At 64.6% G+C, this 57,671-nt stretch carries 47 protein-coding genes and 2 pseudogenes (2 of these 49 cut by a window edge); 38 read left to right on the forward strand and 11 right to left on the reverse strand.

Annotated features, from left to right (window positions below; translation table 11 throughout):
- The 13 genes from frr to AWB83_RS07440 form a co-directional block, all read left to right on the forward strand.
- A protein-coding gene (gene frr, locus AWB83_RS07380; protein WP_087043772.1) for a ribosome recycling factor crosses the window boundary here: on the forward strand, positions 1-146 show its 3' end. It extends 415 nt beyond the left edge of the window; the window shows 146 of its 561 coding nt (coding positions 416-561); its start codon lies off the left edge, out of view; the stop codon is at positions 144-146.
- 82 nt (positions 147-228) lie between these two features.
- Positions 229-1,011 (forward strand): polyprenyl diphosphate synthase, encoded by a 783-nt coding sequence (uppS, locus tag AWB83_RS07385; RefSeq protein WP_087043774.1) that lies wholly within the window; start codon positions 229-231, stop codon positions 1,009-1,011.
- The gene (locus tag AWB83_RS07390) at positions 1,005-1,817 is read left to right on the forward strand and encodes a phosphatidate cytidylyltransferase (RefSeq protein WP_087043776.1); all 813 of its coding nucleotides are present in this window, start codon (positions 1,005-1,007) and stop codon (positions 1,815-1,817) included. Before uppS ends, AWB83_RS07390 begins: the two co-directional genes overlap by 7 nt.
- Positions 1,818-1,827: 10 nt before the next feature.
- Positions 1,828-3,045 carry a 1-deoxy-D-xylulose-5-phosphate reductoisomerase gene (locus AWB83_RS07395; RefSeq protein ID WP_087043778.1) on the forward strand — a complete coding sequence of 406 codons (1,218 nt, stop codon included), beginning with the start codon at positions 1,828-1,830 and terminating at the stop codon, positions 3,043-3,045.
- A 7-nt stretch (positions 3,046-3,052) separates the two neighbouring features.
- On the forward strand, positions 3,053-4,447 hold the full coding sequence (gene rseP, locus AWB83_RS07400) for an RIP metalloprotease RseP (RefSeq protein ID WP_087043780.1): 1,395 nt from the start codon (positions 3,053-3,055) through the stop codon (positions 4,445-4,447).
- A 79-nt stretch (positions 4,448-4,526) separates the two neighbouring features.
- Entirely contained in the window at positions 4,527-6,839 is a 2,313-nt protein-coding gene (gene bamA, locus AWB83_RS07405; protein WP_087043782.1) for an outer membrane protein assembly factor BamA, read from the forward strand.
- Positions 6,840-6,921: 82 nt separating this feature from the next.
- Positions 6,922-7,449: an OmpH/Skp family outer membrane protein gene (locus AWB83_RS07410; RefSeq protein WP_087043784.1), complete on the forward strand. Its 528-nt coding sequence runs from the start codon at positions 6,922-6,924 to the stop codon at positions 7,447-7,449.
- 28 nt (positions 7,450-7,477) lie between these two features.
- Positions 7,478-8,557 carry a UDP-3-O-(3-hydroxymyristoyl)glucosamine N-acyltransferase gene (gene lpxD / locus AWB83_RS07415; RefSeq protein ID WP_087043785.1) on the forward strand — a complete coding sequence of 360 codons (1,080 nt, stop codon included), beginning with the start codon at positions 7,478-7,480 and terminating at the stop codon, positions 8,555-8,557.
- 147 nt (positions 8,558-8,704) lie between these two features.
- The gene (fabZ, locus tag AWB83_RS07420) at positions 8,705-9,163 is read left to right on the forward strand and encodes a 3-hydroxyacyl-ACP dehydratase FabZ (protein ID WP_087043787.1); all 459 of its coding nucleotides are present in this window, start codon (positions 8,705-8,707) and stop codon (positions 9,161-9,163) included.
- A gap of 64 nt (positions 9,164-9,227) precedes the next feature.
- On the forward strand, positions 9,228-10,016 hold the full coding sequence (gene lpxA, locus AWB83_RS07425; RefSeq protein ID WP_087043789.1) for an acyl-ACP--UDP-N-acetylglucosamine O-acyltransferase: 789 nt from the start codon (positions 9,228-9,230) through the stop codon (positions 10,014-10,016).
- A 12-nt stretch (positions 10,017-10,028) separates the two neighbouring features.
- Positions 10,029-11,195, forward strand: coding sequence for a lipid-A-disaccharide synthase (gene lpxB, locus AWB83_RS07430; protein WP_087043791.1), 1,167 nt, complete (start codon positions 10,029-10,031; stop codon positions 11,193-11,195).
- On the forward strand, positions 11,195-11,905 hold the full coding sequence (gene rnhB, locus AWB83_RS07435; RefSeq protein ID WP_087043794.1) for a ribonuclease HII: 711 nt from the start codon (positions 11,195-11,197) through the stop codon (positions 11,903-11,905). The genes lpxB and rnhB overlap by 1 nt, the downstream gene beginning before the upstream one ends.
- A 17-nt stretch (positions 11,906-11,922) precedes the next feature.
- A complete protein-coding gene (locus AWB83_RS07440; RefSeq protein ID WP_087043796.1) occupies positions 11,923-12,702 on the forward strand; it encodes a TrmH family RNA methyltransferase in 780 nt (259 codons plus the stop codon).
- 8 nt (positions 12,703-12,710) lie between these two features.
- On the opposite strand, the gene ppsR is transcribed toward AWB83_RS07440, so the two are convergent.
- On the reverse strand, positions 12,711-13,529 hold the full coding sequence (ppsR, locus tag AWB83_RS07445) for a posphoenolpyruvate synthetase regulatory kinase/phosphorylase PpsR (protein ID WP_087043798.1): 819 nt from the start codon (positions 13,527-13,529) through the stop codon (positions 12,711-12,713).
- A gap of 492 nt (positions 13,530-14,021) precedes the next feature.
- On the opposite strand from ppsR, the gene ppsA reads away from it, so the two are divergent.
- From ppsA to AWB83_RS07460, 3 genes are all read left to right on the forward strand, one after another.
- Complete coding sequence (gene ppsA / locus AWB83_RS07450) at positions 14,022-16,439, forward strand: phosphoenolpyruvate synthase (protein ID WP_087043800.1); 2,418 nt, start codon at positions 14,022-14,024, stop codon at positions 16,437-16,439.
- Positions 16,440-16,533: 94 nt separating this feature from the next.
- On the forward strand, positions 16,534-16,962 hold the full coding sequence (locus AWB83_RS07455) for an NfeD family protein (protein WP_087043802.1): 429 nt from the start codon (positions 16,534-16,536) through the stop codon (positions 16,960-16,962).
- A 36-nt stretch (positions 16,963-16,998) separates the two neighbouring features.
- Positions 16,999-17,931: an SPFH domain-containing protein gene (locus AWB83_RS07460; RefSeq protein WP_087043804.1), complete on the forward strand. Its 933-nt coding sequence runs from the start codon at positions 16,999-17,001 to the stop codon at positions 17,929-17,931.
- A 34-nt stretch (positions 17,932-17,965) separates the two neighbouring features.
- On the opposite strand, the gene smpB is transcribed toward AWB83_RS07460, so the two are convergent.
- On the reverse strand, positions 17,966-18,415 hold the full coding sequence (gene smpB, locus AWB83_RS07465) for an SsrA-binding protein SmpB (RefSeq protein WP_087043806.1): 450 nt from the start codon (positions 18,413-18,415) through the stop codon (positions 17,966-17,968).
- Positions 18,416-18,534: 119 nt separating this feature from the next.
- On the opposite strand from smpB, the gene AWB83_RS07470 reads away from it, so the two are divergent.
- Together AWB83_RS07470 and AWB83_RS07475 are read left to right on the forward strand one after the other, a co-directional pair.
- A complete protein-coding gene (locus AWB83_RS07470; protein ID WP_061168572.1) occupies positions 18,535-18,972 on the forward strand; it encodes a type II toxin-antitoxin system RatA family toxin in 438 nt (145 codons plus the stop codon).
- Positions 18,969-19,295: an RnfH family protein gene (locus AWB83_RS07475; RefSeq protein WP_087043808.1), complete on the forward strand. Its 327-nt coding sequence runs from the start codon at positions 18,969-18,971 to the stop codon at positions 19,293-19,295. The genes AWB83_RS07470 and AWB83_RS07475 overlap by 4 nt, the downstream gene beginning before the upstream one ends.
- Positions 19,296-19,301: 6 nt before the next feature.
- Here AWB83_RS07475 and AWB83_RS07480 read toward each other — a convergent pair whose 3' ends face one another.
- Entirely contained in the window at positions 19,302-20,279 is a 978-nt protein-coding gene (locus tag AWB83_RS07480; RefSeq protein WP_087043810.1) for a DMT family transporter, read from the reverse strand.
- Positions 20,280-20,507: 228 nt separating this feature from the next.
- Here AWB83_RS07480 and guaB point away from each other — a divergent pair, with 228 nt between their 5' ends.
- From guaB to AWB83_RS37115, 4 genes and pseudogenes are all read left to right on the forward strand, one after another.
- Positions 20,508-21,968: an IMP dehydrogenase gene (gene guaB, locus AWB83_RS07485; RefSeq protein ID WP_087043812.1), complete on the forward strand. Its 1,461-nt coding sequence runs from the start codon at positions 20,508-20,510 to the stop codon at positions 21,966-21,968.
- Between the two features lie 15 nt (positions 21,969-21,983).
- Positions 21,984-22,814, forward strand: coding sequence for a hypothetical protein (locus tag AWB83_RS07490; protein ID WP_087043814.1), 831 nt, complete (start codon positions 21,984-21,986; stop codon positions 22,812-22,814).
- 193 nt (positions 22,815-23,007) lie between these two features.
- Complete coding sequence (gene guaA / locus AWB83_RS07495) at positions 23,008-24,591, forward strand: glutamine-hydrolyzing GMP synthase (RefSeq protein ID WP_087043816.1); 1,584 nt, start codon at positions 23,008-23,010, stop codon at positions 24,589-24,591.
- Between the two features lie 216 nt (positions 24,592-24,807).
- Positions 24,808-25,431, forward strand: a pseudogene (locus AWB83_RS37115) (2'-5' RNA ligase family protein).
- A 118-nt stretch (positions 25,432-25,549) separates the two neighbouring features.
- Here the strand turns inward: AWB83_RS37115 and tssM are convergent.
- From tssM to tssH, 8 genes and pseudogenes are all read right to left on the reverse strand, one after another.
- A pseudogene (tssM, locus tag AWB83_RS07505) lies at positions 25,550-29,500 on the reverse strand (type VI secretion system membrane subunit TssM).
- A gap of 34 nt (positions 29,501-29,534) precedes the next feature.
- Complete coding sequence (gene tssL / locus AWB83_RS07510) at positions 29,535-30,776, reverse strand: type VI secretion system protein TssL, long form (protein WP_374729093.1); 1,242 nt, start codon at positions 30,774-30,776, stop codon at positions 29,535-29,537.
- Positions 30,777-30,843: 67 nt separating this feature from the next.
- On the reverse strand, positions 30,844-32,190 hold the full coding sequence (gene tssK / locus AWB83_RS07515; RefSeq protein WP_087043820.1) for a type VI secretion system baseplate subunit TssK: 1,347 nt from the start codon (positions 32,188-32,190) through the stop codon (positions 30,844-30,846).
- Positions 32,191-32,216: 26 nt separating this feature from the next.
- Positions 32,217-32,741 (reverse strand): type VI secretion system lipoprotein TssJ, encoded by a 525-nt coding sequence (tssJ, locus tag AWB83_RS07520; RefSeq protein ID WP_087043822.1) that lies wholly within the window; start codon positions 32,739-32,741, stop codon positions 32,217-32,219.
- 79 nt (positions 32,742-32,820) lie between these two features.
- Entirely contained in the window at positions 32,821-33,303 is a 483-nt protein-coding gene (locus AWB83_RS07525; protein WP_087043824.1) for an Hcp family type VI secretion system effector, read from the reverse strand.
- A 108-nt stretch (positions 33,304-33,411) separates the two neighbouring features.
- Positions 33,412-34,908 (reverse strand): type VI secretion system contractile sheath large subunit, encoded by a 1,497-nt coding sequence (gene tssC, locus AWB83_RS07530; RefSeq protein WP_087043826.1) that lies wholly within the window; start codon positions 34,906-34,908, stop codon positions 33,412-33,414.
- Between the two features lie 49 nt (positions 34,909-34,957).
- Positions 34,958-35,518: a type VI secretion system contractile sheath small subunit gene (gene tssB / locus AWB83_RS07535; protein WP_087043828.1), complete on the reverse strand. Its 561-nt coding sequence runs from the start codon at positions 35,516-35,518 to the stop codon at positions 34,958-34,960.
- 36 nt (positions 35,519-35,554) lie between these two features.
- Complete coding sequence (gene tssH / locus AWB83_RS07540; protein WP_087043830.1) at positions 35,555-38,266, reverse strand: type VI secretion system ATPase TssH; 2,712 nt, start codon at positions 38,264-38,266, stop codon at positions 35,555-35,557.
- A gap of 480 nt (positions 38,267-38,746) precedes the next feature.
- On the opposite strand from tssH, the gene AWB83_RS07545 reads away from it, so the two are divergent.
- The 16 genes from AWB83_RS07545 to nikC form a co-directional block, all read left to right on the forward strand.
- A complete protein-coding gene (locus AWB83_RS07545) occupies positions 38,747-39,358 on the forward strand; it encodes a TagK domain-containing protein (RefSeq protein WP_087043832.1) in 612 nt (203 codons plus the stop codon).
- Positions 39,355-40,230, forward strand: coding sequence for a type VI secretion system accessory protein TagJ (locus AWB83_RS07550; RefSeq protein WP_087043834.1), 876 nt, complete (start codon positions 39,355-39,357; stop codon positions 40,228-40,230). The genes AWB83_RS07545 and AWB83_RS07550 overlap by 4 nt, the downstream gene beginning before the upstream one ends.
- A gap of 76 nt (positions 40,231-40,306) precedes the next feature.
- Entirely contained in the window at positions 40,307-42,196 is a 1,890-nt protein-coding gene (tssF, locus tag AWB83_RS07555) for a type VI secretion system baseplate subunit TssF (protein WP_087043836.1), read from the forward strand.
- Positions 42,196-43,335: a type VI secretion system baseplate subunit TssG gene (gene tssG, locus AWB83_RS07560; RefSeq protein ID WP_087043838.1), complete on the forward strand. Its 1,140-nt coding sequence runs from the start codon at positions 42,196-42,198 to the stop codon at positions 43,333-43,335. The genes tssF (AWB83_RS07555) and tssG overlap by 1 nt, the downstream gene beginning before the upstream one ends.
- Positions 43,336-43,339: 4 nt before the next feature.
- Positions 43,340-44,374, forward strand: a complete 1,035-nt coding sequence (tssA, locus tag AWB83_RS07565) for a type VI secretion system protein TssA (RefSeq protein WP_087043925.1) — start codon at positions 43,340-43,342, stop codon at positions 44,372-44,374.
- 95 nt (positions 44,375-44,469) lie between these two features.
- Positions 44,470-46,362: a type VI secretion system baseplate subunit TssF gene (tssF, locus tag AWB83_RS07570; protein WP_087043927.1), complete on the forward strand. Its 1,893-nt coding sequence runs from the start codon at positions 44,470-44,472 to the stop codon at positions 46,360-46,362.
- Between the two features lie 116 nt (positions 46,363-46,478).
- Entirely contained in the window at positions 46,479-48,389 is a 1,911-nt protein-coding gene (locus AWB83_RS07575) for a type VI secretion system Vgr family protein (RefSeq protein ID WP_087043840.1), read from the forward strand.
- Between the two features lie 28 nt (positions 48,390-48,417).
- Positions 48,418-50,925 carry a DUF2169 family type VI secretion system accessory protein gene (locus AWB83_RS07580; protein ID WP_087043841.1) on the forward strand — a complete coding sequence of 836 codons (2,508 nt, stop codon included), beginning with the start codon at positions 48,418-48,420 and terminating at the stop codon, positions 50,923-50,925.
- 29 nt (positions 50,926-50,954) lie between these two features.
- Positions 50,955-51,989, forward strand: a complete 1,035-nt coding sequence (locus AWB83_RS07585; protein WP_159463022.1) for a pentapeptide repeat-containing protein — start codon at positions 50,955-50,957, stop codon at positions 51,987-51,989.
- Positions 51,990-52,005: 16 nt separating this feature from the next.
- Positions 52,006-52,644, forward strand: a complete 639-nt coding sequence (locus AWB83_RS07590; RefSeq protein ID WP_159463023.1) for a DUF3540 domain-containing protein — start codon at positions 52,006-52,008, stop codon at positions 52,642-52,644.
- A gap of 9 nt (positions 52,645-52,653) precedes the next feature.
- On the forward strand, positions 52,654-53,043 hold the full coding sequence (locus AWB83_RS07595; protein WP_087043847.1) for a PAAR-like domain-containing protein: 390 nt from the start codon (positions 52,654-52,656) through the stop codon (positions 53,041-53,043).
- Positions 53,044-53,185: 142 nt separating this feature from the next.
- Entirely contained in the window at positions 53,186-53,758 is a 573-nt protein-coding gene (gene thpR, locus AWB83_RS07600) for an RNA 2',3'-cyclic phosphodiesterase (protein WP_087043849.1), read from the forward strand.
- A gap of 112 nt (positions 53,759-53,870) precedes the next feature.
- Positions 53,871-54,434 carry a D-alanyl-D-alanine dipeptidase gene (ddpX, locus tag AWB83_RS07605; RefSeq protein ID WP_087043850.1) on the forward strand — a complete coding sequence of 188 codons (564 nt, stop codon included), beginning with the start codon at positions 53,871-53,873 and terminating at the stop codon, positions 54,432-54,434.
- 51 nt (positions 54,435-54,485) lie between these two features.
- Positions 54,486-56,054 (forward strand): ABC transporter substrate-binding protein, encoded by a 1,569-nt coding sequence (locus tag AWB83_RS07610; protein WP_374729095.1) that lies wholly within the window; start codon positions 54,486-54,488, stop codon positions 56,052-56,054.
- A 23-nt stretch (positions 56,055-56,077) separates the two neighbouring features.
- Positions 56,078-57,118: an ABC transporter permease gene (locus AWB83_RS07615; RefSeq protein WP_087043929.1), complete on the forward strand. Its 1,041-nt coding sequence runs from the start codon at positions 56,078-56,080 to the stop codon at positions 57,116-57,118.
- Between the two features lie 18 nt (positions 57,119-57,136).
- A protein-coding gene (nikC, locus tag AWB83_RS07620) for a nickel transporter permease (protein ID WP_244197614.1) crosses the window boundary here: on the forward strand, positions 57,137-57,671 show its 5' portion. It continues 404 nt past the right edge of the window; the window shows 535 of its 939 coding nt (coding positions 1-535); its start codon is at positions 57,137-57,139; its stop codon lies off the right edge, out of view.

Raw genomic sequence — 57,671 nt, forward strand, 5'->3', positions numbered from 1 at the left:
AACTGAAGAAGCTTGTCAAGGACAAGGAGATCTCGGAAGACGACGAGCGCCGCGCGAGCGACGAAGTCCAGAAGCTCACCGACAAGTTCGTCGCCGAAATCGACAAGCTCGTTCAAACCAAAGAATCCGAAATCATGACGGTGTGAGGCCGTAGAAACGGTTTCGCCAGCCTCGAGCGCTTACATTGAGGCTGGCTCTCACTTCTTCAGATTTAAAGATTCAGCGGCCATGACCTATACCAGCTCTACCGTTACCGTGCCCGATGTCGCGGCTGTCCCGCGCCACGTCGCGATCATCATGGACGGCAATGGCCGTTGGGCGACCGAGCGGCGCCTGCCGCGCGTCGCCGGTCACACGCGTGGCGTCGATGCGGTCCGCGCGACCGTCGAAAGCTGCGCGCTGCGCGGCGTCGAATTCGTCACGCTCTTCGCGTTCAGTTCGGAGAACTGGCGCCGTCCGACCGAGGAAGTCTCGTTCCTGATGCGTCTTTTCGTGACCGCGCTCGAGCGCGAGATCGGCAAGCTGCACGCGAACGGCATCCGTCTGCGCGTCGTCGGCGACATCTCCATGTTCAACGACCGCATTCGCGCGCTGATCCAGCGCGCCGAGACCAAGACGGCCCGCAATACGCGCCTGACGCTCACCATCGCCGCCAACTACGGCGGGCGCTGGGACATCATGCAGGCGACCAGGAAGCTCATCACGCAGTCCCTGGAAACGGGCGTGCCTGCGCGCGTGGATGACGAGTCCTTCGCCCAGCATCTCGCGATGGCCTACGCGCCGGAGCCGGACCTGTTCATCCGCACGGGCGGCGAGCAGCGCATCAGCAACTTCCTGCTGTGGCAGCTCGCGTACACCGAGTTCTATTTCACCGACACCTACTGGCCGGACTTCGACGCCGCCGCCCTGGATCGCGCGATCGAGTCGTACGGCGGCCGCGAGCGCCGCTTCGGGCGCACGAGCGCGCAAGTCGAATCCCAATCGCAGAAAGCCGACACCCTTTCATGCTAAAGACCCGTGTCATCACGGCAATCGTTCTGCTGGCTGTTCTCCTGCCGATCACGCTGTTCGCGCCGGTCGGCGCTTTCGGAGCGCTGATCGGATTCGTCGTCGTGTTCGCGGCCTGGGAGTGGGGGCGGCTCCTGAAGCTGAATGGGGCGGGGCCCGTCGCCTACGCGCTCGTCGCGGGCATCGCGCTCGTTTTCAGCACCTGGCTCGGGGTCGCGTCGAAGCCGCTGTACCAGATGGCCGGCATCTTCTGGGTGCTCGCCGGCCCCTACGTGCTGCTGCGCAAGCCGACGCTGGCCGCCGGCGCGTGGCGCGCTTTCCTGCTGTTCGCGGGCATCGTCGTGTTCGTCGCCTGCTGGCATGCGGTCGTCGACGCCCGCACGCGGGGCGTGGCGTTCGTGCTATCGCTTCTGCTAGTAGTCTGGCTGGCTGATATAGGCGCATACTTCGCCGGAAAAGCACTCGGCCGCCACAAGCTCGCCCCGTCGATCAGCCCGGGCAAGACCTGGGAGGGCGCCATCGGCGGGTGGCTCGCCGTCATCGTGATCGGCGCGCTCGCCGCCGCCACCGGCTTCTATGCGCCGACCGTATTCACGGCCTTCGCGGAGCGTCTCGGCTGGGACCGCTCGTTCGTCGCGTTCACCGTGCTCGTCGCGTTCAGCGTCATCGGCGACTTGTTCGAGTCGCTCCTGAAGCGCCAGGCCGGCGTCAAGGATTCGAGCGGTCTGCTGCCGGGCCACGGCGGCGTGCTCGACCGCATCGACGCATTGTTGCCTGTATTGCCGATCGCATTGCTGATGCTCGGCTAGAGAAGAATTTATGCAAAAACGTCTCACATTGCTCGGCTCCACGGGCTCGATCGGCGATAGCACGCTCGACGTCGTGGCGCGGCACCCGGACCGGTTCTCGGTCTACGCGCTCACCGCTCACCGCAACGGCGACAAGCTCGTCGCCCAGTGCCTGAAATTCCAGCCCGAAGTGGCGGTCGTCGGCGACGCCGAAACCGCGGCGCGCGTCGCGGCCGTCTTGCGCGCTCAAGGCTGCAGGACCGAGGTGACGCACGGCCCCGAAGCACTCGTCGAAGCCGCCCGCGCGGCGCAGTGCGATACGGTCGTCGCGGCCATCGTCGGCGCGGCGGGCCTCGCGCCCACGCTCGCCGCCGCGCGCGCCGGTAAACGTATCCTGCTTGCCAACAAGGAAGCGCTCGTGATGTCCGGCCAGATCTTCATGGACGCGGTGCGCGACAACGGCGCGATCCTGCTGCCGGTCGACAGCGAGCACAACGCCGTGTTCCAGTGCCTGCCGCCTTGCGCGGACAAGGAAGCGAAGCTGCACGGCGGCGTGTCGAAAATCATCCTGACGGCGTCCGGCGGCCCGTTCCGCACGCGCGAGCCGGCGACGCTGGTGAATGTCACGCCCGAGGAGGCCGTCAAGCACCCGAACTGGGCGATGGGCCGCAAGATCTCCGTCGATTCCGCGACGATGATGAACAAGGGCCTCGAAGTGATCGAGGCGCACTGGCTCTTCGATCTTCCGGGCTCGCGCATCGAGGTGCTGATCCATCCGCAGAGCGTGATCCATTCGATGGTGTCCTACGCCGACGGCTCGGTGCTCGCACAGCTCGGCAATCCGGACATGCGCACGCCGATTGCCCACGCGCTGGCGTATCCTGATCGTGTGGACTCGGGCGTGGCGCCGCTCGATCTCGCGCTCGTCGCCTCGCTCACGTTCGAAAAGCCCGACTTTGCGCGTTTCCCGTGCCTCGCGCTCGCCATCCAGGCGCTGGAAGCGGGCGGCATCGCGAGCGCGGCGCTGAACGCGGCGAACGAAATCGCCGTGGAAGCGTTCCTCGAGCGCCGGATCGGCTTCATGGCGATCGGCGGCGTGGTGGAGCGCGTGCTGAACGCGTTGCCGAACACGAGCGCCGCCTCGCTCGACGACGTCCTCGCCGCCGATGCGAACGCGCGCCGTCTCGCATCCCGTTTCGTCGCAGAGCTCACCGCGAGCGCGCCAGGCGCCGAACCCATCGCCCATTGAGGCCGTCATGAACTTTCTGACCGAAATCGTCGCCTTCGTCGTCGCGATAGGCGTGCTTGTCGTCGTCCACGAATTCGGTCATTACAGCGTCGCACGAATGTGCGGCGTGAAGGTGCTGCGTTTTTCCGTCGGTTTCGGCAAGCCGCTCGCGCGTTGGGTCAGCAAGAAGACGGGCGTCGAATGGATCATCGCCGCGCTGCCGCTCGGCGGCTACGTGAAGATGCTCGACGAGCGCGAGATCGATCCCGGGAGCGGCACGACGATTCCCGCCGAGGATCTGCCGCGCGCCTTCAACCGCCAGAACGTCGGCAAGCGCATCGCGATCGTCGCGGCGGGACCCGTCGCCAACTTCCTGCTCGCGATCGCGCTGTTTTCGGCCGTGTTCGCGGGCGGCGTCACCGAGCCCGCGGCGATCGTCTCGCAGCCCGCGACGGACACCGCGGCCGCGCGCGCGGGCTTCGAGGGCGGCGAGAGGATTCTCTCGATGCGCGACGCCCAGGGCGGCGAGACGCACGCGATCCGTTCCTGGTCCGACCTGCGCTGGAAGCTGCTCGACGCCGCGTTCGACCATCGCCGCGTCGTGCTGACGGCGAAGACGCACGACGGCACCTTCGACTTTCCGGTGAGCGTCGCGGGCGTCACCGACGCGGACGCCGACCAGGACTTCATGGACAAGCTCGGCTTCGCGCCGGGCGGCGGCACGCTCACGGTGGCGGGCGTCGAGGCGGGCAGCGCCGCGCAGAAGAGCGGCCTGAAGCCGGGCGACACGCTGCGCGCGATCGACGGCCGCGTGGTCGACAACGCGACGAGCTTCATCGACTACGTGAAGGCGCATGGCGCGAAGCCCGTGACGCTCGTGATCGAGCGCGGCGTTGGCAACCAAAGCAAGCGGGAATCCGTGCAGATCGTGCCGGACATCAAGCGCGATGCGTCGACTGGCAAGGAAATCGGCCGCATCGGCGCGGCGCTCTCGAATCAGCTGCCGACGGTCGACGTGCGCTACGGGCCGCTCGAAAGCCTGCGTCTCGGCGTGAACCGCACCTGGGACATCAGCGTGTATTCCCTGCGCATGTTCGGGCGGATGATCGTCGGCGAGGCGTCGCTCAAGAATCTCTCGGGGCCGGTCACGATCGCGGACTACGCGGGCAAGAGCGCAAGGCTCGGTCTGGCGGCCTTCGTGTCGTTTCTCGCGCTCGTCAGCATCAGCCTCGGAGTGTTGAACTTGTTACCGATTCCGGTATTGGACGGTGGCCATCTGTTATATTATTTGGTTGAGGCCGTTACCGGCAAAGCGGTATCCGATCGCTGGCAGCTGGTTCTGCAAAGGGCGGGCCTGGTCTGCATCGTCGCGCTGTCGATGATCGCACTGTTCAACGACCTCGCTCGCCTGATTCGTTTCTGATCCACTTTGACAATTTCTGGCGGCGCCTTTCAAGCGTCCGCCGGAACGAATGCAGCTTTAAAAATACTGGGGAAGCACGTTGTTCAAACCTCATCGCTTTGTTCCTAAGACGGCTGTGGCTGCGGCATTGGCCGCGACGGGTATGGCGGCACACGCCACCACGCCGTTCGTCGTGCAGGATATTCGGATCGACGGTCTTCAGCGCATCGAACCGGGCTCCGTGTTCGCTTATCTGCCGATCAAGCAAGGCGACACCTTCACCGACGACAAGGCCTCCGAAGCGATTCGCGCGCTCTATGCGACGGGCTTCTTCAACGACGTTCAGATCGCCACCGAGGGCAACGTGGTGATCGTGCAGGTGCAGGAACGCCCGGCGATCTCGAGCATCGATTTCGCGGGTCTGCACGAGTTCGACAAGGACAACCTGACCAAGGCGCTGCGCTCCGTCGGTCTGTCTCAGGGCCGCTCGTACGACAAGGCGCTCGTCGACAAGGCGGAGCAGGAGCTCAAGCGCCAGTACCTGACGCGCGGCTACTACGCGGCGGAAGTCACGACCACCGTGACGCCGGTCGACCGCAACCGCGTCGCCATTCTGTTCTCGGTCGCCGAAGGCCCGAGCGCCAAGATTCGCCAGATCAACTTCGTCGGCAACAAGGCGGTCAGCTCGAGCACGCTGCTCGGCGAAATGCAGCTCTCCACGCCGAACTGGTTCTCGTGGTACACGAAGAGCGATCTCTACGCGAAGGAAAAACTGACGGGCGACCTCGAGAACGTGCGCTCGTACTACCTGAACCGCGGCTACCTCGAGTTCAGCATCGACTCCACGCAGGTGTCGATCTCACCGGACAAGAAGGACATGTATCTGACGATCGCCGTGCACGAAGGCGAGCCGTACAAGATCAGCAGCATCAAGCTCTCGGGCAACCTGCTCGACCGCGAGGCCGAGCTCAACAAGCTCGTGAAGATCAAGCCGGGCGAGCGGTTCTCGGCCGAGAAGCTGCAGGCGACGACCAAGGCGATCGTCGACAAGCTCGGCGAATACGGCTATGCGTTCGCACAGGTGAATGCGCAGCCGGATATCGACCAGGCGAACCACACCGTGGCGCTGACGCTGCAAGTCGACCCGAGCCGCCGCGTGTACGTGCGGCGCGTGAACATCGTCGGCAATACGCGCACGCGCGACGAAGTGGTCCGCCGCGAGATGCGCCAGCTGGAGAGCTCGTGGTTCGATTCGAGCCGCCTCGCGCTGTCGAAGGACCGCATCAACCGCCTCGGCTACTTCACCGATGTGGACGTCACCACGACCCCCGTGGAAGGCACGAACGACCAGGTCGACGTGGACGTGAAGGTCGCGGAAAAGCCGACCGGCGCGATCACGCTGGGTGCCGGCTTCTCGTCGACGGACAAGGTGGTGCTCTCGGCGGGCGTCTCGCAGGACAACGTGTTCGGCTCGGGCACGAGCCTTTCGGTCAACGTGAACACCGCGAAGACCTACCGCACGCTGACGGTCACGCAGGTCGATCCGTACTTCACGATCGACGGCATCAAGCGCATCACCGATGCCTACTACCGCACGTACCAGCCGCTGTACTACTCGACGGATTCGAGCTTCAAGATCATCACGATGGGTGCCGACACCAAGTTCGGCATCCCGTTCTCCGAGCAGGACACGGTGTTCTTCGGCGTCGGCGCCGAGCAGAACACGATGGACGTCGACTCGGCCACGCCGAAGTCGTACATCAACTACGTGAACGAGTTCGGGCGCGTGGTGAACAACTACCCGCTGACGGTCGGCTGGTCGCGCGACAATCGCGACAGCGCGCTGGTTCCGAGCCGCGGCTACTACCTGCAGTCGAACGCGGAATACGGCACGCCGCTCGGCAACACCACCTACGCGAAGTTCGACGCGCAGTTCCAGTACTACTACTCGTTCGCGCGGGGCTTCGTGCTCGGCTTCAACCTGCAGGGCGGCTACGGCAAGGGCCTGCAAGGGCAGACCTACCCGATCTTCAAGAACTACTACGCGGGCGGTATCGGTTCGGTGCGCGGCTACTCGCCGAGCTCGCTGGGTCCGCGTGACGCGACGACGGGCGACCCGATCGGCGGCTCGCGCATGGCGGTCGGCAATATCGAGCTGACGTTCCCGCTGCCGGGCACGGGTTATGACCGCACGCTGCGTGTGTTCACCTTCCTCGATGCCGGTAACGTCTGGGGCGATCCGGGCCAGGGCGGCACCAGCACCGGCGCGAACGGCCTGCGCTACGGCTACGGTGTGGGTCTCGCGTGGATCTCGCCGATCGGCCCGCTCAAGCTGAGCCTCGGCTTCCCGCTGCAGAAGCACGAAGGCGACCAGTATCAGAAGTTCCAGTTCCAGATCGGTACGGCTTTCTAAGCGGCGCTCCGATGAACCCGAACTTCACTCAATTCGACGTAACGTGAGGAACACTTTGCGAACCGGTAAGCTTTCGAAACATATGGCGCTGGCGCTTGCGTTGTCGATGGTTCTCGGCTTGGGCGCGACTGCCAGCGCGAGCGCACAGGAAGCACGCATCGCGGCGGTCAATTCCGACCGCATCCTGCGCGAATCTGCCGCGGCGAAGGCGGCGCAGTCGAAGCTCGAACAGGAATTCTCGAAGCGCGACAAGGGGCTGCAGGACATGGCGCAGCGCCTCAAGGCCATGTCGGACAACATCGACAAGAACGGTTCCTCGATGTCGCCGACGGACCGCGCGGCGCGCCAGCGCGACCTCGCGCAACTCGACGCGGACTTCCAGCGCAAGCAGCGCGAATTCCGCGAAGACCTGAACCAGCGCCGCAACGAGGAACTGGCGGCCGTGCTGGACCGGGCGAACAAGGTGATCAAGCAGATCGCGGAACAGCAGCACTATGACCTGATCGTGCAGGAGGCGGTGTATGTGAGCCCGCGCATCGACATCACGGATCAGGTGCTGAAGGCGCTCGCCGCCACGACGCCGAACGGCGCGGGCTCGAGCCCGAACTGACGAGGACTGAGACGAGATGGCATCAGGCATGGCGATCACGCTCGACGATCTGGTCAAGCGCTTCGGCGGCGAAGTGGTCGGCGACGGGGCGCATCGCGTCGAGAGTCTCGCACCGCTCGACAAGGCCGGTCCCGCCCAGCTCGCGTTTCTCGCGAATCAGAAGTACCTGCCGCAGGTCGAGACGACGCGCGCCGGCGCAGTGCTGATTTCGGGCGCCGATCTCGACAAGGTCACGAATCGCGCGGGCAGTAATTTCATCGTCACGCCGAACCCCTACGCTTACTTCGCGCGCGTGGCGCAGGCGTTCATCGACCTGGCCGCGCCGAAGGCGGTTCCGGGCGTGCATCCGAGCGCTTACGTCGATCCGGACGCGAAGGTCGCGGCAAGCGCGGTCATCGGTCCGCACGTGACCGTCGAGGCGGGCGCGGTGGTGGGCGAGCGCGTGAAGCTCGATGCGGGCGCAGTCGTCGGCCGGGGCGTGAAGCTCGGCGACGACGTGCATCTGTATCCCAATGTCACCCTCTATCACGGCTGCAAGCTCGGCGCGCGCGTGATCGTGCATGCGGGCGCGGTGATCGGCGCGGACGGCTTCGGCTTCGCGCCGGATTTCGTCGGCGAGGGCGATGCGCGCACCGGAAGCTGGGTGAAGATCCCGCAAGTCGGCGCGGTGGACATCGGCGACGACGTAGAAATCGGCGCGAACACGACGATCGACCGCGGCGCGATGGCGGATACCGTCATCGAGGAATGCGTGAAGATCGACAATCTCGTGCAGATCGGCCATAACTGCCGCATCGGTGCGTACACGGTCATTGCCGGTTGCGCGGGCATCGCGGGCAGCACGAACATCGGCCGGCATTGCATGATCGGCGGCGCGGTGGGCATTGCCGGCCACGTGACGCTGGCGGATTACGTGATCGTCACGGCGCAGTCGGGCGTGTCGAAGTCGCTCCTGAAGCCGGGCATGTATACCAGCGCCTTTCCGGCGGTGCCGCACGCCGACTGGAACAAGAGCGCGGCGATCATGCGCAATCTCGACAAGATGCGCGAACGCATCAAAGCGCTGGAGACGGCGCTCGCCGATTCGGGCAAGAACGACGGCGCCTAGGCGCCGGGCTCGGTCGAACGAAGAGCCGAAGCAGAATCAAGAGCGGGCCGCTTCGAGCCGCCCAAGAGACACAGCAATCCCGGGCGGGCGTCGAACACGGCCCGCCATCCAATTTCCGCGCCGGACGCGCGCGTGAGCAGAACGACCATGAGCACAGAAAAAATCAATCTCGACATCCACAAGATCCTCACGCTGCTGCCGCATCGCTATCCGATCCTGCTCGTGGACCGCGTGCTCGAACTTGAGCCGCACAAGAGTATCAAAGCGTTGAAGAACGTGACGATCAACGAGCCGTATTTCCAGGGCCACTTCCCGACGCGTCCGGTGATGCCGGGCGTGCTGATCCTCGAGGCGCTCGCACAGACCGCGGCGCTTCTGACGTTCGCGGAAGAGCCGCACGATCCGACCACGACGCTCTACTACTTCGTCGGCATCGACGGCGCGCGCTTCAAGCGCGTGGTGGAGCCGGGCGATCAGCTGATCCTCAACGTTCATTTCGAGCGGTACATGCGGGGCATCTGGAAGTTCAAGGCGCGCGCCGAAGTGGACGGCGCAACCGCCGCCGAAGCCGAGCTCATGTGTACCGTCAAGAACACGGACGCCTGAGCGCATTTGCGTTCACCCCGCGTTCATCGTAACGAGCAGCACGAACAGCATAGGCGAAAAGCGCATGAGCAAGATTCACCCAACCGCGATCATCGAGCCGGGCGCCCAGCTCGACGAGTCCGTCGAGATCGGGCCGTATGCGATCGTCGGTTCGCACGTCGTGATCGGCGCGGGCACGACCGTCGGCTCGCACAGCGTGATCGAAGGCCATACGACGATCGGCCGCGACAACCGCATCGGCCATTACGCGTCGATCGGCGGCCGGCCGCAGGACATGAAGTACAAGGGCGAGCCGACGCGCCTCGAAATCGGCGACCGCAATACCATCCGCGAATTCACGACGCTGCACACGGGCACGGTGCAAGACCAGGGCCTGACGTCGATCGGCAGCGACTGCTGGATCATGGCGTACGTGCACGTCGGCCATGACTGCCGTCTCGGCAACAACGTCATCATGTCGAGCAACGCGCAACTGGCGGGGCACGTGATCGTCGGCGATCACGCGATCGTCGGCGGCATGTCGGGCGTGCATCAGTTCGTGCGCATCGGCGCGCATTCCATGCTCGGCGGCGCATCGGCGCTCGTGCAGGACGTGCCGCCGTTCGTCATCGCGGCGGGCAACAAGGCGGAGCCGCACGGCATCAACGTCGAGGGCCTGCGCCGCCGCGGCTTCACGCCCGACGCCATCTCGGCGCTGCGCTCGGCGTACCGCATCGTCTACAAGAGCGGCCTGTCGCTCGAGGAGGCGAAGGTGCAGTTGGCGGAGCTGAGCACGGCGGGCGGTGAGGGCGACGAGCCCGTCAGGGCATTTTCCGACTTCATCGCGGCGTCGCAGCGCGGCATCATCCGCTAGACACGCCGCCCGATGACCCTGATCACCCATCCGCCGCGCGTCGCGATGGTCGCGGGCGAGCCTTCTGGCGACCTGCTCGCGGCGTCGCTGCTCGCAGGCCTGCGGAACGCACTGCCCGAGGGCACGCGCTATAGCGGCATCGGCGGCCCGCGCATGACGGCCGAAGGCTTCGAGGCGCACTGGCCGATGGACAAGCTGACCGTGCGCGGCTACGTCGAAGCGCTGAAGCACATTCCCGAGATTCTCGGCATCCGCAACGAGATCAAGCGTCAGTTGCTTGCGGAGCCGCCTTCGGTTTTCGTGGGCGTGGACGCGCCCGATTTCAATTTCGGCCTCGAGCAGCCCTTGCGCGAAGCGGGCATCCCGACCGTCCATTTCGTGTGCCCGTCGATCTGGGCGTGGCGCGGCGGGCGCATCAAGAAGATCGTGAAAGCGGTCGATCACATGCTCTGCGTATTTCCGTTCGAGACGGCGCTGCTGGAAAAGGCGGGCGTGGCGGCGAGCTACGTCGGTCACCCGCTGGCGGACGAGATTCCGCTCGAACCGGACACGATGGGCGCACGCCGAGAGCTCGGCATCGCCGAGGGCGGTCCGGTGATCGCCGTGCTGCCGGGCAGCCGCCGCTCGGAAATCTCGCTGATCGGCCCGACCTTCTTCGACGCGATGGAGCTGATGCAGCTTCGCGAGCCGGGTGTGCGCTTCCTGATGCCGGCGGCGAATCCAGCGCTGCGCGAACTGCTGCAGCCGCTCGTGGATGCGCATCCGCGTCTCTCGCTGACGGTCACCGACGGCCGTGCGCAAACCGCGATGACCGCCGCCGACGCGATCCTCGTGAAAAGCGGCACGGTGACGCTGGAGGCGGCGCTGCTCAAGAAGCCGATGGTCATCTCCTACAAGGTGCCCTGGCTGACGGGTCAGATCATGAAGCGGCAGGGTTATCTGCCCTATGTCGGGCTGCCGAACATTCTCGCCGGACGCTTCGTGGTGCCGGAGATTCTCCAGCACTTCGCGGCGCCCGAGGCGCTCGCCGACGCCACGCTGAAACAGTTGAACGACGAGGCGAACCGCCGTACGCTGAGAGAAATTTTCACCGACATGCATATCGCGCTGCGCCAGAATACGTCGCAGAAGGCGGCCGAAGCCGTGGCGCGGGTGCTCGACACGCGGAGGCCGCGATAATGGCGCGTCAGGCAAAGCAGACGTCGAAGCAGGGCGGGCTCGATTTCAGCTCGCCCTTCGACGTCATTTGCGGCGTGGACGAGGCGGGGCGCGGCCCTCTCGCGGGGCCGGTCGTGGCCGCGGCGGTCATTTTCGATCCGGCCAAGCCCCGGATCAACGGCCTCGACGATTCCAAGGTCCTGACCGCCAGGAAGCGTGAAGAACTCTACGAAAAGATCGTCGATCGCGCGCTCGCGTATTGCATCGCGTCGGCGAGCGTCGAGGAAATCGACACCATCAATATCCTGCACGCGAGCATGCTCGCGATGAAGCGCGCAGTGGAAGGGCTTTCCATCGCGCCGACGCTCGTCAAAGTGGACGGCAACCGCTGCCCGGTGCTGTCGATCCGCTCGGAAGCGGTGATCGGCGGCGACGCGCTCGTCAAGCAGATCTCGGCGGCATCGATTCTCGCGAAAGTCACGCGCGACCGCATGCTGCTGGAACTGCACGAGACGTATCCGGTGTACGGCTTCGACGCGCATTCGGGCTACGGCACGCCTCAGCATCTGAAGGCGCTGCGCGAGCATGGCCCGTGCGAGCATCACCGGCGCTCGTTCGCGCCCGTGCGCGAGGCGCACGTCCTGTTCGGCTCGGTCCTGCCCGAGATCGCGCCCGAGGTGCTTCAGGCGGCGTCCACGCTCGAAGACGATCCGGACGCGCTCGCCTTCTGAGCGGCACTCAACTCAACGTGAAATCCATCACTTCGCGGGACAACCCGCTCTACAAGCGCATCAAGGCGCTGGCCGGTTCGACCGCGCAGCAGCGGCGCAGCGCCCACGCGCTGCTCGAAGGCCTGCATCTCGCGTCCGCCTACCTCGACGCGGCGGGACAGCCCGAAACCTGTGTCGTCACCGAAGGCGCGCTCACGCATGCCGAGGCGCGCGAGATCGTCGCGCGGATCGAGGAGAAGCGCGTCGTCGTGCTGCCGGATGCGCTCTTCGGTCAGCTCTCCAGCGTCGTGCATGGCGTGGGCATGCTGCTGCTCGTCGAGAAGATCGACGCCGAACTGCCCGGGCGCGTCGCCGAAACCTGCGTGATTCTCGACGGCATTCAGGATGCGGGCAACGTCGGCTCGATTCTGCGCAGCGCCGCGGCGGCGGGCGTCACGCGCGTGTTCTGCGCGCCGGGGACGGCGTATGCATGGTCGTCGAAGGTGCTGCGCTCGGGCATGGGCGCGCACTTCCTGCTGGATATCTTCGAGGACGTCGAACCCGCGGACCTGATCGCGCGTCTCGACGCGCCGGTGACCATCACCGATTCGCACGGCGCGAGCGCGCTCTACGATTGCGATCTGTCGGGCGCGCTGGCGTGGGTGTTCGGCAACGAAGGGGCGGGCGTGTCGCAGGTCTGGCGCGATGCAGTCACGCATCGCGTGACGATTCCGCAGCCGGGCGGCATGGAGTCGCTCAACGTGGCGGCCGCGGCGGCAATCTGTCTGTTCGAGCAGTGCCGCCAGCAGCGCGGCTGATCCGCTGATCAGTAATAGGATGGCCGTTCCGGCTTCACTTCCTGCAGGATCGTCGTGGCGATCTCTTCGATCGACTTGTGCGTCGACGAGAGCCACTTGATGCCCTCGCGCTTCATCATCATTTCCGCTTCGTTGATCTCGTAGCGGCAGTTCTCCAGCGCCGCATACTTGCTGCCGGGGCGCCGCTCGTTGCGAATCTCGGCCAGCCGCTGCGGATCGATCGACAGGCCGAACATTTTCAGGCGATGCTCGAGCAAGGGTGTGGGCAGCTTGCCGCGCTCGAAATCTTCCGGAATCAGCGGATAGTTCGCGGCCTTCACGCCGTACTGCATCGCCAGATAGAGGCTCGTCGGCGTCTTGCCGCTACGCGATACGCCGACCAGAATCACGTCGGCATCGGCCAGATTGCGGTTGGACTGGCCGTCGTCGTGCGCGAGCGAGAAGTTGATCGCCTCGATCCGGTTCTTGTATTCCTCGGTGTCGGCGTTCTGGTGGACACGGCCCATCGCGTGGGTCGACTTCATTTCCAGTTCGTGCTCGAGCGGCTCGATGAAGGTCTGGAACATGTCGAGCACGAGCGCGTTGCAGCCCTTGACGACCTCATTGGACGCGCTGTCGACGAGCGTCGTGAAGACGATCGGCCGCCGTCCGTCGAGCGCGACGGCTTCGTTGATCTTCTCGACGGTCGCGTAAGCCTTGTCGATCGAATCGACGAAGGGCACGCGCACGAGCCGGAACTTTTGATCGAACTGGGCGAGGATCGAATGCGCGAAGGTTTCGGCAGTGATCCCTGTACCGTCGGAAACGATGAATACGGAAGGCGGCATCGGCGAAAAGGACCAGTTGGGGAACGAGTTGAAGCGGGTGCGCTCAAACGGTAACAAACGGGGAATGAGCGCGAGACACCTGGCGCGGCGCAGGAAAAGCCTGTGTTACATTGACTGCGCAGCGGCTGTGCGCCGGCGAACCCCGCGGCGTCAAAGACCTCGATTTTGCCGTGGAATTACTGTCTTTGCCGAACCAAAATTGAGAATCGGCACGGTAGAATAGCGGCAACCTGTTCGATAAGCAATTGCGGACAAATTGATGCGGATTTTCGTCAAATCGCGGTCGTTTCGTGGGTTTTGGCATCCAAAACCCACGTTGTCGAGCAGATTTCAGACGTCCCGCTTCTTTTTGCATGACCCTCCGGCTCCGGTGGCGTGCTCTCCGATGGTTTATCAAACAGGTTGTGCGAGATGCGGCGGCGCTTCCAATGAGCGTCGCCGCATATGAGCCCACTCGTGCGATCGTGAATTCCATCCACCTTAGGGGCTTGTATGACCAACGCAGTCAATGTTGCGAAAGATGTCGCAAAGGATCAGGCGTATGTAGTTCCATTCGAGCAGTTGCGAATGACCGACGTGGAAATCGTCGGTGGCAAGAATGCGTCGCTCGGCGAAATGATCAGCCAGCTTTCCGAAGCCGGCGTTCGCGTGCCGACGGGCTTCGCCACGACCGCGCTCGCATTCCGCGACTTCCTCCAGCACAACGACCTGACCGACCGCATCGCCAAACGTCTCGAGACGCTCGACGTCGACGACGTGAAAGCGCTCGCCGAGTGCGGCCGCGAAATCCGCCAGTGGATCGTCGACGCGCCGCTGCAGCCGCGTCTCGAAGATGAAATCCGCCGTCAATTCGAAGTTCTCCAGAACGGCTCGCCCGAAGAGCTTTCGTTCGCCGTGCGTTCGTCCGCGACCGCCGAGGACTTGCCGGATGCATCCTTCGCGGGCCAGCAGGAAAGCTATCTGAACGTGGTCGGCATCGAGGACGTCCTCGATCGCATGAAGCACGTGTTCGCATCGCTCTACAACGACCGCGCCATCTCTTATCGCGTCCACAAGGGCTTCACGCATGCCGAGGTCGCATTGTCGGCGGGCGTGCAGCGCATGGTGCGCTCGGACGTCGGCGCGGCCGGTGTGATGTTCACCATCGACACCGAATCGGGCTTCAAGGACACCGTGTTCATCACGTCGAGCTACGGCCTCGGTGAAACGGTCGTGCAGGGCGCGGTGAACCCGGACGAGTTCCACGTCTTCAAGACCACGCTCGAGCAGGGCAAGTATCCGATCATCCGCCGCTCGATCGGCTCGAAGCTCATCAAGATGGAGTTCACGAAGCCGGGCGAGCCGGGCCGCGTGAAGACCGTCGACGTGCCGCATGAGCAGCGCAACCGCTTCTCGATCACCGACGAAGACGTGATCGAGCTCGCGAAGTACGCGGTGATCATCGAGAAGCACTATCAGCGTCCGATGGACATCGAGTGGGGCAAGGACGGCCGCGACGGCAAGCTGTTCATCCTCCAGGCGCGCCCGGAAACGGTGAAGAGCCAGGCGGCCGGCAAGGCCGAGATGCGCTTCAAGCTGAAGGGCCAGTCGAACGTGCTGACGACCGGCCGCGCGATCGGCCAGAAGATCGGCGCGGGTCCCGTGCGCGTGATTCACGATCCGTCGGAAATGGAGCGCGTGCAGCCGGGCGACGTGCTGGTCGCGGACATGACCGACCCGAACTGGGAGCCGGTGATGAAGCGCGCATCGGCCATCGTGACGAACCGCGGCGGCCGTACCTGCCACGCGGCAATCATTGCGCGTGAGCTGGGCGTGCCGGCGGTGGTCGGCTGCGGCGACGCCACCGACGTGCTGAAGGACGGCGCGCTCGTCACGGTTTCGTGCGCGGAAGGCGACGAAGGCAAGATCTACGACGGCCTGCTCGAAACCGAGGTCACGGAAGTGCAGCGCGGCGAGCTGCCGAAGATTCCCGTGAAGATCATGATGAACGTCGGCAACCCGCAGCTCGCGTTCGACTTCGCGCAGTTGCCGAACGCGGGCGTCGGCCTCGCGCGGCTGGAATTCATCATCAACAACAACATCGGCGTGCACCCGAAGGCGATTCTGGAGTACCCGAACGTCGACGCCGATCTGAAGAAGGCGGTCGAGAGCGTCGCGCGCGGCCATGCATCGCCGCGTGCGTTCTACGTCGACAAGCTGACCGAAGGCATCGCGACGATCGCGGCGGCGTTCTATCCGAAGCCCGTCATCGTGCGTCTGTCGGACTTCAAGTCGAACGAGTACAAGAAGCTGATCGGCGGTTCGCGCTACGAGCCGGACGAAGAGAACCCGATGCTCGGCTTCCGCGGCGCGTCGCGCTATATCGCGGACGACTTCGCCGAGGCGTTCCACATGGAATGCATCGCGCTGAAGAAGGTGCGCGAGGAGATGGGCCTCGACAACGTCGAAATCATGGTGCCGTTCGTGCGTACGCTCAAGCAGGCGGAGCGCGTGGTCGGCCTGCTCGACAAGTTCGGTCTGAAGCGCGGCGTGAATGGCCTGAGGCTCGTGATGATGTGCGAGGTGCCGTCGAACGCGATTCTCGCCGAGCAGTTCCTGGAGCACTTCGACGGCTTCTCGATCGGCTCGAACGACCTCACGCAACTGACGCTCGGCCTCGACCGCGACTCCGGCATGGAACTGCTGGCGGCGGACTTCGATGAACGCGACGAAGCCGTGCAGTTCATGCTCAAGCGCGCAATCGAAACGTGTCTGAGGCTGAACAAGTACGTCGGCATTTGCGGGCAGGGTCCGTCGGATCATCCGGACCTCGCGGAGTGGCTCGCGAAGCAGGGCATCGAGTCGATGTCGCTGAATCCGGACACGATCATCGCCACGTGGCAGCAATTGGCGAAGGCCTTGTCAAAATAAGTGAGCAGCGCCTTTCCGGATGCTTTCGGAGAAGCGTGAGCATGCTATAAAAACACCCCGGACTTCTCCGGGGTGTTTTCGTTTGGAGACGAGCATGGCGACGAGCGGGCTGTTCTGGTGGGTGTCGGCGGGCGTGCTGATCGTGCTCGAGCTGTTCACCGGCACGTTCTATCTGCTCATGGTGGCGCTCGGATTCATCGCGGGCGGCATCGCGCATGCGATGGGCGCGCTGCCGCACGTGCAGTTCGGCGCGGCGGCGCTCGTCGCGCTGATCGCGGTGGTGGTGCTGCGGCGTTCGCGCTTCGGCAACTGGAAGCGGAGCGACGCCTCGCACGATGCGAACGTGAACCTCGATATCGGCGCGACAGTGCAAGTCGACGAATGGCACGATGGCCGCGCGCGGACCATGTATCGCGGCGCGCAGTGGGATGTCGAACTCGCGCCGGGGGAAACCGAAGGCGCGCGCTGGTATCGCATCACGGCGCTCGACGGCAACCGGCTCGTCGTCGCGGCCAAGCGTTGAACCTTGAAGAGAACAAATCCACCCAGGAGTTGAGAGATGGACGTCACCATCGTCGGGGCCATTGTGCTCGTGATCGTCATCGTGATCGCGGCGCAGACCATCAAGATCGTGCCGCAGCAGCATGCGTGGGTGCTGGAGCGTCTCGGGCGCTACCATTCGACGCTCACGCCCGGGCTGACCATCGTGCTGCCGTTCATCGATCGGGTCGCGTACAAGCATCTGCTGAAGGAGATTCCGCTGGAAGTGCCGAGCCAGGTCTGCATCACGCGCGACAACACGCAATTGCAGGTCGATGGCGTGCTGTACTTTCAGGTCACCGATGCGATGAAGGCGTCGTACGGATCGAGCAACTTCGTGTTCGCGATCACGCAGCTGTCGCAGACGACGCTGCGTTCCGTGATCGGCAAGCTGGAGCTGGACAAGACCTTCGAGGAGCGCGACTTCATCAATCAGAGCATCGTGAATGCGCTCGACGAAGCCGCGTCGAACTGGGGCGTGAAGGTGCTGCGCTACGAGATCAAGGACCTCACGCCGCCGAAGGAAATCCTCCACGCGATGCAGGCGCAGATCACCGCGGAGCGCGAGAAGCGCGCGCTGATCGCCGCGTCCGAAGGCCGCAAGCAGGAGCAGATCAATCTCGCGGCAGGCGCGCGCGAGGCCGCGATCCAGAAGTCCGAGGGCGAGCGTCAGGCGGCGATCAACAAGGCGCAGGGCGAGGCATCGGCGATTCTCGCGGTGGCGGAGGCGAACGCGCAGGCCATCCAGAAGGTCGGCACGGCGATTCAGACGGCGGGCGGCATGGAAGCGGTGAACCTGAAGATCGCGGAGCAGTATGTCGGCGCGTTCGGCAATATCGCGAAGACGGGCAATACGCTCATCGTGCCGGGCAACCTCTCGGACATGAGTTCGATGATCGCGTCGGCGCTGACCATCGTGAAGGGCGAGGGCGGCGTGGCCAGGAAAGGCTGAAGAATCAGGGCACCTTGAGGCGCCTTGATTCTTTTCAGCGTGTCGCCGAGCGCATCAGGCGCGCGCGCTCGCGATCCCAATCGCGCTTCTTTTCGGTTTCGCGCTTGTCGTGCAGCTTCTTGCCCTTTGCCAGCCCGATCTCGCACTTCACGCGACCTTCCTTGTAGTGAAAGTTGAGCGGCACGAGCGTGTGCCCGCGCTGCTCGACCTTGCCGATGAGTTTGTCGATCTGATCGCGATGCAGGAGCAGCTTGCGCGTGCGCACCGGATCCAGATTGGCGAATTTCGATGCTTCCGGCAGCGGGCTGATATGCGTGCCGATTAGGAACAACTCCCCTTGCTTGATGACGACGTAGCCTTCCTTGATCTGACCGCGGCCCGCGCGCAGCGCTTTGACTTCCCAGCCTTCGAGCACGAGACCGGCCTCGTAGCGTTCTTCGATGAAGTAATCGAAGAAGGCTTTTCTGTTGTCGATGATGCTCATGAATGGAAAGTGCCCAACTCGTTTAAAATCACGATTTTAGCAGCGCGCCGTCCGGCAAACGAATTCATGCCGCATTCCATGGCGCGTTGCCGCCCAATTCAGTCACCGCTGCGCCCTATATGGCAGACGTCCAGAAAACCGTATTGATCCGCCATTCAGCGGAAGAAATGTTCGACCTCGTCACAGATGTCGCCGACTACCCCAATTTCCTGCCCTGGTGCGGCGGCGTCGAAATCGGCCGCCAGGACGAGAATGGAATGGAAGCGAAGATCGACATCAGCTTCAAGGGCATCAAGCAGCATTTCGCGACGCGCAACACGCAGAAGCGTCCGACCAATATCGATATGGAGTTTCTGAGCGGCCCTTTCAAGAAGTTCACCGGCTACTGGCGTTTCACGCCGCTGCGCGCGGACGCGTGCAAGATCGAGTTCGCGCTGCATTACGAGTTTTCGAACGTGATTCTGGAGAAGCTCATCGGGCCGGTGTTCAGCCATATCGCGAACACCTTCGTCGATTCGTTCGTGAAGCGCGCGGACCAGCGTTACGGCAAGCCATGATGCACGTCGACGTCTGCTACGGCCTGCCCGGCGGCGCGAGCTTTCTCGCGCGAGTCGACCTGCGCGATGGCGCGACGGTTCGCGACGCGATCGAGGCGAGCGGCGTGCTGCGCGCACATCGGGAAATCGATCTGACGACGCAGAAGGTCGGCGTCTTCGGCAAGGTGATGCCGCTCGATACGGCGCTTACGGATTTCGATCGAGTCGAGATTTATCGTCCGCTGAAAGTCGATCCGAAGACCGCGCGCCAGCGCCGCGTCGACAAGGCGCGCAAGGCGGGTTCGATTGAAGGCCGCAAGTGGCAGTCAAAGGATTCGCGCTGAGCTGAATCAGTGCGCCGGCGCTTCCTGCGCGGCGGGCGCCGGCTCGATCGCATGCTGCCTCACCGACCAGCTCACGCCGGCAAGCAGCAGCACGATCGCGAGCACTTCGGGCGTGCGCGGCCAGCGGCCGTCGTAGATAAAGGCGTAGAGCAGCGCGAAGAGGGTCTCGAAGGCGATCATCTGGCCTGACAGCGTGAGCGGCAGGCGCTTCGCCGCCGCGTTCCACAGCATGTTGCCGAGCCACGAGCCGCCCGTGGCGAGCGCGAAGCTCACGATCCAGAAGACCTGCCAGCGCGCGGCCGGCACGGCGGCCTGCACGGCGCCGGCGGGCAGCATCCACACGATGATGCCCAGAACGGCGCCGAGCAGGCCCGTCACGATGCCCCACAGCACGGACCACTCATTGCCGTCGAAATGATCGTTCACCTGCAGATAGCGGGCGTTGACGACCGCGTACCAGGTCCAGGAGGCGAGCGCGCCGACCGCGCAGGCAAGCCCGGAGAGGCGCGTGAACACGCTCGCCGCATGCTCGCTGCTGCCCGAAGACGAGAGTACGTCGCTGAACACATCCAGGTTGATGCACGCGATGCCCGCCAGCACGAGAAGCAGCGGTCCGACGAGCCGCCTGAGGTCGACCGCGCCGTGATCGCGCCGTCCGGCGAGCGTGACGGTGACGGGCAGAATCCCGACGATCAGCGACGAAGGCGCGACGCCGACCAGTTGCACCGCGCTTGCGAGCAGCATGTAGTAGAGCAGGTTGCCGACGAGCGCGAGCTTCGCGAGCGCGACGAAATCGGCGCGCGTGAGCTTGGCGGCGAGCCTTCGCGCGATCGGCAGCGCGAGCGCGAGCGATACCGCGCCGTACATCAGATAGCGCCCGATGCTGAGCGTGAGCGGCGAAAATTCCGGCAGAAGCCGCGGCGCCAGAAAGATGAATCCCCAGATCGCGCCCGCCGACATTCCGTACACCACACCCCGCTGCATTGCCCGACTCCCGCCCATATTTCGAATGAAGGCGCGAAGGGTAGCATGCGGACCCGGGCAGCGGTCTTGTCAAAACCTGCACGAAAAACGCGGGCGGCCCGGAGGAGGACGCCGAACCCGTCCGACGGCGGCCCGGATTTTGCGGTCAAACGGGCTAACTTGCTGTTCGGACAGTGAAAACCCGAAGAACTATCGGTATAATCTGCTTTTGCGCCCATAGGATTTGCCATGCGTCTGATCCAGAAAGCACTCACGTTCGATGACGTGCTCCTCGTGCCCGCGTTCTCCAGCGTTCTCCCGCGCGATACCAGCCTGAAATCCCAGCTGACTCGCAACATCTCCCTGAACATGCCGCTCGTGTCCGCCGCCATGGACACGGTCACCGAAGGCCGGCTCGCCATCGCAATGGCGCAGATGGGCGGCATCGGCATCGTCCACAAGAATCTCACCGCCAAGGAGCAGGCTCGCGAAGTCGCGAAAGTGAAGCGCTTCGAGTCCGGCGTCGTGCGCGATCCGATCACGGTTCCGCCGCAGATGCGCGTGCGCGACGTCATCGCGCTGACGCAGCAGCATGGCATCTCGGGCTTCCCGGTGGTGGAGGGCGCGCAACTGATCGGCATCGTCACGAATCGCGACCTGCGTTTCGAGGAGCGTCTCGACGAGCCGGTGCGCAACATCATGACGCCGCGCGAGCGTCTGGTCACGGTCAAGGAAGGCACGCCGCTCGCCGAGGCGAAGGCGCTGATGCACAGCCATCGGCTGGAGCGCGTGCTGGTGGTGAACGACGCGTTCGAACTGCGCGGCCTGATGACGGTGAAGGACATCACCAAGCAGACCGAGAACCCGGACGCCTGCAAGGACGAGGACGGCAAGCTGCGCGTGGGCGCGGCGGTGGGCGTGGGTCCGGACAACGAGGAGCGTGTCGAGCTGCTCGCGGCGGCGGGCGTCGACGTGATCGTCGTCGATACGGCGCACGGCCACAGCCAGGGCGTGCTCGAGCGCGTGCGCTGGGTCAAGCAGAACTATCCGCGCGTGCAGGTCATCGGCGGCAATATCGCGACGGCTGCGGCGGCCAAGGCGCTCGTCGAGTACGGCGCGGACGCGGTGAAGGTCGGCATCGGGCCGGGCTCGATCTGCACGACGCGGATCGTCGCGGGCGTCGGCGTGCCGCAGATCACAGCGATCGCCAACGTGTCCGAGGCGCTGCGCGGCACCGGCGTGCCGGTCATCGCGGACGGCGGCGTGCGCTTCTCGGGCGATGTTTCCAAGGCGCTCGCGGCGGGGGCGAACGTCGTCATGATGGGTAGCATGCTCGCGGGCACGGAAGAGTCCCCGGGCGACGTGTTCCTGTACCAGGGCCGCCAGTACAAGTCGTACCGCGGCATGGGCTCGGTCGGCGCGATGAAGGACGGCGCGGCGGACCGCTACTTCCAGGACAACTCGGCGAACATCGACAAGCTCGTGCCGGAAGGCATCGAAGGCCGCGTGGCGTACAAGGGCTCGGTCAACGCGATCCTGTTCCAGATCGTCGGCGGCGTGCGCGCGAGCATGGGCTATTGCGGCTGCCGCACGATCGCCGAAATGCACGAGAAGGCGGAATTCGTGCAGATCACCGCGGCCGGCATGCGCGAGTCGCATGTGCATGACGTGCAGATCACGAAGGAAGCGCCCAATTATCACGTTGATTAACCACGCGGATTGGTCATGAAACCGTTGCTGCGGGTCGTGCTCGTCATCAATGCCCTGATTTTCCTCGCATCTGGCTTGCTGTTTCTGCTGACGCCGTGGGCGCGCCTGTACGGCGCGCTGCAACTGGTTTCGATCCGCGTGCAGCCCGCGTTCGCCGGGCAATTGCTCGGCATCGCGCTCATCGGTTTGTCGTGGCTCGCGTTTCATGCGGCGATCGACGGCGCGCTGACGGCCAGAGCCGCGAGAGTCTCGGGTCATGTGCAATGGCTGGGCGGCATCGTGGTGCTGGTCTGGCTGCTCGGCCTGCATATGCCGGATGTCGATGAAAGAAGTGCGGTGGTCGTCGGCGCCGTGCTCGTGGTGCTCGGGCTCGGCAGCGTGAGGCTGTCGTCCGCCGTGCGGCGGCGCGAACGCGCGAAGCTGGCGGGCACGGCATCGGCGGCGCGCGCGGAGAAGCGGGCGGCGAAGACGCGCGAGGCGACTCGCGCGGAGCCCGCGGTGGCGGCATCCTCCGTGCCGCCGCCGGTGGATACGCCGATGCGTCCGTCGGCGCGGGCCCCCGAAGCTACCGCCATCGATCCCGTCAGCGGCCGCGCGGTCGATCCGGCCGGCCGTCCGCTGGACGGCGGCGCGGTGGATCCCGTGACGGGCGCCACGTTCGACCCGGTGACGGGCCGCAAGCTCGACCCCGTCACCGGCCGGGAGATCGATCCGGTGACGGGCAAGCGCATCGACCCGGTCATCAGCGGCGAGATCGACCCGGCGACGGGCCGGCGCATCGATCCGCTCACCGGGCGAGTGGTGCCGGGCGCGGCGCCTGATGCGGCACGTGGAGCACCACGCTGAGCGCGCGCACGGCTCCAGCCGGCGCGCGGGCGGCGAGTCCCGCGGCGGCGCGCGCGCAGCAGCAGGAAATACAAGCACGGTCGGCCTTTGCGCCGGCCGTCGATTTATTTGCGAGTCGTTTGCAGACGGGCCGCACGGCGTTGCGGCCCGGCAGCACAGACATCATTCGTTCACTTAGCCTTTGGCCGCAGCCATGCACGACAAAATCCTGATTCTCGATTTCGGCTCCCAAGTCACCCAGCTGATCGCCCGACGCATCCGCGAGTCGCATGTCTACTCGGAGATCCATCCGTACGACGTCGACGAGGCGTTCATCCGCGAATTCGCGCCGAAGGGCATCATCCTGTCGGGCGGGCCGAGCTCGGTCACCGAGGCGAAGTCGCCGCGCGCGCCGCAGATCGTCTTCGATCTCGGTGTGCCGGTGCTCGGCATCTGCTACGGCATGCAGACGATGGCGGATCAGCTTGGCGGCAAGGTGGAGCTCGGCAACGTGCGCGAATTCGGCTATGCGGAAGTGCAGGCGCTGAATCACACGGGCTTTCTGGAGGGCATCGAGGACTTCAAGACCGCCAAGGGCGATTCGATGCTCAAGGTGTGGATGAGCCACGGCGACAAGGTCGTCGATCTTCCCGCGGGCTTCCAGTTGATGGCGTCGACGCCGTCGTGCCCGATCGCCGCGATGGCCGACGACGATCGCCGCTTCTACGGCCTGCAATGGCATCCGGAAGTCACGCACACGGTGCAGGGCCGCGCGATGCTCGACCGTTTCGTGCTGGAGCTGTGCGGCGCAAAGGCCGACTGGGAGATGGGGCATTACATCGACGAGGCGGTCGAGAAGATCCGCGAGCAGGTCGGCGACGAGCACGTGATTCTCGGGCTGTCGGGCGGCGTGGATTCGTCGGTGGCGGCGGCGCTGCTGCATCGCGCGATCGGCGACCAGTTGACTTGCGTGTTCGTCGATCACGGTCTCCTGCGTCAGGACGAGGCGAAGCAGGTGATGTCCACGTTCGCGGATCACCTGGGCGTGAAGGTGATTCACGTCGATGCGAGCGAGGCATTCTTGCAGAAGCTCGCCGGCGTGACCGATCCCGAAGCGAAGCGCAAGATCATCGGCGCGGAGTTCGTCGAGGTATTCCATACGGAATCCGACAAGATCACCGATGCGAGGTGGCTCGCGCAGGGCACGATCTATCCGGACGTGATCGAATCGGCGGGCAAGGGCAAGAAGGGCGCACACACGATCAAGAGCCATCACAACGTCGGCGGCTTGCCGGAGACGTTGAATCTCAAGCTGCTCGAGCCGCTGCGCGAGCTCTTCAAGGATGAAGTGCGCGAACTCGGCGTGAAGCTCGGGCTGCCGCCGGCTATGGTGTATCGTCATCCGTTCCCGGGACCGGGTCTGGGCGTGCGCATTCTCGGCGAAGTGAAGCGGGAATATGCGGACCTGCTGCGCCGCGCGGACGCGATTTTCATCGAGACGCTGCGCAACACCATCGACAAGGAAACGGGCAAGTCGTGGTACGACCTGACGAGCCAGGCGTTCGCGGTGTTTCTTCCGGTAAAGAGCGTCGGCGTGATGGGCGATGGGCGCACGTATGAATACGTCGTCGCGCTGCGCGCCGTGCAGACGCTGGATTTCATGACGGCGCACTGGGCGCATCTGCCGCATGATCTGCTCGGGCATGTTTCCAACCGGATCATCAATGAGGTGCGGGGGATCAATCGGGTGGTGTATGACATTTCCGGGAAGCCGCCTGCGACGATCGAGTGGGAGTGAACCTCACCAGCGAGGCGAGGCACAACGGCCGCACCCCCGCGCCCGATGGCATCGAATAAGAGGCGCGCGCCGCAGAACACCGATCTCCCGGCGCTATGAGACAGTGTTCTTCGATATCTGATCGCAACATCACATGATGCAAACGCCCGGCAGCAGGACACCTGCCGGGCGTTCTTTTACGGGACGAGCGGGGCGTCATCCAATCGACGATAATGAATGCTTCCCCATCCGCGTACCTGCAATGCGGCCGTGACCCAACTTACGCTACCAGGACTCGAAGCGCCCCAACCGAAGCATCGCTTCTTCTTTGCAGAGAAGCCCGATCCGGACACCGCTGCGCGCATCGCTGAGATGGCCGGATGGCTGCGGTCCGGTATGCATGTCAAGGCCAAACTGCTGTGTACCGAGCGCCTGCACATCACGCTGCATCATCTGGGGCGACTTTGCGCATGTGCCGGAGGCGCTTGTCGCGCGTGCATGCGCCGCGGCAGCAGGCATTGACATGCCGCCATTCGACCTGACGTTCGATCAGATCGCCAGCTTCAACGGCCGGCCGGGAGATCGGCCCTTGGTGTTGACGGGGCGCGCCGGGCTGGACAAATTGATCGGCTTTCACCAAGAACTTGGAAATGCCCTCAGAGAGGCAGGTCTGCGTGTTTCAAGCGCGCGTTTCACGCCCACCTCACGTTGCTGTACGGCGAGGACAGGTTTGATCTACGCGAGATTGATCCGATTACCTGGACCATGCGCGAATTCGTCCTGATTCATAGCTGGCTCGACAAGGGGCGCCACGACATAAAAGGGCGCTGGCCGTTGAGAGACGGCGGCCCGTCGATTTAAGGGACTGACTTGTTACACACCGTAGTCCCGTGTGCAGACCGGGCCACGGTGGCGCGACGGGCGCTCGGCATCGTCGTGCGATCCAGGTGAGGCGCGCGAGATTCCCAACCGCCCGCCCTCATCCCGCCGGCAAGCCCGCTGGCGGCCCGCTGTCGGGCAGACCGATAACCGGCACGGAACCAGGGCAACGGAAGCTCGTCAGAAGATCGCTGGTCAGCGGATTGGCGACGCTGCCCGCACCGGAAACATCCAGCACCGCCTTGCGTCCCTCGAATTCGAAGACTACGCGCGTGCGCCCGGGCGTCGCGGTCGGGATGATCTGTCCGTGGCGCAGAAGCCGCATGAACGCCCACGCTCCATCTGCCGCGATGGTCGATGTTTCTGCTCGAATGCGAGGTGTCGCGGTGATTTCGACATGCACGCCGCCGCGCGGACCAGGCCAGCTCACGCGCGTCGGCGTCACGGGCCCGTGCTGATAAATCATGCTTTGTCCGTCGATATCGATCACCAGCGCCATGACCGACGGATCGAGATCCGCGACGCGCACATTCGCTTTCCATGCGACTTGCTTCTGCCCCTGATCGCCGAAGAACACATCGCGAATAGCCTTCGCTCGCTGGAACGGTTCGAGTTCCGGCCCCTGCACGGGCTCGGTGGATCCGGGCAGCGTCCGGTAGCGCCATGGGCGCGCCGACGTATCGACGAAGGGCGCGAGGTTCTTGGTGAAGAAATCGTCGATCAGGCCGCCCTGCGCGAACAGACGCGTGAAATCCTCGATACTCACATCACGATTGCTGTCGGGCGAGAAGGGATAGTTTCCCTCCAGCGTCAGACGGCATGCGTCGCTCAAGACTGCCTGCATCTGCCGCGAAAGCAATTGGCCGATGCCTTGATTGACCTCTCGCGAACCATGCTTGGACAAGCCGAGCAGCACTTCGCGAAACGGTGCGGGCATCGTGCCGGCGACGATCTTGAGCTTCGATGCGGCGTCGCTTGCGGGCGGCAAGCTGTTGTTGGCGATGGCGTTGTCTGCGACCATGAGCGCCGTGTAGTAATCGCCGAGCAATGATGCGATGCCATCCAGTCCGGCAACACCGGCACCGGCCTGAGCGACGGCAGTACCGTCGCCGCGCCCGTTCGCCGTGCCCGTCACGATTTCGTGCAGCGCGGCGAAGTGGCTGTCGACGATTTCCTTTTCGATCCGTTCCTGTGCGCGAATGGCGAGCGCCTCACTGGCGCTGTCCGCGATCGTCCTGGCAATTTTTTGTGCGCCGGAAACGTCCTCGCTGGCAGGCGGCCGCGCGAGGGTCGTTTCGCGGGCGGCGGCGCCGGCCAGTCTGGCGAGCGGCGAATCGGGCGCTGCGAACTGGCGCAGCACCTGGAGGTTGAACGCGAGGCTCGTGCCCGTGACCGCCCGGATGTCGCCCAGGAATGCATCCCAGTGATTCGCGTATTCGCCGAGATACAGCCGGCGTATCGCTTCCGTGAGCGGATCGTCTGCGCCCGTGACCGAGCTCGCGAATTCAGCCGTTTTTTTTTGAGCTTCGCCGAGATAAGAGCGACCCATGACCCACGCATCGTCGTCGCGCGCCGCAGCGACGAACTCGTGCAAGCGCTTGTCGAACAGCTTGCGATAACCATCGACGGTGAACAAGCCCGGAACGCCGCGAGAGAGCGGCGCGCCGCTTTCCCGCGTAAAGACAGCGCCGGCCTGCGGCCCGACCGCGCGCAGCAGGGTGAACTCGTCGGGCGCTTCCTTCTCCACGTCGGCCTTGGCGCGGTCGTACAAACGTTGCGTCGCATTGCTCATGTCGAGGAAGGCGCGTGCGCGCTGGATCAGCGCGTCGTTGCGAATCAACGGCGATTGCACGACCCGCGTGCCGGAAAAGAGTTACTCGAGATGACCGATCATGGATGCCCGTGTGCCGAAGACGGCGGCGTTACCCGTCCTGCTCCAGTCGTCCAGCACCCAGGCCCGAAGATCGCGCGCATTGAATTTTTCGCGATCGTAGAGCATCAGATAGACGCGCAGCGCATCGTAAGCGGATTTCGAATCCTGCTGCTCGATGGATTGCGCGATGACGTCCTCGATCCTCCGAACGATTTGCGGCAGCAGGAAATTGTCTTGCAGCGCCTGATGCGTGAGACGGCTCACATCGACGATTGCGGGCGCCGCATAGAGACCGTAGCGGAAGCTGCTGTCGGGCGCCGCCAGGTCGAGTCCCGGCGCGGCAGGCAGGTCGCGCGCTTGCGCGAGCGTGTCGGGCACATCCTCGGGCGCCGGCTCCCGATAGAGCTTCTTCACGCGGGTCGCGAGTGCGTCGGTCTTTCGCGCGATGACGTCGAGATAGCCGTCGTTGTTGTTGAAGCTCACGTAAAGCGCCGTAGCCAGCCAGCAGAACAGGAGCACCGCGAGTGCGTGACCGAGCAGACGAAGCAGCCTGAAGCGAAGTTCCCGGTCGAGATTCGGCCGCACCAGATGCGCCTCCGGCAGAATCACCGTGGCGAAGAGATCGTGCAGGAAGTAGCCGTGACTGCCGTGCGCCGGCTCGCTGGCGACTTTCAGCGGATGACCGAGCGCGGTCGCGAGCCGCTGCACGACCGTCAGCGGTTCGGCCACCACGTGCTCGCCGCTCTGTGCCGCGCTCGTGAAATACACGCCGCGCAAGGTCGCGCGAGCCTGCGTGCCGTCGTAGCGCGAATCGAGGAGCAGGCTTGAAAGCAGTTCGAGCAGGGGCGCTCGAAGCGCATCGAATGACTCCGGCAGCGCGGCAAGGCGCTGGCGGCGCGTCATGTCGTATTCGTCTTCGAGCCGCGAGTTCATGCCGCCCGCGATGCGCGCGGACAACCGGGCGAATTCTCCTTCGCAGCGCATGACCGGATCGCCGCTGGCGAGCGACAGCGTGAAGCCCCATATCTGAGTGCGCGTTTCCTTGGTCAGCGAGCTGAAATAATCCGCGAAGCCCGGCAACCGGTCCATTTGCGTGATGATCAGATACACCGGAAAGCAGATACCCAGGGCGCTCCGTACTTCTTCGAGCCGCGTGCGCAACGCGACGGCTTCCGAGGTGCGAACGGCCGGATCCGGCGAGGTCAGCACATCGAGCCGGACGCTCAGAAGCACGCCGTTGAGCGGCGCGCGCGGACGATGGCGGCGCAGCAGCGCGAGGAACCCGCGCCACTCGTCGGCGTCGACAATCCGGCGCCAGCCCGGATCGCCGGACGGACCGGCGAGCGCGTGCTCTTGCGCGCTCATGGCGGCCTCGTCCCCCTCGCGGGTCTTGTCGCCGGCCGAGCGGGCCGGTAGTGCATCCATCGAGGCGCCATGCCGGGTGTAATGACCGGCGGTATCGATGAGCACGGCTTCGTTGGTCAGCCAGCAGTCCGTCGCTTGCGTGGGCGCGGGCGGACCCATCGTCCGGTGAGCCGTCTCGCCGATGGGAACGTGCAGACCCGAGCCCAGAAGCGCACTGGTTTTGCCGGATCCCGGCGAGCCCAGCGCGACGTACCACGGCAGTTCGTACAGATAGCGCGAGCCCTGAAACAGGCGGCTGATGCCGCGGGCGCCCGTGCGCATCGCCTTGAGCCTCGCCAGTGCCTGCCTGAACTGCCGCTCGACGTTCTGCAAGCGCGCGGCCGCCGGCGAGGCTTCCTGCTTTCGGCCGAGCGTCAGCGTCTGCTTCAGGAAGTGCGGATCGCTCTGCATGCGGCGAAAGGCCCACACGAGCCAGTACACGCCGTAGCCAACCAGCACGATCGCGATGGCGAAGGCGCGCGCCGTCGCCGACGCAAACGGCTGACTCTGCCCGAAGCTCAGGAAGGGCGCCGCGCACCAGATGAGCAGGCAGATCAGCGCCACGAAAACGGGACTGGTGGGCAGCGCCTTCAACCAGAGCAGCACGCCCGCCAGCAACAGCGCGATCAATGAAACGCGCATGGCGATGCCCGCGAGCGGCCTGAGCCCGCCGAAGGCGACGAAGGGGCCGAAGAACCACACGGCCGACGCCAGGGCGACCAGCGCGAGCAATGCAAGGAACCAGCGGGACCGCAGGAACGACAGGTAGTTCATGTCTCAATCCGAAGATCGTGAAACCGCGAGATGGCTAGGGCGTGACCGTGATGGCGACGCGGCGATTCTGCGCGCGTCCTTGCGCGGTGGCGTTGTCGCCGACCGGATCGGCATCGCCCTTGCCGAGCGCTTCCAGCCGGGCCGCCGGCACACCCGCGGACTGGAGCATGCGCATGACTTCCACGGCGCGCTGCTGCGAGAGCGCGTCATTCGAGGCGAAGCGAGCGCTTCGGATCGGCAGGTTGTCCGTGTAGCCGGTGATGACGACCTTGCCCGGCACCTTCATGATCTCTTGCGCAATCTTGGCGATGAGCGGGTTCATCGACGCGTTCACGGCCGTGGCGCCGGGCGTGAACATCGCATCGCCCTTGAACGTGACCGTGCTGTGCCGCAGGTCTTCGTCGACGCTGACGGTGCCCGCGGCGATCTCGTGGCGCAATAGCTCCTTGAGATGCGGCAGGCGCGGCGAGGAGGGCGCCGCACGAGCGATGTCCGCGATGCGCTGCTCGAGCGCGCCGCTTCGCTCCAGAAGGTGATATTCGTACCAGCCGAACAGGACGATCAGGATCGCGCCGAGCACGGTGAAGCTGATCCAGACCGGAAAGTCGTACACGGACATGCGCGTGCCGCGCGCGTCGGACCGCGCCTGCGGCGACAGCGCCATCGGCACGATGCCGCGCTGCGTCTGGATTTCGTTGTAGAGGCGCTTGCGCACGGCGTCGTGCTTGCGCGTGCCGTCGGCGTCGTGGCGATAGCGGCCCATGAAGCCGAGACTGAGCACCCGATAAACGACTTCGAGCAGTTCGAGGTGCTCGCGCGGTTCGGTCATGAGCCGGCCGATCAGCAGATAGATCTTGTCGCCGCCATGCCGGTCTTCGTGAAATTCGGCGGCGAGGCCCGTGGCGATCCAGCGCACGCCGGTTTCGCGCTTTCCCCAATGCGTCTGCGTGGCCGCGTCGTCGAGCGCGGTGCACAGGCAGTAGCGCGCGCCGATCATGTGATCGCGACGGATATTGGCTTGCTCGCACAGGCGTTGAAAGGCGCGCACTTCCTGTTTGAGCAGCAGATGCAACTGGTCGATGCCTTGGAGATCGAGCTCGGCCGGCATGTCGGCGAGCGCGCGCAGCAGCGGGCGCGCCGCCTCGAGCAGCGGATTCGCCGCTTCCTGGAGCGCCTTCAGGCGTGCTGCCAGCGGCTCTCCCGGTGGAATGCCCATCGCGCTGCGCACCGGCGAGGAAGCCGGGCCGTAAGACGGAAACCCTGCTTGAGGATTCACTGTGTTCCCCTGATGTCGTGATGGCCAAGCGCGCTGGCCGGACGCAGCCGGCCTCGAGCAGTGCGTTTCACGCGCGCACGCCCCACAGTTCGAGCCTGAGCTGCGGGAAGTCGCCCGCCACGTGCAGCGCGATGCCGCCGTGCTGCGACACGGTGTCCCAAAGCGGGCCGCTGCGCGACAACTCGAAGTACACATATCCCGAGTTGAACGGGATCTGGCGAGGCGGCACCGGCAGAGCCTGCAACGCGATGCCCGGCAAGTGCGCGCGCACGAGATCCGGCAGGCGGTCGGAAGGCCCGATCTTGGCTTGCGTGGCGAACTGCGCGAGCAGCGCATCCGGTGGCATCGCCGCGGACACGGCCAGCACGAGGGCGCTGTAGTTGCGGATCTCGGTGGGATCGATCACCGCGTTGCGCATGCCGTAACCGACGTCCTCGAGTGCGATCGCCTGCGCGCTGCGCACGAGCACCGCGTTGAGCAGCCATTGCATGTCGTCGACGAGAGGCTTCAGGCACGTGTGCGGCTCGGTATGCCGATAGGGCGGGTGAGTGGCGAGCGGCCGGCGCGTCGCGGGGCGCACATAGGTCGAAAGCTCGCCGGCCATGCTGATCAGCAATGCGTAGAGCTCGGCGGGCGACGTGGTCGGCACGCGGCGCAAATGCTGCAGGAGTGGTTCGTAGCGGTTCAGCGTTTGCAGCAGCAGATAGTCCGAAACTTCGGCCACCGAGCCCGCCTTGCCGTCGCCGCCCGTCAGGCGCCTGGCGAGCGCGTCGGCGCGCAGACGCGTGAGCTCGTGGATTTGCCCGAGCCACGATTCGAGTTGCCAACTCGCGCCATATCCCGGGACCGGCGGCACGATCGTCTCGTCGAGCGCGAGGCTGCCGTCGGCGCGGATCGTCGTCACCTTCGTGAACGGCAAGCCGATCCATGCGTCGGTCATCTCCTTCTCGGGAACGAGCCGCAGGCGAAGGTGAGACAGCTGGACGGTACGCACGCCATGCCCGACCGAGTTGGTGTCGCGCAATTCGACGTCGGACACCGCATAGCGCGCAAGGGAATCGGTCGCGCCGTCGAAGGTGGTTTCCTCGCCGTTCGGAACGCGAATCGGCGTCGCGAGATGAATGACTTGCTCGAGATGCTCGGGGCGCACCGTCAAGGGCGGGGGCGGCGGCGTGCTGCCGGGCGCGTCGAACGGCGTTCCGTCCGCGAACACGCCGCTCGCCGATTTGACGATGACCTTGCCGAGCGCGAGCGCTTCCTTGTCGATCGCGTAGTGACCGAAGCCGAAGAAGAACGGTGTCAGCGGCGCCGCGCGCTTGTGCGCGTACTGTTCGAGATAGCGCTCCTGCTGCTGAAAAAGCTGCGGACGAAGGAAAAGTCCTTCGCTCCAGGTGACCTTGTTGTACCAGCTCATGCGTAGCGTCGATGAATAGGGGTTTGTCAGCGGTCCGCCGCCTGAGCCTTGGACTGCTCGTCGGCGATGACGATTGCCGCCCTGTCGAGCCTGATCGTCAGGCCGAGCCGGGGCGAGCGGCGATACCAGGCGGCCTCGGGCCTGGATGGCAGGCGCCAGGTTGCGCGCCACACCGCATTGGGCAGATCGCGATAGGCGGCAAGCACGCCGAGCGTGGTGGTCGCCTGATTCGCCTCGCGCGTGATCGTCATGCTTTCGCCGGGGCGAAGCTGAAACTGGTCGCGCACGAGGAGATCGTCGGCGAGCACCGTCTTGTCCTTGTCCTGAAGCGTGAAGAAATCGGCGTCATTGAAGGTGGCCGCGTCCTTGAGTTCATAGAGTCGAACGACGATGGGCGCCGCACGACCTTTATCGTCCGGATTGACGTCCGACGACGCCGCGAGCGCGAGCGTCAACCCGACGGGCGCAAGACGTGGCCTGCCCGCGTCGCTCGCGCACGCGGAAATGGCGAGCGCGCAAGCGAGCGCGACGGAGAGGATGAAAGGGCGCATCGGGAGATCCGGCAAGCGTCCGGCATCGAAAGAGCCCGGCGCGTCAGGCAAACGCGCGGGCCCCGCGCTGTCGGAAGGCTCAGGCCTCCTTGTTCAGCTTGATGTCATAGCTTGCCGTCACTGCGCCGCCACTCCCGCCCTGGGCGTTCTGGACGACATACTCCTGCTTGACCCTGGCGAACGAAAGCCGCACGAGTTCGCGAATGCCTGTGTCGCTGTTGCTGCCCGAGGGCTGGACCTTCGTCACGACCACGTCGTTCATCGTGATCTTCAGATACTCCAGCGGGTTGCCGCCCGCCTTGCGCACGGTGAGCAGGGCTTGATCGATGTGCTTGCCGGTCAGGCAGTACTTCATCAGGTTCGGGCTCGCTCGGTCGACGAGGTGCTCGAAGCTCAGATCCTCGACGGCCGCCTTGCCGGCGCCGCCGCCCGATCCCATGTGCATGCTCGACTGTTGCGAGATTTCCCAACCCCAGTTCTTCACTTCGATCTCGTTCTTGTGCGCCGCGTCCTGCGATTCGCCATCGATGCCGCTGATCTTGATAAAGATGTCCTGTGCCATCTGAAACTCCTGGTTTATGAAAATGCCGCGCTGTGCAGCGCGTTGTCCTACGGCCCGGGGCCGTATGCATGAGCGGCGGCGCGTCGTTTGCCGACGTCCGCCGCGCGATCAGGCCGCTTCCTTCACCGAAGGCAGGCGCGCCACGAGACGCAGCGACACCGTCAGCCCTTCGAGCTGGAAGTGCGGACGCAGGAAGAACTTCGCCTGGTAGTAGCCGGGGTTGCCTTCGACCTCCTCGACGATCACCTCAGCCGCCGCGAGCGGGCGCTTCGCCTTGGTCTCTTGCGACGAGTTCGCCGGGTCCGCATCGACATAGTTCATGATCCATTCGTTGAGCCAGCGCTGCATGTCCTCGCGCTCGCGGAACGTGCCGATCTTGTCGCGCACGATGCACTTGAGGTAGTGCGCGAAGCGCGAGCATGCGAACAGGTAGGGCAGCCGCGCGGACAGGTTCGCGTTTGCGGTGGCGTCCGCGTCCGAATATTCCGCGGGCTTCTGCAGCGACTGTGCGCCGATGAACGTCGCGTGATCCGTGTTCTTCCGATGCACGAGCGGAATGAAGCCGTTCTTCGACAACTCCGCTTCGCGGCGATCCGAGATCGCGATCTCGGTCGGGCACTTCATGTCGACACCGCCGTCGTCGGTCGGGAAAGTATGGCAGGGGAGATTCTCGACCGTGCCGCCGGATTCCACGCCGCGAATCAGCGAGCACCAGCCGTACAGCTTGAACGAGCGGTTGATGTTCACGCCCATGGCGTAGGCCGCATTGGACCAGGCGTAATTGCGATGATCAGGTCCGTTGGTGTCTTCCTCGAAGTCGAACTCGTCCACCGGATTGGTGCTGGCGCCGTACGGCAGGCGCGACAGGAAGCGCGGCATCGCAAGGCCGATATAGCGCGCGTCATCCGAGTTGCGCAGTGCGTTCCAGGGCGCGTATTCCAGATTCTGCGTGAAGATCTTCGTCAGATCGCGCGGATTGGCGAGCTCCTGCCACGACTCCATCTGCAGCACCGAGGGCGACGCGCCGGAAACGAAGGGCGTGTGCGCCGCCGCGGCGACTTTCGCGATCGAGCCGAGCAAGTCGACATCGGGCGGTGTGTGATCGAAGTAGTAATCCGCCACGAGACAGCCGTAGGGCTCACCGCCGAGCTGGCCGTACTCTTCCTCGTAGATCTGCTTGAAGAGCGGGCTCTGATCCCACGCGATTCCCTTGTAGCGCTTCATCGTGCGGCGCAACTCATCCTTTGAGACGTCCATGAAGCGAATCTTCAGGCGCTCGTCGGTCTCGGTGTTCGAGACCAGATGATGCAGCCCGCGCCACGCCGACTCGAGCCTCTGGAAATCGGCGTGATGCAGGACCAGATTGATCTGCTCGGAGAGCTTGTGATCGATCTGCGCAATGATCGATTCGATGCTCTTGTACGCGTCGTCGCTGATCGTGAGCGACTGCTGCAGCGCCTGCTCGGCGAGCGTGCGCACGGCGAATTCGACTGATTCGCGCGCGTGATCGGTCTTGGGGCGAAACTCCTGTGCGAGAAGCTGCGAGAACTCGCTGTGAGTGCCGGCCGCCGGGGCGGTGGCCGATGTCGTCTGGTATTGCGTCATGGTTCTTCTCGTGTCTCGAGGTATGAATGCGCCGATGCGCGTGCAGGACTTATTGCCGGGCCTCGCCTTCGGCTACGTGATCGTCCGACAGCGGCTTGGGCGTCTCGGCGAGTGATTTCAGTAGCGCGGGATCGGCGAGCAGCTTGTTGATGAGCGTCTCGGCGCCGGACTTGCCGTCCATGTAGGTCTGGAGATTGGCGAGCTGCGTGCGCGCATCGAGGAGCCGCCGCAGCGGCTCGACCTTGCGTGCGACCGCCGCCGGCGAGAAGTCATCCATCTTTTCGAAGGTCATGTCGACCATCAGATGGCCTTCTCCCGTGAGCGTGTTCTGCACCGCGAACGCGACGCGAGGCTTGATCGCCTTCATGCGCTCGTCGAAGTTCTCGATGTCGATGTCGAGAAAGCGGCGGTCCGCGACGGGCTGCAGCGGCTCGACGGGTTTCCCCGACAGATCGGCCAGCACGCCCATGACGAAAGGCAGCTCGACCTTCTTTTCGGAGCCGTAGACCTCGACGTCGTATTCGATCTGCACGCGCGGAGCACGATTGCGAGCGATGAACTTCTGCGAGCTGTTTGGCTTCTGTACGCCGTTGATGTTTGAACTTGACATGCATTGACTCCGGGAACGGGGTGGAAATCGACGGGATCAGTCTTGCGGAACGGTGTGAGGCGAGGTGCCCGCGCACGCCTGTTCGAACACGATGGCCGACGACGGCGCGGCCTTGCGATCGGCGATATCGATGCGGATGCGCGCGAGCGTCTGCTTCGACGAAAGCGCGTCGAGCCAGCGCGCCGCGAGACCGGGCAGCACGTGCTGCTCGATGAAACCGATGAGCATGCGAGCGCCGGTTTCCTGAACGAGGCAGTGCGCGACGATGTAGTCGACGAGGCTATCGCCGTACATGAGCTCGATGGCCTGGCTCTCGGCCATGCGCCGCACGACGCGATTCAGATGCAGCCGCACGATATCCGCGAGCGATGCGGATGCGAGCGGGCGGTAGGGCACGAGTGTTACGCGGCCAAGGAAGGCGGCGGGAAATGTCTTGAGCAGCTCCTGCGACAGCGCCGCGCGCAGGCCATCCGAATCGGGGGCGAGCGAGGCGTCCGCGCACAGGCTCGTCACCAGCTCGGAACCCGCGTTGCTGGTCAGCAGGATGGTGGTGTTGCGAAAATCGACATGGCGGCCATCGCCGTCTTCCATGCAACCCTTGTCGAACACCTGAAAGAAGAGTTCGTGAACGTCGCTGTGGGCTTTTTCGATTTCGTCGAGCAGCACCACGGAATACGGACGCCGGCGCACCGCCTCGGTGAGCACGCCGCCCTCGCCGTACCCGACATAGCCGGGCGGCGCGCCCTTCAATCCCGAAACGGTGTGGGCTTCCTGATACTCGCTCATGTTCACCGTGATCAGATTCTGCTCACCGCCGTAGAGTGCTTCCGCAAGCGCGAGCGCGGTTTCCGTCTTGCCCACGCCGGAGGGGCCCGCCAGCAGGAAGACGCCAAGCGGCTTGCGCGGATCGGCGAGCCCGGCACGCGCAGTCTGAACCCGCTCGCCGATGAATTGCAGGGCCTCGCTCTGGCCGATCACGCGCGCGGCAAGCGAACGTGGCAGCGCACGCACCGCGGCGACTTCATCGTTCACCATGCGGCCGACCGGAATGCCCGTCCAGTCCGAGACGATGGCGGCGACGACGGACTGATCGACTTCGGGAAAGACAAGCGGGGCATCTCCCTGCATGTCCTTGAGCGATGCTTCCAGACTTCGCAGCCGGGCGCGGGTCGATGCTTCGCGTGCGGGCCCGGTTGCCTGCCCGTTCGCGGCGTCGCGAATCGAAGCGCGTGCGGCGCCAAGCGCCTGGGCGGCATCCAGCTGACGTTGCCATCGCTGTGCGAGAGCGGTTTCCTCTTCCTCGAGCGCGTGGATGCGATGCCGAAGGACAGCGGTCTCATCCTGTTCGAGGAGACCCATCTGCGCCTCGGATTCGAGCAGTTCCAGCTCCAGGCGGGCGGCGCGCGTGCGCTCCCGAGCGCTCTGGACTTCGCGCGGCAGAGCGTGCCGCGATAGCGCGACGCGCGCGCATGCGGTGTCGAGGAGACTGATTGCCTTGTCCGGCAACTGACGCGATGGAATGTACCGATGCGAAAGCCGGACGGCCGCGCGGATGGCCTCATCGCGCACGACCACGCCGTGATGCCGGGAAAAGGCGCGAGCCAGCCCACGCAGCATGTCGATGGCCGCGTCCTCCGACGGCTCGGCGATTTGCAGCATCTGAAAACGCCGCGCGAGGGCGGGGTCCTTCTCGATGTGCCTCTTGTATTCGGTCCATGTGGTCGCACCGATCACGCGCACGGCGCCGCGTGCGAGAGCGGGCTTGAGCAGATTGGCGGCATCGCCGGTTCCCGCCTGTCCCCCGGCGCCGATGAGCGTGTGAACCTCGTCGACGAACAGAATGATCGGCGCGACCGATTTCTGCGCGGCGTCCAGCACGTGCTTCAGGCGCGCTTCGAACTCCCCCTTCATGCCCGCTCCGGCGAGCAACGCGCCCACGTCGAGCGCCATCAGGCGGACTTCGGAGAGCGAAGGCGGGACGTCGCGGTTGACGATGGCGAGCGCAAGCCCTTCGATTGCGGCTGTCTTGCCGACACCCGCTTCACCCGTCAGGAGGGGATTGTTCTGGCGCCGGCGCAGGAGGACGTCGATGATCGTGCGAATTTCCTGTTCGCGGCCGATGACCGGGTCGATTTCTCCCGCGCGAGCACGGGCAGTCAGGTCGATGCAGTATCGATCGAGGGAGGATTCCTGTCCCGTCGCGGGCAGCGTGCCAGAGGCGTCGGACGCCATGGCCGCGGAGAGGTCGGCGTTATCGTAGGGCAGGTCGTTGGCTTCCGGCGAGCCAATGATCCACTCACGCAGCGTTTCGCGCGGCAATTCGGGCGAGAGGCCAGCCAGGGTCGACGACATGGACAGAAGCACGCGCCGCAGCTCGGGCGTCGTGATGAGCGCCGCCATCAGCCAGGCGCTGCGTATGCGCCGGTCGCCGAATTCCAGTGTGGCAAGCACCCAGGCGCGTTCGATCGCAAGCTCGATGTGAAACGAGAAATCGCTGATGGAGCCTGCTCCGGACGGAAGCGCCGCCAACGCGCGGGACAGATCGCGGGTCAAGGCATCGAGATCGATCCGGGCGTGACGGACGATGCGATGCACGTCGCTATCCGGAAGCTGCAGCAACTGATGCAGCCAATGCACCAGTTCGACATACGGATTGCCCCGCAGTTTGCAGAATGCCGTCGCCGATTCGATGCTGCGGAAAAGCGTGGTCCCGAGCTTGCCGAACAATGCCTGACGCGAAATGGTCATGTCTTGAGATTTACGTCTGTCTGATGTTGAGGTTTCTGACTTTGATGGATGATAAGTAGATCGAATGGATGAAAACTATTTTCTACTCCGGATACAGAGAGTCGATGTCCGATGCGGTAATCAAAGCTGGATTCTTCGGGTGGCGATTGTAAACAGAATTCAAGTTCTACGAAATATATAGGGAAGCTAATTAATGAGGAAATTTGTCCTTCCTGGATTTCACTCGCACAGACGCGCGAAGTCTTGCGGGGCGCATGCAATTTTTTGTCCCGCCGAACGTGTTGTCATCCGGTCATAAAAATTACAATTAGGTATCCAACATATATCGATGAAATGAAATGTGGTGCTATACAATCGGCTGCCGCAACATGGATGGATATTTAACAGAACGTGTATAGCAGTGCATACGGAGTCAGTGTGGCGATGGTCGTGCGGATTCGTCGCCCGTCCACGCCAGGCGAATCGGTCGTATCGAGCGCAATGCGTTCGAACGACGATCGCCGGCATGACGTCTTCGATTCCTTCGGCTGGTTCGGGCATGCGCCTGTCGCGAACGGTGGCGATCCGGTATTCGATCTGCTGGATGCAACGGCGAACCCGGGTGCGCCGGGCGGGTCGCGCGAATCGTCCGCGTGCGCAGATCCGGAGGCGGTGCAGTCTGGCGGCGATCCGTTGATGGATTCCCTCTACGAGCAATATCGCACGGCATTGCAACAGCCATTCACCGCCGTTTCCGGCAAGTGGGTGAGCGCCGCCACGCCCGGGAGCGAAAGCGCGAAAGCGTGCAGCCAGGAGGCGCCGGAGTGGGCGCGGGACGCGGACTGTCCCATCACCAGCCTGCTGGGCGACATCCAGACCGTGGACGACGCATTCGACATGTCATCAGGCGTCGATTCCCACGGGGCGCATAGCGGCGAAGACATTCCCGAAATCCTCGGTCTCTTTGCTCCGCCGGAATATCAAGGGGCGCTCTCGCGATATACCGACGTGCTGCCGCCCGATCTGGTCAAGCGCGAGCACCATGCGCTTGCCATCGATAGTCCGATCCGCTTCCCGGATATCCCGCGCGGCATCGAGGAGCAGGCCAAATGAGCGAATTCTCCAAGCCTCGGGCGGACATGGGCATCGCGTCCGGAGCGTCGCTCGCGGAACGCATCGAGTCGCTGGCGCAGAGCGTGCGCGCCGAGCCTGCAGCCGCCGCGCATCGCTGGCCGCTTTTCCAGATGCTGTGTCTGACAGGCGAGTGGGAGCGCGCGCTGCTGCAGTTGCAGGTCTTGGCACAGCTCGATCAATCCCGGGAGCGCACGGCGCGCACTTACCGCGATCTGATACGCGCGGAACGGTGGCGCGAACGCGTCATGCTTGGCGCGCTGGAACCGGCGTTCGTATACGACGACGTTGACGCATGGATGCGCGGTTTGCTCGACGCGCTGCGCCATGCCGCGCGCGGCGAATGGGACATGTGCGATGAAGCGCGGCTGCGGGCGCTGGACATGGCGCCGCTCGTGTCCGGGTTCGACGGGCCGAACACGTTCCAGTGGATCGGCGACGGCGATTCGCGTCTGGGCCCCGTCTGCGAATTCTTCGCCGCGGGCGGCTATCGCTGGATCGCGCTTTCCGATGTGGCGAACTGGCGGATTCCACGGCCCACCGCGCTCATCGACCTCGTATGGGCGCCCTGCGCGCTGACGTTGCGTGGCGGCGCGGTGTTGCATGGCTTCATGCCCGCGCGCTATTCCGGAAGTACGCATGCGCAACGGGACGATCGCGACGAGCTTTGCCAGGGAAGCAAGTCTGTCTGGCAGCAAGTCGGCCGCACGGGCGTCGTGGGTCTGGGCCGCAAGACCTGGACCACGGACGCCGGGGATTTCGGCATCTTCGAATTGGCTGAATGCTCTTTCGGTGACGGCGCACCGGGTGCGAACCCGCCGCTCGATACCGGTGACACGCAGGCGCAGCCATGAAGCGGTCGGATCCCGAAACCAGCCGCCCGCACGTGGGTGCACGGCATGACTAGCGTGAAATAGGGGAGATCGTCGCTTGGATCCCAGGCTACTCGAGTATTACAACCAGGAACTCGTCGCGCTTGCCGAAATCGGCGGCGAGTTCGCGCGCACGCATCCGAAAGTCGCCAATCGGCTGGGTCGCGAGGCCGGCGAATCGATCGATCCCTACGCGGAGCGGTTCATCGAATCGTTCGCGTTTCTGGCGGCGCGGATGCGTATCAAGATGGACACGGAGTCTTCGCGATGCGCCGCGCGCCTGCTGGAAGTCGTGTACCCGAACTATACGGCTCCCACGCCATCGATGGCGGTGGCGCGGTTTCATCCGGATCCGCGCGTGTCCGAGCTCGCGGAAGGGTTCCGCATCGCGCGTGGCACTGCGCTCAGGAGTCGGGAAGCGCCGGGCGGAAAGACCGCGTGCGAATTCCGGACGAGTCAGGACGTCGTGCTCTACCCGCTCGAAATCACGAGTGCGGCGATCACGGGCATACCGACCGACATTCCAATGCTGGAGCGGTACGTCCCGGCCGACACGCGCGTGCGCGGCGCGTTGCGGCTCCGGATCCGCACTTCGAGCCAGGCGGGCATCGCCGGCCTGCGCGGTCTGGATCGCTTGCCCATCTGTCTGGCGGGCGACGAGCACGTCGCATCGCATTTGTTCGAACTGGTTCATGCGGCGAGCGTTGTGACATTGATCCGCGCATCCTCGGATCCATGCAACGGCGCCGGCACGATCACGGCCGTCACGTCGGATGCGGTGATTTACGAAGGACTCGGAGCCGAGCAAGGGCTTCTGCCGCTCACCTGGACGAGCCATCACGGACACAACTTGCTGCGTGAGTATTTCGCTTGTCCCGGCCGCTTCTATTTCCTTACGCTCGCCGGGCTGGCATCGGGATTCTCTCGCGTGCAGGGAAGCGAGGTGGAGGTCGTCGTATTGCTCGATCAGCCGGGCGAGCGGCTCGCCGAACTGGTCGATGCATCGCGTTTCGCGCTTTTCTGCTCGCCGGTGATCAACCTCTTTCCGAGCCGCACCGACCGCATCGAGCTCTCGCGGGTGGACGCCGAATTCCATCTCGTGCCGAGGCGCCTCGCACCGCTCGACTACGAGGTCTTCTCTGTCGAGTCGCTGCGAGGTCACCTGCGCGGCGGATCTTCCACGCTGGAGTTTCGGCCGCTGTATCAGACGCTCAACATGGACCACGGAAACTACGGGCGCTATTTCTCGTTGCGGCGCGAGCCTCGCATGCTGTCGGAAGAAAGGCGCCGTCACGGGTCACGCACGCACTATTCGGGAACCGAAGCATACGTGTCGCTGGTCGATCAGCATGAGCCGCCTTATCGCGCGGACATGCATGCTCTGTCCGTGGATGCGTGGCTCACGAATCGGGATCTGGCACCGCTCGTTCCCCGCGACGGCGTGAACGATCTCTTCGCCGATCATTCCGCCCCGCTGGCGAGCGTGGGTCTGATCCGGCCGCCGAGTCCGCCTCATCCGCCCTTCGCGGAGCGCGAAACGATCAGGCGCCTGGTCCGTTTGCTCAACTTCAGCCAACTGCCGCTCGAGGACATCGATCATCGGCCGGGTGGGCAGGCGCTGCGCGACATGCTGCGGCTTTTTCTTCCAGGCGGCGATGTGGCGCATCAACGTCAGATCGAGAGTCTCGTCGGCGTGAAGATGCGGCACGCTTCGCACAAGCTGCCGAGCAAGGGGCCGCTCGTGTTCGGGCGCGGCATCGAATGCGTGCTGACCGTCGATGAAACCGGCTTCTCGGGCGCGAGTCCGTACCTTTTCGGGCTCGTGCTGGAGCACTACATGACACGCCATGCATCCATCAACTCATTCGTTCAAACCGAGCTCCAGTCGATACAACGGGGCCGCGTGATGCGCTGGCCCGCGCGGATGGGCGCGCGAGGATCGGCTTGATGGCGCCGGCGAACCCGATGGCCGCGCTGTGCGACACGCCGCTTTCCCGGGAGGAAGTCATGTCCCTGAAAGCGGAGCCGTGGCGCTACGGTTTCCTGGCGCTGCTACGGCGCATCGGCGCCAATGCGCACCTCCATCCGGTCGGTACCGCCGCGAGGCCGGGCGCCGAGCCGTTCCGGCTGGGCCAGCAGCCGGGCCTGACGTTCGCGCCGCGCGAGATCGCGGGCGTCGGCGAAATGAACGGGCGCCTGCACGTGCGGCTCTTCGGGCTCGGCATGCTCGGACCGAACGGTCCGCTGCCCATGCACGTGACCGAAATCGCGCGTGAGCGCGAGTTCAGCCGCCGCGACACGACGCTGAGCGCTTTCCTCGATGTTTTTCATCATCGCTATCTGACGCTGCTTTATCGGGCGTGGGCATGCGCGCAGTCCGCGGCGGGCCTCGATCGTCCCGGATCGGACAGCGAGCGATTTTCCTTCTACGCGGGATGCCTGACGGGCCAGGATACGCATGAGATCGCGCGGCGCGCTCTGCCGCCCCATGCGCATCTGGCCGCATCCGCCAGCCTGGTGCGCGAAGCGCGCGAGCCCGACGGCTTGCGCATGACACTCGCGCGCTACTTCGGCGTTCCCGTGTCGATCGAGGAATACGTGTTTCACTGGATCGGCATCGCGGAGGGCGAGCGCAGCCGGCTCGGCCAGCCGGGCGCGGCTTCGACGATGGGCGAGGGCGCGGTGCTCGGCGAGCAGGTGCCGGACCGGCAGTACCGCTTTCGCATCGTGATCGGGCCATTGGATATCGGCGCCTATCTGCGCTTCACGCCGCGTGGCGCCGATCTGCCCTTGCTCATGGCCTGGGTGCGCAGCTTCGTTGGCCATGCGTTCGAGTGGGAGCTGGAACTGCGCATTCGCCAGGACAGCGCGACACCCGCGACGATAGGCGGGCCTGAGCAGCTGGGCTGGTCGGGATGGCTGGGCGGTTCTGCGGCGCGCACTCCGCCTGCGGGCATGCGCTTCGAGCCCGAGGGATACACGAAACGATGCGCGCGGCGGGCTCAGGAAGGATGCCCGTCAGGGACGACAGATAGCGAGCAGCATGAAGCAGCAGAGGAAGAACATGGCGTTTGCCACGATGCATGACTGGATGATGCCCGTCGCTGACGCGGCGCCATGCGGCGTCGATCTCGAATACGATCCCGAGTTCGTCGTGCTGTCAGCGCAGGTTGCCGCGCGCATGGAAGCGCAGTACGGCGACTTCGTCGGCGTGCCCGAGCCGGTGAACTGGAGCGAGGTCGACCGCGCATGCCGGCAATTGATGATGCGCAGCAAGGACATGCGCCTCGCGGTGTTGTTTGCGCGGTGCCGCACGCGGCTCTCGGGCGCAGCGGGACTGGCCGAAGGCGTGGGCTTGCTCGACGCGTGGCTGACCGCGTTTCCCGACTCGATTCATCCGCAGCCCGCGATGGACGAGGACCCGGATGCGGCGCTCGAGATTCGCATGAATGCGCTGCAGGCGCTGACCGACGCCGATGGCTTGATGTCGGACGTGCGCGAGATCGTGCTTGCCCGCTCCAGCGCGACGCGGCTCCAGGTACGGGATATCGAGCGCGCCTTCGCGCACCCGCGTCCGAACGACGCGCTGGCGCCCGAGTCCGTGGCGCGCCAACTGGACGACTTGCGTGCGCGTCAGGCCGATGTCTTCACGGAATTCGAAAAAGCAGCGGCGAGTCTCGCGCGCATCGACGTCTGGACCCGCGAGCGGCTCGGCGCTTACGTGCCGGATCTTTCGCCGCTCACGCAGCTCCTGGAACGCCTGGCTGAAACGGAATCGAAGACTCCTGTCGTCCCGGCCGCGTACAGCGAAGAATCCTCCTCGAACGATCACACGCCGTCCGCCCCGGTGAACGATTGCGAGCCACAAGCGGGCGGCGCGGAGGCGGAAGTGCCGATCGCACCCGGGCAAGCGCCGGCGCGTACGGAGGCATTCGACCGGCAGGGCGCGCTCGCGCGTATCCGCGAAGTGCGGCGCTGGTTCGAGCGGCACGAGCCGAGCAGTCCGGTCCCCCTCCTGCTGCGCCGCGCCGAGCAGTTCGTCGGAAAGCCGTACGCGCAGGCCGTGAAGGCGATCCCGATGGAATTCATCGAGCAATGGGAAACCGATGCAGGCGAGCCGACTTGAGCGAGCGCGCGGCGTGCAAGGCTGCCTTGGCGCTTCGCTTCGTCATGAGATGAGGCTTCGTTGAAGACAAGACACTATCTGGAGTCGCCATGGGTATCGACCCGCACCTGCTGAATGCCTACAACCAGGAGGTCCTCTATCTGCGCGAGCTGATGGCGGAATTCGCGATCGGGCATCCGAAGATTTCGCGCCGGCTCGGCATGCATGCCGGAGAGGTCGGCGACCCGTACGTGGAGCGCCTGATTCAATCGTCCGGTTTCCTGTCGGCGCGGATGCAACTGCGGCTCGCCGCCGAGTTCCCGGAAATCACCTATCCGCTGCTGGAAGCCATCTATCCGAATTACCTTTTGCCGACGCCCTCGATGGCCGTCGCGCGACTGTTTCCGGACGAAGCCCAGGGCGATGCCCGCGGCGGCTTCGTGCTTGCGCGCGGCGCTTCTCTGACCAGCCGGATCGCCGATGGCGAGAAGTCGCAATGCACGTTCGTGACCAGCCAGGACGTCACGATTTATCCGCTCGAGATCGTCGGCGCGCAGTTGACGGGGATCCCGCCCGACATTCCTTCGCCGAATCGCTGGGTGCCCGCGCACAGTCAGGTTCGCGGCGCATTGCGCCTCAGGCTGCGCACGACCAACGGATGCAGGATGTCGGAGCTGCGCGGGCTCGACAGGCTGCCGGTTTGTCTGGTCGGTGAGGAGTCGCTGGCGTCGCACCTGTTCGAGCTGCTGCACGTTTCGGGGTTGGCGACGATCACCGCCATGCCGTCACGCTTCGGCGCGGCCGACGCGCCGTTTCACGTCGTGAACCGCGCGGCCCTCGTGCACGAGGCGCTGGAGCCCGGGCAAGGCCTGTTGCCACTGAACTGGCCGAAATTTCACGGGCACAACCTGCTGCACGAATATTTCACCAGCCCGGCCCGCTTCTACTTTTTCACGCTAAATGGCTTGCACAAAGGCCTCGCCGCGGTCGACGGCCCGGAAGCGGAGATCGTGCTGCTGCTCGATCGGGAGCCGGGGGCGCTGGCAAACCGTGTGGATGCCGCAAGCTTCGCGCTCTTCTGCACGCCGGTCATCAATCTGTTTCCGTTGCGAATCGACGCGCTGGAATTGCATCAGAGCGGCGACGAAGTGCGGCTATGTCCGGTTCCCCTGCGTCCGGCGGACTACGAGGTCTTCTCGATCGAGCGACTGTGCGGACATGCCGAAGCCGATTCCCGGAAACTGGAGTTTCTAGCGCGTCAAGGCGCGCTGAACCAGGACGAGGGCGGCCACGGGCGCTACTACTCGGTGCGACGGGAGCAACGGGCGTCGTCCGGCGGGTCGCGCCGCTATGGAACGCGTACCTCGTACGCATGCACGGACCTGTATGTGTCACTCGTCGATCAGGATGGCTTGCCCTATCCGCAGCCGATCAATTACGTGAGCGCGGACGTCTGGGTCACCAACGGCGATCTGCCGAATCTGCTCGTCCGCAACGGACGCGACGACCTCGAGGCCGTGCCGTCGGCGCCGGTCAGAAAAGGGGTGGGACTCGTGCGGCCGCCCACTGCGCCGAGAGCTCCTTACGCTCACGGCGAGGTCGCATGGAAGTTGATCAGGCAGCTCAACGCGGGGATACAGGCGCTCGTCTCGGACCACGATGGCCGCGCCGCGGAGAATCTGCGCGACACGCTGAAGCTTTTTCTCGCGCCGGACGATCGCGTTCACCGTGCGCAGATCGACGCGATCACGGATGTCGCCGCCGTCCCGGTGACGAAAAAGTTGCCCGATGGCGGCGACCTGGTGTTCGGCAGCGGCGTGGAAATCCGCGTGACCGTGGACGAACGGGGCTTCGCCGGCATCAGCCCCTATCTCTTCGGGCTCGTCGTCGAACGCTATCTCGCGCGCTATGTGTCGATGCACTCGTTCGTGCAGACCGAACTGCATTCGCAGCAGCGTGGCCTGATCGCGCGCTGGCCCGCGCGCATGGGCACGCGCAGCGTGACCTGAAGCGCGCCTGCTCGGGTCTGGATAGAGACGCGCGACGCCTGGCGTCGCCTTACATCAGGAGGTTTGTTTTGGTGCCTTTCACTGCGAACCGGACGCTTTCCGTCAATGGGGCGGCCATGCCGATGTCGTCCGCGGGCGAGCCGCTGCTGCAGCTCCGTTCCGTTCGGGGCACGGAAGAGCTGTCCAGGGTCTACGAATATGTTCTCGAACTCGTGACGCCGGCCGAGCCGTTTGTCTCCGAGGAGACCGCGGCGAACATCGACTTGAAGAAGATGATCGGCAAGCCGCTTACCCTGACCATTCAGCTTGAAGGGATGGGCGCGCATGTCCCGGGCGCGCCCGACCTGGAAGGCGTGGCCAATGTCGGCGCAGGCGAGCGGGAGATCAGCGGTCTCGTGTTCGAGGCGAGATATCTCGGCCAGGGCGGGCGTCAGGGACGCTACGAGATCAGGCTGAAGCCGTGGATCGAACTGGCCGCGAGGCGCAAGGACTACCGGATTTTCCAGAACAGATCGGTGGTCGAGATCGTCGATGAAGTGCTGAAGAGCAACTACGCGTACTCCTATGAAAAGCGGCTCGGCGAGACTTATCTCGCGCTCGAGTATCAGGTGCAGTACGGCGAGTCGGACCTGGACTTCGTGCAACGTTTGATGGCCGAACACGGGCTGTACTGGTTCTACGAGCACTCGGGCGGCTTTCACCGCATGGTGATCGTGGACAACGTCGGCGCACATGAGCCGGTGCGCAGCGAGGCTTACCGGAGCCTGCATTTTTATCCGCCGGGTCATCGCGTGGACCGGGAATATGTCGACGCTTTCGACATTTCCCAGAGTCTGCAAGCGGGTGTATGGACCACGGATGATTTCGATTTCAGGAAGCCGAAGGCCACGCTCCTGTCCCAGCGGCAGATGCCCCAGCAGACGGCGCTCAATGACATCGAAAACTACGAGTGGCCGGGCGATTTCACGGATCCGCGGCAGGGAGAACACCTTGCCCGCATCCGTATTCAGGAATTGCGGGCTCGCGGCGAGCGCGGCGCCGGCAGCGGCAATCTGCGCAACGTGGTGTGCGGATCGGTATTCGCACTGGAGGGCTATCCGCAGCAGCGGGCGAACCGGACGTATCTGGTGCTCAAGGCGACCCTGCACGCCGAAGAAAAGGGCGACGTCACCGATTCCGGGGAAACCGCGTTCAGGACGACGTTCGAGGTGCAGCCGGGCAACGTCATGTTCCGTCCGAAGCGGGAAGTGGAGAAGCCGCGCACCACGGGTCCGCAAACGGCCATCGTGACCGGTGCGCCCGGAAGCGAAATCTGGACGAACCAGTATGGGCAGATCAAGGTGAAGTTCCACTGGGACCGCTCGCCCGCGAAAGACCACACGTCTTCCTGCTGGGTGCGCGTGAACTACCCCTGGGCGGGCGAGAACTATGGCGGCATTCACATTCCACGCGTCGGCACGGAGGTCATCGTCGACTTCGAAAATGGCGATCCGGACAGGCCGATCGTGATCGGCCGCGTGTACAACGCGGCTGCGATGCCTCCACTGGATCTTCCCGTCAACGCCACGCGAAGCGGCTTCGTGTCGCGCACGCCGCTGGGTTCGACCGCCAACGCGAACATGTTGCTGTTCGAGGACAAGGCGGGCGAAGAGCAAGTCATTCTGCACGCGGAACGCGACTACAACCTGTCGGTGGAGAAGGATCAGACGAGCAGCGTGGGTGCGAACAAGGTCTCGACGGTTGGCGGCGATACGACGACGGTCGTGAACGGAAGCTCCACGCAGATCGTGAACGGCGCCTCGACGATGATCGTCGGTGGCCCGCTGACGATGATGGCGCCCATGCAGACCGTGGCGGCCGGCGTCCAGTTCATGTTCACGGGCTCGCAAACTGCATTCACGGGCTCTCAGATTGCGATGACCGGAAGCGCGATCGATACCACGGGCTCCGTGGTTACGCTGACCGGATCGTCTACCTCGGTGACTGGCGTATCGGTCGCGCACGTAGGCCATTCGGTGACGTTCTGATCAACCACCGTCGGATCACTCGAGCACCATGAGATTCATCAAACCGAGTCCGCTCGGCATCCTCACGCGCCCGTTCAGGTTCGAAGGCGGCGAACATCTTGGCATCGCCGTGCCGGTCATGTCGACCTTGGGCGATGCGCCGCGTCTCGTCTCAGAAAAGGAGCTGTGGGACATCGTCGGCGAGGCGCTGAACGGTTACATGCTCGATGCGGCCTTGCCGAAGCACTACGCGGAGTTCCTGTTATCGGCGAACGCCTACGGGAAGTATTGCGATGAAAGCAACACATGTCCCGTCAGCGTGTCGTTCTGCGGCATCGAAAAGCATCTGCTGGTGTCGGGGGACCGGCGCTGGCGTGACGACGTTCCCGCGAGCGCGCAGCCATTCGATACCCTGGCGCTCGATTGGCGGCTCGCCTTCGGAGGGCACGGCTGTCAGGAGAATCCGCTCGGCACGGGCGCCGAAGCGCCTGAAGCGCCAGTGAAAGGGCTGCCCAACATCGAGTACGAAGCCAGCCGCGTGTCGAAGCGCGGCGACCGGGCGGAGCCCGCGGGCTTCGGGCCCATCGCAGGGGACTGGCCGCAGCGCCGCGTGCTGTACGGCGCGCTGGATCAGCAATGGCTGGAGGTGGACCGACCCGGCTTTCCACGCACCATGGACAAGCGCTATTTCAACGTTGCACCCGCCGATCAGCAGTTCATATTTCTCGATGCGTTGCCGGATTGCGGAGCGTATCGGCTCGTGAATATGCACCCCCGGCATGCGATGCTCGAAGGCACGCTGCCGCCGCTGCGCGTGCGCGCGTTCGTGCAGCGGCTCGGTGACGATGCGCTGGAGGAAGTCGCGCTCCGGCTGACGACCGCGTGGTTCATTCCGCATCGCGAGCGCGTGGTGATGATTTTCCACGGCCGCGTGCGAATGCGCGAGTTCGACACGAGCGATATCGGATGCCTCATGCTCGGCGCGGAACGGTGCAATGAATCAAGGCCCGTCGACGAATATCGACGCGTGTTCGATCGGCGCTCGGACCGCGAACGCGGCGCGCTCCATGCACTGCGCGACAGCGATCTCGTTCCTGAAACGCTCTACGACGCAGCGCCGCTTGCCAGCGATGCTCATGTGAGCAGCCCGTTCAAGGACAACATGTTGCGACGCGCACGCGAGGAAGCGTCAAAGGTTTCCTCCTGCCCGCTCGATCCCGCGATCTTCGCGGAGCCTGCGTCGAGCGTGGTGAGCCCCGGGAAGCTGGCCGATTTCGTCGAGAAACAGTTGGCGGACGCAAAAGCAGAACAGGCTTCGGCAGAGGCGCTGCGGCGCGAACTCGAGCAGACCGCGCAGAAGCAGGCCGTGAGTCCGATCTCGCTTCAACGCTCGGCGCCGCGAGGACCGCCGGTTGCCATGGGCTCGTTCTTGCCGCCGTCGGTGGCGAACGCCGCTGTGCCGCCCGAGCTTGGCTTCGACATCGACGAGAAGCTGCGCGAGTCCTATCTGCAAGCGGTTCAGTATCAGGAGGCCGCGCCGTGTCTGGACGCAATCGCTTCCCGGGAATTGCGCTCGCGCGTTGCGGCGATGGCCGCGCGAGGCGAATCGCTCGAGGGCATGGATCTGACGGGCGCCGACCTGAGCGGCATGAATCTGCGTCATGCGCGCCTTTCGCGCGCACTCCTGGAATGCGCCGATCTGAGCGGCGCGGACCTTTCCCACGCAACGCTCGAGGGCGCCGTACTGGCGCGCGCCCGCCTGGCCCACACGACGCTTTCGGGCGCGAATCTGACGCGGGCGAACCTGTCGCTCGCAGCATGTGAGGCGGCCGATTTCGACGATGCCAAGCTCGACCAATGCATCCTCGAGCGAGCCCGCTTCGCGAACTGCAGGATGAGAGGCGTCTCGCTGAAGCGCGCGCAATTCAAGGCATGCGAATTCGATTGCGTCGATATGAGGCATGCGTCGTTAGGTGATCTCACGTTTCTCGGGCAGACCTTGAACGATGTGATTTTCGCTGCATCGACCATTCGCAAGACGGTGTTCGTCGATTGCACACTCAACCGCGTCTCGTTTGCCCACTGCGACATCGAGGGTCTCGGCTTTCTGGAAACGCGAGCGGAAGGCATCGACTTCGCCGACTCGCGGCTGTGCAAGGCGTGTTTCGTCAGGAAAACCGTGCTCGACCACGCGGACTTCTCCAACGCCAGGTTGAGCGAGGTGAATCTGGGTGGGGCGTGTTTGCATGGCACCCGGTTTCGTCGTGCGAGCATCGATCGAAGCGACTTTACCGGTGCGCTTCTGGAAGGCGCCGATTTTCGGAGCGCGCGGATCCACGGCACCCGTTTCGCGCGCGCCGATCTGAGCGGTGCGGATTTCACGGGCAGCGACCTGCTCGGCGCATCCATGCGCCGGGCGGTTCTGAACGGCGCGTGTTTCGATCGCGCGAATCTGTTCCGCGCCGACCTTTCCGAAGTTGCGATGCAAGACACGCGTTTCGACGATGCCTATCTGGAGCAGACCCTGTTCCATCCGAAGCGAGAGGCAAACGCATGAGCCTGACTCGTGAGCAGGTCGTACAGCGCGTGCGGCGCGGCGAGCCGATCAAGGGAGAGTCGCTGGCGGGGCTGTCTCTGGCCGGATGCGATCTGTCGGGCGCGGTTTTCGAAAAGGTTCATTTTGCCGGAACCTGCCTGGCAGGGGCGCGACTGGTCGAATGCATGTTCCTGGATTGCGCGATGACGGACGCCGACTTGTCCGATGCGGATTGCTCCAGGAGCGTGTTTGTCAATGGCGAGGTGGCACGCAGCCGATTCAATCGCTGCCGAATGGATCATTGCCGCCTGAGCGGCACGCAGGTGCGCGAGACAGACTTTTCGTCGATGAGGGCGAGTCACCTCATGGCGCTGAAGGGCGGCTTCGAAAGCTGCGTGTTCGCGGATGCATCGTTGCAGTTCGGCGTCTTCGACGAGGCGCCGCTCGCGCGGGCGGATTTCAGCCGTGCCGCCATCGACCGATGCTTTTTCTATCGGCTCGACCTGCGTGGCGTTCGCTTCGACGAAGCGTCCATGAATGAAGCCATCTTCACCGAGTCGAATCTCGCCGGTCAAAGTTTTCGCGGGCATACGCTGAACGGATGCCAGTTCTTTGCCGCCGATCTTCGGGGATGCGATTTCACCTCCGCCGGCTTGCCGCGCTGCAACTTTCAGAACGCGAATCTCGAAGGCGCCGTGCTGGATCACGCAAAGGCGCCGCTCGCCATCTTCTGCGGCGCGCACCTCGCATCCGCGCGATGCCGGCACGCCGATCTCGCGAACAGCGTCTGGACCGACGCGGACGCGCCGCGAATTGACCTGACCGGGGCCGACCTGACTGGCACGGTATTCCAGAACGCTTGCGTCAGCGCTTGCCGCTTCGACGACGCAGGTCTGCGAAGAGCGGACTTCGTCGGTGCCGATTTGCGCGAGGCGACCTTCGATGGCGCGGCCTTCGAACGAACGCTATTTCATGGCGCCCGCGGCGATGCGTGGCTGGGCCGCCGTGGCGCAATCGAGCGCGACGAGGCGCTGTTCGCCGCACAGGAATGGTCCCGGGAGCGCGACACACCGACCAGAACGTAATGAAGGAGTATCCGATATGCCATCCAATCTCGTGACATTGCCACTGCCTTTTCCAGAGCATATCCGTCAACGGACCGGGACCGTCGTCGACGTATTGACCGACGGGACCTTGCTCGTCGAACGCGATGGCGTCCGACTGCGCTGCAAGCGCGCGTTCAGTTGCCTGATCGACCCGATTGTGGGCGATTGCGTGACGCTGAGCTTTGCCGATACCGCCCAGATCTTCGTGCTGGCGATCCTCGAGCGCAGCGTCAGGAAGGCTGCGCGCATCGGCGTCGACGGCGAACTGGTCGTCGAGGCGACCGATGCGCTGCGTTTCGTGTCGAATGGCCGCGTTCACGTGCAGGGCCGCGATGCGCTCAAGCTCGAGAGCGGGCAGATGGAGTTCTCGGCGGAGCTTGCCAGCATCGCCGTGGGGGATGCCCAGTTGCATGCGAGCAGGCTGCGCGTGCTGGGTCAGGCGCTGGAGTCGGTCTTCGAGCGTATCGTGCAGATCAGCAAGAAGACTTTCAGAACCGTCGAATCGGTCGATCACTTGCGCGCGGGTCACATCGATTACAGCGCGTCGGAAAGCGTGCGTTTGCACGGCAGGCACGCCGTCCTGACGGCCGAGCGGCTCTCGAAGATCGATGCCGAGCAGATTCACCTGGGCTAGGAGCGCATCATGGTCATGGTCAATTCGAGCGCGGGCGGGACGAACTACGCCACCACGGTCAACAGGACGCCGCCCGCTGCCGTACCGGTTGCGTATCCGAACAACGCGATGCGCGCCCAGGCGATTCCCAATGTTCCGCATATCCTGATTTGCGGCGGACCGATTCACAACCAGGCCACCCTCATTCCGGTGACGTCCGGAGATGCGGGCGGTTCCATGGGCGGCGTGTCGTCGGGGACCGTATCGTCGGCTTCCCAGAACACGAACGGGGCTCAAACCGTGCTGGTGGGCGGAAGCGCGACCACGCGCATGACCGATCCCACGATTCAGAACAGCACGAATGCGCCGGGTACGGGCGCGTCCCCGAGCCAGACCAAGGTATTCAATTTCGCTGCCTGAACGCGACACGTGCTTTGCGCGAGGGCGGCAAGCGCGGCATGCGGCGCCGAAGGTTCGCCGCCAATGCAGGCCCGAGCGCCTTATTCTTCGGCTATGATCGCTCTCGTGACGGGGAACGCACGTCCGGGAGGTCGGTTGACAATTGAGTGAGAGTAACGACCGCAAGCAGGCCGAGCGCCTCACCGAGTCCGTCTTCTTCGCGCTTTATCCCGATGATGCCGCCGCCGCGCGCATCGGCGAACTCGCGGCGCGGCTGCGGATCGATCACAGGCTGAAGGCGAGGGCGGTGGCCGCCGACCGCCTTCACGTCACCTTGCATTATCTCGGCGCTTTTCCCGGCGTTCCGGCCGAAACGCTCGCGCACGCATGCGCCGCGGCCGCCCGGATCGCGGCGCCGCCAGTCGGGATCGTGCTCGACCGGATCGAAAGCTTCTCCGGCCGCCGCGCCAGACGTCCGCTGGTGCTCGCGGGCGACGTCACCGAGCCGCTCGCCGCGCTCGAACAAGCGCTCGGCGCCGCGCTCGATGACGCCGGCATCGCCGTCAAACGTCATCCCCGCTTCACGCCTCACGTGACCTTGTTCTACGACGAGCATCGCCTCCCGCGGCAAGCCGTCGCGCCGATCGCGTGGACCGCGCGCGAGTTCGCGCTCGTGCGCAGCCTGCTCGGCCAGTCGCGCTACGAAGTCCTCGCCCGCTGGCCGCTCGCGTCGTGAATTGCCGAAACCACCCGACAGAAAGGGTTTCGCAGATTTTTCCTACGGGTTAAGGTTCGTCTATCGACAGCAACCGCCGCGCGCGTCACCGCTCCGCCAGGATTTCGAACACATGACTCGATCCCGCCTGCTGCACATCACGCCCGAAACCCATCACGTCCAGATCGATCTCGTCTACGGGACCGATCGCAACTTCACCGGCAAGCCCATCTACAAGGCGCAGCACTGCCTGCTGCTGGAACCCGCGGAAGCCGCATTGCGAAAAGCCGTCGACATCGCGCGAAGCATCGGCACGACGCTCAGGATCTTCGACGCCTATCGTCCGCCGCAAGCGCAAAAGGTGCTGTGGGACTTCCTGCCCGATCCGACCTTCATCGCCGAGCTGGGACGCGGATCGAATCACAGCCGCGGCACGGCGGTAGATCTGACGCTCGTCGATCGAGACGGCAACGAGCTCGACATGGGCACCGGCTTCGATGCGATGGTCGTCGAATCCGAGCATTTCCATGTCGGCCTGCCGGAGCAGGTGCAGCGCAACCGCACGCTCCTGCTCGGCGTGATGCACGGCGCGGGCTTCACGCACATCAAGAGCGAGTGGTGGCATTACGAATTGCCGGGCTCGCGCGAACTTCCTCTGATCGACAACGAAGAAAGCGGCCCGCTGCGGCTCATGTAAAACGCGACATCCACAGGACGACATCACATGAAAAAGGCATTGGCAGCGGTCATGCTCGCATCGGCGCTGACGGCGGGGCTGAGCGCACACACGGCGAGCGCCGCCACGCCGAAGGACATGTTCGTCATGGCGACGCTGCTCGACGAATTCACGACGCTCGATCCCGGCGAAATCTACGAGCTCGTGCCGGAGGAATACGTCGCGAACACGTATGACCGTCTGGTGCGCGTCGACCTGAAGGATCCCTCGAAGTTCAACGGCGATGTCGCCGAGTCCTGGACCGTGAGCCCGGACGGCCTCACGTTCACGTTCAGGATTCGCCCGGGGCTCAAGTTCCACTCGGGCAATCCGCTCACGGCCGACGACGTCGCCTGGTCGATCCAGCGCACCGCGCTGCTCGATAAGGGAGCGGCGGCGGTGCTGGCGGGCATTGGCCTCACGAAGGCGAACGCCTTGCAGAACGTGAAGAAGATCGACGACACGACCGTCTCCATCACGACCGACCAACGCTATGCGCCGACCTTCGTGCTGAACGTGCTCGGCGCGTGGCCCGCGTCGGTCGTGGATCGCAAGCTCGTCGAATCGCACGCGAAGGGCGGCGACTACGGCAACGAGTGGCTCAAGACCAACGAGGCGGGCTCGGGCGCGTACAAGCTCGTGAAGTGGACAGCGAACGACAGCATCGTGCTGCAGCGCTTCGAGGGCTACCGCATTCCGCTCGCAATGAAGCGCATCGTGCTGCGTCACGTGACCGAGGCGGCGAGCCAGCGCCTGATGATCCAGAACGGCGACATCGACGTCGCGCGCGACCTGAGCCCCGACGATCTCGACACGTTGTCGAAGTCCGGCGTCATCAAGGCGACGGCCGTGCCGCAAGCGACGCTCATGTATCTCGGCCTGAACAACAAGAATCCGAATCTCGCGAAGCCCGAAGTCTGGGAAGCGATGAAGTGGCTGATCGACTATCAGGGCATCCAGAAGAACGTGATCCGCACGACCTACAAGGTGCATGAAGCGTTCCTGCCCGAAGGCTTTCTCGGCGCGCTGAACGAGAACCCGTATCACCAGGACGTCGTGAAGGCGAAGGCGCTGCTCGCGAAAGCGGGGCTCGCCAACGGCTTCACGGTGAAGATGGACGTGCGCAACGACTACCCCTACAGCGAGATCGCGCAGGCGGTGCAGGCGAATCTCGCGCTCGCCAACATCAAGGTGCAGCTCGTGCCGAGCGACAACAAGCAGACGCTCGGCCGCTATCGCGCGCGGGCGCACGACATCTATATCGGTGAATGGTCGGCGGATTACATCGATCCGCACAGCAACGCGCAGGGCTTCGTGTGGAATCCGGACAACTCGGATGCGTCGAGCTACAAGATGCTCGCCTGGCGCAACGCGTGGGACATTCCACAGCTCACGAAGGAAACCAACGCGGCGCTCGCCGAAAGCGACACGAAGAAGCGCGCGCAGATGTACGAGAAGATGCAGCGGGAAGTGCTCGCGAAGTCGCCGTTCGTGATCATGTTCCAGAAGGTGTCGCAGGTGGCGGCGCGTCCCGGCGTGACCGGTCTCGAAGTCGGGCCGATCAACGATCTCGTGTCGTACCGCAACATCAAGAAGCAGTGAGCACGGTCACCTTCATCGACCGCATGCGCGCAGCGAGCGCCCGGCGCGGCGGCGTGCGCATCGCGCTGGCGCTCGCGCGCTGGATCGCGATGCTCGTCATCACGTTCACGGGCCTGCTGGCGATCACCTTCTTCATCGGACGCAAGATTCCGATCGATCCGGTGCTCGCCATTCTCGGCGACCGCGCGTCCGCGAGCGCCTATGCGGCCGCGCGCCTGCGGCTCGGGCTCGACAAGCCGCTCATCGATCAATTCCTGATCTACGCGCGCGACGTGCTGCACGGCAATCTCGGCATCTCGCTCCTGACGGCCAATCCGGTGATCGACGACGTCAGACGCGTCTTTCCGGCGACGCTCGAGCTCGCGACGCTCTCGACGTTCATCGGCGTGACGATCGGCGTGCCGCTCGGCGTCGCGGCGGCGGTGCGGCACAATCGCATCGTGGATCACGTCGCGCGCGTGATCGGCCTCGCGGGCAGCTCGGTGCCGGTGTTCTGGCTCGCGTTGATGGGTCTCCTGCTTTTCTACGCGCGGCTGCATTGGGTGTCGGGCCCGGGCCGCATCGATCCGCTCTACGACGGCATGGTCGATACGCGCACGGGCAGCCTGCTGATCGACTCGCTCATCGCCGGCGAATGGGATGTCTTCGAGAATGCGTTCTCGCATATCGCGCTGCCGGCGAGCGTGCTCGCGTTCTACTCGATCGCGTATCTCTCGCGCATGACGCGCTCGTTCATGCTCGAGCAATTGAGTCAGGAATACGTGACGACCGCGCGCGCGAAAGGACTGCCCGAGCGCCGCGTGATCTGGCGGCATGCGTTCGGCAATATCGCGGTGCCGCTTCTCACGGTGATCGCGCTCGCGTACAGCTATCTGCTGGAAGGCTCGGTGCTGACCGAGATCGTGTTCGCGTGGCCGGGCATCGGGTCGTATCTGACCGGCGCGTTGCTGAACGCCGACATGAACGCCGTGCTCGGCAGCACGCTCGTGATCGGCGCGACGTTCATCGCGCTCAATCTGCTGACCGATGCGCTCTATCGCGTGTTCGATCCACGCGCGCGCTGACATGGAGAACGTATACGGATGCAATCGCCCGTCAGGAGCACGTCGATGAAGCAGGAGCGCGCGCCGTGGCGCGCCTGGCTTCTGACCGACACGCCCGCATCGCCGCGCCAGGCCGCGCTCGGCCGCGCGTACCGGCGCTGGCGGCGTTTTTCGTCGAATCCGCTGAGCATGCTCGGGCTCGCGATTCTGCTGCTGCTCGTCGTGGTCGCCGCGGTCGGGCCGCTGCTCGTCACGCAGGACCCGTTGCAGCAGGTGCTGGCCGAGCGTCTCACGCCACCGAATGCCGCGCACTGGTTCGGCACCGATCAACTGGGACGCGACATTCTCTCGCGGCTCGTGCACGGCTCGCGCCTCACGCTGGCAATCGCGCTGCTCGTGGTCGTGCTCGTCGTTCCGGTCGGCCTTCTGATCGGCACGGTGGCGGGCTATGGCGGCGGCATCGTCGATACGGTGCTGATGCGCGTGACCGACGTCGCGCTCGCGTTTCCCAAGATCGTGCTGGCGCTCGCGTTCGCGGCGGCGCTGGGTCCGGGCGTGCTCAATGCCGTGATCG

This window comes from Caballeronia ptereochthonis, from assembly GCF_001545075.1.
In the GTDB taxonomy this organism is placed as follows: domain Bacteria; phylum Pseudomonadota; class Gammaproteobacteria; order Burkholderiales; family Burkholderiaceae; genus Caballeronia; species Caballeronia ptereochthonis.

Coding starts and splice junctions, on each gene's coding strand:
- uppS (WP_087043774.1), top strand. CDS start 229: ATGACCTATACCAGCTCTACCGTTACCGTGCCCGATGTCGCGGCTGTC.
- AWB83_RS07390 (WP_087043776.1), top strand. CDS start 1,005: ATGCTAAAGACCCGTGTCATCACGGCAATCGTTCTGCTGGCTGTTCTC.
- AWB83_RS07395 (WP_087043778.1), top strand. CDS start 1,828: ATGCAAAAACGTCTCACATTGCTCGGCTCCACGGGCTCGATCGGCGAT.
- rseP (WP_087043780.1), top strand. CDS start 3,053: ATGAACTTTCTGACCGAAATCGTCGCCTTCGTCGTCGCGATAGGCGTG.
- AWB83_RS07410 (WP_087043784.1), top strand. CDS start 6,922: ATGGCGCTGGCGCTTGCGTTGTCGATGGTTCTCGGCTTGGGCGCGACT.
- lpxD (WP_087043785.1), top strand. CDS start 7,478: ATGGCGATCACGCTCGACGATCTGGTCAAGCGCTTCGGCGGCGAAGTG.
- fabZ (WP_087043787.1), top strand. CDS start 8,705: ATGAGCACAGAAAAAATCAATCTCGACATCCACAAGATCCTCACGCTG.
- lpxA (WP_087043789.1), top strand. CDS start 9,228: ATGAGCAAGATTCACCCAACCGCGATCATCGAGCCGGGCGCCCAGCTC.
- lpxB (WP_087043791.1), top strand. CDS start 10,029: ATGACCCTGATCACCCATCCGCCGCGCGTCGCGATGGTCGCGGGCGAG.
- rnhB (WP_087043794.1), top strand. CDS start 11,195: ATGGCGCGTCAGGCAAAGCAGACGTCGAAGCAGGGCGGGCTCGATTTC.
- ppsR (WP_087043798.1), bottom strand. CDS start 13,529: ATGCCGCCTTCCGTATTCATCGTTTCCGACGGTACAGGGATCACTGCC.
- ppsA (WP_087043800.1), top strand. CDS start 14,022: ATGACCAACGCAGTCAATGTTGCGAAAGATGTCGCAAAGGATCAGGCG.
- AWB83_RS07455 (WP_087043802.1), top strand. CDS start 16,534: ATGGCGACGAGCGGGCTGTTCTGGTGGGTGTCGGCGGGCGTGCTGATC.
- AWB83_RS07460 (WP_087043804.1), top strand. CDS start 16,999: ATGGACGTCACCATCGTCGGGGCCATTGTGCTCGTGATCGTCATCGTG.
- smpB (WP_087043806.1), bottom strand. CDS start 18,415: ATGAGCATCATCGACAACAGAAAAGCCTTCTTCGATTACTTCATCGAA.
- AWB83_RS07470 (WP_061168572.1), top strand. CDS start 18,535: ATGGCAGACGTCCAGAAAACCGTATTGATCCGCCATTCAGCGGAAGAA.
- AWB83_RS07475 (WP_087043808.1), top strand. CDS start 18,969: ATGATGCACGTCGACGTCTGCTACGGCCTGCCCGGCGGCGCGAGCTTT.
- AWB83_RS07480 (WP_087043810.1), bottom strand. CDS start 20,279: ATGCAGCGGGGTGTGGTGTACGGAATGTCGGCGGGCGCGATCTGGGGA.
- guaB (WP_087043812.1), top strand. CDS start 20,508: ATGCGTCTGATCCAGAAAGCACTCACGTTCGATGACGTGCTCCTCGTG.
- AWB83_RS07490 (WP_087043814.1), top strand. CDS start 21,984: ATGAAACCGTTGCTGCGGGTCGTGCTCGTCATCAATGCCCTGATTTTC.
- guaA (WP_087043816.1), top strand. CDS start 23,008: ATGCACGACAAAATCCTGATTCTCGATTTCGGCTCCCAAGTCACCCAG.
- tssK (WP_087043820.1), bottom strand. CDS start 32,190: ATGAGCTGGTACAACAAGGTCACCTGGAGCGAAGGACTTTTCCTTCGT.
- tssJ (WP_087043822.1), bottom strand. CDS start 32,741: ATGCGCCCTTTCATCCTCTCCGTCGCGCTCGCTTGCGCGCTCGCCATT.
- AWB83_RS07525 (WP_087043824.1), bottom strand. CDS start 33,303: ATGGCACAGGACATCTTTATCAAGATCAGCGGCATCGATGGCGAATCG.
- tssC (WP_087043826.1), bottom strand. CDS start 34,908: ATGACGCAATACCAGACGACATCGGCCACCGCCCCGGCGGCCGGCACT.
- tssB (WP_087043828.1), bottom strand. CDS start 35,518: ATGTCAAGTTCAAACATCAACGGCGTACAGAAGCCAAACAGCTCGCAG.
- tssH (WP_087043830.1), bottom strand. CDS start 38,266: ATGACCATTTCGCGTCAGGCATTGTTCGGCAAGCTCGGGACCACGCTT.
- AWB83_RS07545 (WP_087043832.1), top strand. CDS start 38,747: ATGCGTTCGAACGACGATCGCCGGCATGACGTCTTCGATTCCTTCGGC.
- AWB83_RS07550 (WP_087043834.1), top strand. CDS start 39,355: ATGAGCGAATTCTCCAAGCCTCGGGCGGACATGGGCATCGCGTCCGGA.
- tssG (WP_087043838.1), top strand. CDS start 42,196: ATGGCGCCGGCGAACCCGATGGCCGCGCTGTGCGACACGCCGCTTTCC.
- tssA (WP_087043925.1), top strand. CDS start 43,340: ATGATGCCCGTCGCTGACGCGGCGCCATGCGGCGTCGATCTCGAATAC.
- AWB83_RS07575 (WP_087043840.1), top strand. CDS start 46,479: ATGCCGATGTCGTCCGCGGGCGAGCCGCTGCTGCAGCTCCGTTCCGTT.
- AWB83_RS07580 (WP_087043841.1), top strand. CDS start 48,418: ATGAGATTCATCAAACCGAGTCCGCTCGGCATCCTCACGCGCCCGTTC.
- AWB83_RS07590 (WP_159463023.1), top strand. CDS start 52,006: ATGCCATCCAATCTCGTGACATTGCCACTGCCTTTTCCAGAGCATATC.
- AWB83_RS07595 (WP_087043847.1), top strand. CDS start 52,654: ATGGTCATGGTCAATTCGAGCGCGGGCGGGACGAACTACGCCACCACG.
- ddpX (WP_087043850.1), top strand. CDS start 53,871: ATGACTCGATCCCGCCTGCTGCACATCACGCCCGAAACCCATCACGTC.
- AWB83_RS07610 (WP_374729095.1), top strand. CDS start 54,486: ATGCTCGCATCGGCGCTGACGGCGGGGCTGAGCGCACACACGGCGAGC.
- AWB83_RS07615 (WP_087043929.1), top strand. CDS start 56,078: ATGCGCGCAGCGAGCGCCCGGCGCGGCGGCGTGCGCATCGCGCTGGCG.